53 protein-coding genes (2 of these 53 running past the window's edge) are annotated in these 56013 nt (G+C 64.6%); 29 read left to right on the forward strand and 24 right to left on the reverse strand.

Annotated elements, in window-relative coordinates:
• The 10 genes from mraY to lpxC form a co-directional block, all read left to right on the forward strand.
• A protein-coding gene (gene mraY / locus ACSMEV_RS07925; protein WP_296264632.1) for a phospho-N-acetylmuramoyl-pentapeptide-transferase crosses the window boundary here: on the forward strand, positions 1-355 show its final stretch. The gene continues 728 nt to the left of window position 1, outside the view; 355 of the gene's 1083 nt are visible here — the last part of the coding sequence; its start codon lies beyond the left edge, outside the window; it ends in the stop codon at positions 353-355.
• A 6-nt stretch (positions 356-361) separates the two neighbouring features.
• Positions 362-1708 carry a UDP-N-acetylmuramoyl-L-alanine--D-glutamate ligase gene (gene murD, locus ACSMEV_RS07930; protein WP_459207927.1) on the forward strand — a complete coding sequence of 449 codons (1347 nt, stop codon included), beginning with the start codon at positions 362-364 and terminating at the stop codon, positions 1706-1708.
• Positions 1705-2919 (forward strand): putative lipid II flippase FtsW, encoded by a 1215-nt coding sequence (ftsW, locus tag ACSMEV_RS07935; RefSeq protein WP_459207928.1) that lies wholly within the window; start codon positions 1705-1707, stop codon positions 2917-2919. The genes murD and ftsW overlap by 4 nt, the downstream gene beginning before the upstream one ends.
• Positions 2909-3988, forward strand: a complete 1080-nt coding sequence (murG, locus tag ACSMEV_RS07940) for an undecaprenyldiphospho-muramoylpentapeptide beta-N-acetylglucosaminyltransferase (RefSeq protein ID WP_459207929.1) — start codon at positions 2909-2911, stop codon at positions 3986-3988. The genes ftsW and murG overlap by 11 nt, the downstream gene beginning before the upstream one ends.
• A complete protein-coding gene (gene murC / locus ACSMEV_RS07945; protein ID WP_459207930.1) occupies positions 3981-5435 on the forward strand; it encodes a UDP-N-acetylmuramate--L-alanine ligase in 1455 nt (484 codons plus the stop codon). The genes murG and murC overlap by 8 nt, the downstream gene beginning before the upstream one ends.
• Positions 5432-6388 (forward strand): D-alanine--D-alanine ligase, encoded by a 957-nt coding sequence (locus ACSMEV_RS07950; protein WP_459207931.1) that lies wholly within the window; start codon positions 5432-5434, stop codon positions 6386-6388. The genes murC and ACSMEV_RS07950 overlap by 4 nt, the downstream gene beginning before the upstream one ends.
• A gap of 6 nt (positions 6389-6394) precedes the next feature.
• Entirely contained in the window at positions 6395-7264 is an 870-nt protein-coding gene (locus ACSMEV_RS07955; protein WP_296264642.1) for a cell division protein FtsQ/DivIB, read from the forward strand.
• A gap of 14 nt (positions 7265-7278) precedes the next feature.
• On the forward strand, positions 7279-8535 hold the full coding sequence (gene ftsA, locus ACSMEV_RS07960; RefSeq protein WP_296264644.1) for a cell division protein FtsA: 1257 nt from the start codon (positions 7279-7281) through the stop codon (positions 8533-8535).
• A 55-nt stretch (positions 8536-8590) separates the two neighbouring features.
• Positions 8591-9793: a cell division protein FtsZ gene (gene ftsZ / locus ACSMEV_RS07965; protein ID WP_296264646.1), complete on the forward strand. Its 1203-nt coding sequence runs from the start codon at positions 8591-8593 to the stop codon at positions 9791-9793.
• Positions 9794-9905: 112 nt separating this feature from the next.
• Positions 9906-10817: a UDP-3-O-acyl-N-acetylglucosamine deacetylase gene (gene lpxC / locus ACSMEV_RS07970; protein ID WP_296264647.1), complete on the forward strand. Its 912-nt coding sequence runs from the start codon at positions 9906-9908 to the stop codon at positions 10815-10817.
• An 89-nt stretch (positions 10818-10906) separates the two neighbouring features.
• On the opposite strand, the gene ACSMEV_RS07975 is transcribed toward lpxC, so the two are convergent.
• A complete protein-coding gene (locus ACSMEV_RS07975; protein WP_459207932.1) occupies positions 10907-11362 on the reverse strand; it encodes a DUF721 domain-containing protein in 456 nt (151 codons plus the stop codon).
• 337 nt (positions 11363-11699) lie between these two features.
• Between ACSMEV_RS07975 and secA the strand changes: the two genes are divergently transcribed.
• The 4 genes from secA (at position 11700) to ACSMEV_RS07995 (ending at position 17491) form a co-directional block, all read left to right on the forward strand.
• A complete protein-coding gene (gene secA, locus ACSMEV_RS07980) occupies positions 11700-14438 on the forward strand; it encodes a preprotein translocase subunit SecA (RefSeq protein ID WP_459207933.1) in 2739 nt (912 codons plus the stop codon).
• A gap of 150 nt (positions 14439-14588) precedes the next feature.
• The gene (argJ, locus tag ACSMEV_RS07985) at positions 14589-15806 is read left to right on the forward strand and encodes a bifunctional glutamate N-acetyltransferase/amino-acid acetyltransferase ArgJ (protein WP_459207934.1); all 1218 of its coding nucleotides are present in this window, start codon (positions 14589-14591) and stop codon (positions 15804-15806) included.
• Between the two features lie 108 nt (positions 15807-15914).
• Positions 15915-16547: a glutathione S-transferase family protein gene (locus tag ACSMEV_RS07990; RefSeq protein ID WP_459207935.1), complete on the forward strand. Its 633-nt coding sequence runs from the start codon at positions 15915-15917 to the stop codon at positions 16545-16547.
• Positions 16544-17491 (forward strand): Nudix family hydrolase, encoded by a 948-nt coding sequence (locus tag ACSMEV_RS07995; RefSeq protein WP_459207936.1) that lies wholly within the window; start codon positions 16544-16546, stop codon positions 17489-17491. Before ACSMEV_RS07990 ends, ACSMEV_RS07995 begins: the two co-directional genes overlap by 4 nt.
• A 47-nt stretch (positions 17492-17538) precedes the next feature.
• Here ACSMEV_RS07995 and ACSMEV_RS08000 read toward each other — a convergent pair whose 3' ends face one another.
• The 3 genes from ACSMEV_RS08000 to ACSMEV_RS08010 are packed head-to-tail and all read right to left on the reverse strand — an operon-like array spanning position 17539 to position 21086.
• Positions 17539-18102 carry a cob(I)yrinic acid a,c-diamide adenosyltransferase gene (locus ACSMEV_RS08000; RefSeq protein WP_459207937.1) on the reverse strand — a complete coding sequence of 188 codons (564 nt, stop codon included), beginning with the start codon at positions 18100-18102 and terminating at the stop codon, positions 17539-17541.
• 2 nt (positions 18103-18104) lie between these two features.
• Positions 18105-20132, reverse strand: a complete 2028-nt coding sequence (locus ACSMEV_RS08005) for an ATP-binding protein (protein WP_459207938.1) — start codon at positions 20130-20132, stop codon at positions 18105-18107.
• A gap of 36 nt (positions 20133-20168) precedes the next feature.
• Entirely contained in the window at positions 20169-21086 is a 918-nt protein-coding gene (locus ACSMEV_RS08010) for a putative 2-dehydropantoate 2-reductase (RefSeq protein WP_459207939.1), read from the reverse strand.
• 121 nt (positions 21087-21207) lie between these two features.
• On the opposite strand from ACSMEV_RS08010, the gene ACSMEV_RS08015 reads away from it, so the two are divergent.
• The 3 genes from ACSMEV_RS08015 (at position 21208) to ACSMEV_RS08025 (ending at position 24033) form a co-directional block, all read left to right on the forward strand.
• A complete protein-coding gene (locus ACSMEV_RS08015) occupies positions 21208-21693 on the forward strand; it encodes a YajQ family cyclic di-GMP-binding protein (protein ID WP_459207940.1) in 486 nt (161 codons plus the stop codon).
• Between the two features lie 113 nt (positions 21694-21806).
• Positions 21807-22649, forward strand: a complete 843-nt coding sequence (locus tag ACSMEV_RS08020) for a mechanosensitive ion channel family protein (protein ID WP_296264666.1) — start codon at positions 21807-21809, stop codon at positions 22647-22649.
• Between the two features lie 139 nt (positions 22650-22788).
• Entirely contained in the window at positions 22789-24033 is a 1245-nt protein-coding gene (locus ACSMEV_RS08025) for an MFS transporter (RefSeq protein ID WP_459207941.1), read from the forward strand.
• A gap of 28 nt (positions 24034-24061) precedes the next feature.
• On the opposite strand, the gene ACSMEV_RS08030 is transcribed toward ACSMEV_RS08025, so the two are convergent.
• Positions 24062-25609, reverse strand: coding sequence for an AmpG family muropeptide MFS transporter (locus ACSMEV_RS08030; protein WP_459207942.1), 1548 nt, complete (start codon positions 25607-25609; stop codon positions 24062-24064).
• A 43-nt stretch (positions 25610-25652) separates the two neighbouring features.
• Positions 25653-26006: an MGMT family protein gene (locus ACSMEV_RS08035; RefSeq protein ID WP_459207943.1), complete on the reverse strand. Its 354-nt coding sequence runs from the start codon at positions 26004-26006 to the stop codon at positions 25653-25655.
• Between the two features lie 151 nt (positions 26007-26157).
• Between ACSMEV_RS08035 and ACSMEV_RS08040 the strand changes: the two genes are divergently transcribed.
• The 7 genes from ACSMEV_RS08040 (at position 26158) to ACSMEV_RS08070 (ending at position 32937) form a co-directional block, all read left to right on the forward strand.
• Positions 26158-27165 (forward strand): DUF481 domain-containing protein, encoded by a 1008-nt coding sequence (locus ACSMEV_RS08040; protein ID WP_459207944.1) that lies wholly within the window; start codon positions 26158-26160, stop codon positions 27163-27165.
• Between the two features lie 87 nt (positions 27166-27252).
• Positions 27253-27984, forward strand: a complete 732-nt coding sequence (locus ACSMEV_RS08045; protein ID WP_459207945.1) for a HugZ family pyridoxamine 5'-phosphate oxidase — start codon at positions 27253-27255, stop codon at positions 27982-27984.
• 66 nt (positions 27985-28050) lie between these two features.
• A complete protein-coding gene (locus ACSMEV_RS08050; protein WP_296264676.1) occupies positions 28051-28512 on the forward strand; it encodes an FxsA family protein in 462 nt (153 codons plus the stop codon).
• Between the two features lie 256 nt (positions 28513-28768).
• Entirely contained in the window at positions 28769-29062 is a 294-nt protein-coding gene (locus tag ACSMEV_RS08055) for a co-chaperone GroES (RefSeq protein WP_028696642.1), read from the forward strand.
• A 48-nt stretch (positions 29063-29110) separates the two neighbouring features.
• Positions 29111-30751 (forward strand): chaperonin GroEL, encoded by a 1641-nt coding sequence (gene groL, locus ACSMEV_RS08060; protein WP_313739190.1) that lies wholly within the window; start codon positions 29111-29113, stop codon positions 30749-30751.
• Between the two features lie 178 nt (positions 30752-30929).
• Positions 30930-31613, forward strand: coding sequence for a two-component system response regulator ColR (gene colR / locus ACSMEV_RS08065; RefSeq protein ID WP_296265328.1), 684 nt, complete (start codon positions 30930-30932; stop codon positions 31611-31613).
• The gene (locus ACSMEV_RS08070) at positions 31603-32937 is read left to right on the forward strand and encodes a sensor histidine kinase (protein ID WP_459207946.1); all 1335 of its coding nucleotides are present in this window, start codon (positions 31603-31605) and stop codon (positions 32935-32937) included. Before colR ends, ACSMEV_RS08070 begins: the two co-directional genes overlap by 11 nt.
• An 88-nt stretch (positions 32938-33025) precedes the next feature.
• On the opposite strand, the gene ACSMEV_RS08075 is transcribed toward ACSMEV_RS08070, so the two are convergent.
• Positions 33026-33850, reverse strand: a complete 825-nt coding sequence (locus tag ACSMEV_RS08075; protein ID WP_459207947.1) for a beta-carotene 15,15'-dioxygenase, Brp/Blh family — start codon at positions 33848-33850, stop codon at positions 33026-33028.
• 2 nt (positions 33851-33852) lie between these two features.
• On the reverse strand, positions 33853-34545 hold the full coding sequence (locus tag ACSMEV_RS08080; protein ID WP_459207948.1) for a bacteriorhodopsin: 693 nt from the start codon (positions 34543-34545) through the stop codon (positions 33853-33855).
• A gap of 549 nt (positions 34546-35094) precedes the next feature.
• On the opposite strand from ACSMEV_RS08080, the gene ACSMEV_RS08085 reads away from it, so the two are divergent.
• Complete coding sequence (locus ACSMEV_RS08085) at positions 35095-35796, forward strand: lipopolysaccharide kinase InaA family protein (protein WP_459207949.1); 702 nt, start codon at positions 35095-35097, stop codon at positions 35794-35796.
• A complete protein-coding gene (locus ACSMEV_RS08090; protein WP_459207950.1) occupies positions 35793-36026 on the forward strand; it encodes a hypothetical protein in 234 nt (77 codons plus the stop codon). The genes ACSMEV_RS08085 and ACSMEV_RS08090 overlap by 4 nt, the downstream gene beginning before the upstream one ends.
• A 60-nt stretch (positions 36027-36086) precedes the next feature.
• Here ACSMEV_RS08090 and ACSMEV_RS08095 read toward each other — a convergent pair whose 3' ends face one another.
• From ACSMEV_RS08095 to ACSMEV_RS08105, 3 genes are read right to left on the reverse strand one after another with little or no spacing between them, the layout of a single operon-like run.
• A complete protein-coding gene (locus ACSMEV_RS08095) occupies positions 36087-36455 on the reverse strand; it encodes a DNA polymerase III subunit chi (protein WP_459207951.1) in 369 nt (122 codons plus the stop codon).
• A gap of 5 nt (positions 36456-36460) precedes the next feature.
• The gene (locus ACSMEV_RS08100; protein WP_459207952.1) at positions 36461-36889 is read right to left on the reverse strand and encodes a DNA polymerase III subunit chi; all 429 of its coding nucleotides are present in this window, start codon (positions 36887-36889) and stop codon (positions 36461-36463) included.
• Between the two features lie 48 nt (positions 36890-36937).
• Complete coding sequence (locus tag ACSMEV_RS08105) at positions 36938-38431, reverse strand: leucyl aminopeptidase (protein WP_459207953.1); 1494 nt, start codon at positions 38429-38431, stop codon at positions 36938-36940.
• A 285-nt stretch (positions 38432-38716) separates the two neighbouring features.
• Here ACSMEV_RS08105 and lptF point away from each other — a divergent pair, with 285 nt between their 5' ends.
• Entirely contained in the window at positions 38717-39832 is a 1116-nt protein-coding gene (lptF, locus tag ACSMEV_RS08110; RefSeq protein ID WP_459207954.1) for an LPS export ABC transporter permease LptF, read from the forward strand.
• Positions 39825-40886, forward strand: coding sequence for an LPS export ABC transporter permease LptG (lptG, locus tag ACSMEV_RS08115; protein ID WP_296264695.1), 1062 nt, complete (start codon positions 39825-39827; stop codon positions 40884-40886). Before lptF ends, lptG begins: the two co-directional genes overlap by 8 nt.
• A 54-nt stretch (positions 40887-40940) precedes the next feature.
• On the opposite strand, the gene ACSMEV_RS08120 is transcribed toward lptG, so the two are convergent.
• The 13 genes from ACSMEV_RS08120 to gap form a co-directional block, all read right to left on the reverse strand.
• The gene (locus tag ACSMEV_RS08120) at positions 40941-41429 is read right to left on the reverse strand and encodes an RDD family protein (RefSeq protein ID WP_459207955.1); all 489 of its coding nucleotides are present in this window, start codon (positions 41427-41429) and stop codon (positions 40941-40943) included.
• Positions 41430-41514: 85 nt separating this feature from the next.
• Positions 41515-41727: a cold-shock protein gene (locus ACSMEV_RS08125; protein WP_186556447.1), complete on the reverse strand. Its 213-nt coding sequence runs from the start codon at positions 41725-41727 to the stop codon at positions 41515-41517.
• A gap of 333 nt (positions 41728-42060) precedes the next feature.
• Positions 42061-43182, reverse strand: a complete 1122-nt coding sequence (gene gcvT, locus ACSMEV_RS08130) for a glycine cleavage system aminomethyltransferase GcvT (protein ID WP_459207956.1) — start codon at positions 43180-43182, stop codon at positions 42061-42063.
• A 102-nt stretch (positions 43183-43284) separates the two neighbouring features.
• Positions 43285-46140 carry an aminomethyl-transferring glycine dehydrogenase gene (gene gcvP / locus ACSMEV_RS08135; RefSeq protein WP_459207957.1) on the reverse strand — a complete coding sequence of 952 codons (2856 nt, stop codon included), beginning with the start codon at positions 46138-46140 and terminating at the stop codon, positions 43285-43287.
• A gap of 10 nt (positions 46141-46150) precedes the next feature.
• Complete coding sequence (gcvH, locus tag ACSMEV_RS08140) at positions 46151-46534, reverse strand: glycine cleavage system protein GcvH (protein WP_459207958.1); 384 nt, start codon at positions 46532-46534, stop codon at positions 46151-46153.
• A 334-nt stretch (positions 46535-46868) separates the two neighbouring features.
• Positions 46869-48377, reverse strand: coding sequence for a sigma-54-dependent transcriptional regulator (locus tag ACSMEV_RS08145; RefSeq protein WP_296264705.1), 1509 nt, complete (start codon positions 48375-48377; stop codon positions 46869-46871).
• Between the two features lie 65 nt (positions 48378-48442).
• Complete coding sequence (locus ACSMEV_RS08150) at positions 48443-48805, reverse strand: DUF5064 family protein (RefSeq protein WP_459207959.1); 363 nt, start codon at positions 48803-48805, stop codon at positions 48443-48445.
• A 230-nt stretch (positions 48806-49035) separates the two neighbouring features.
• Positions 49036-49485, reverse strand: coding sequence for a YbaN family protein (locus tag ACSMEV_RS08155; protein WP_459207960.1), 450 nt, complete (start codon positions 49483-49485; stop codon positions 49036-49038).
• Between the two features lie 51 nt (positions 49486-49536).
• The gene (locus ACSMEV_RS08160) at positions 49537-50145 is read right to left on the reverse strand and encodes a biliverdin-producing heme oxygenase (protein WP_459207961.1); all 609 of its coding nucleotides are present in this window, start codon (positions 50143-50145) and stop codon (positions 49537-49539) included.
• 106 nt (positions 50146-50251) lie between these two features.
• Entirely contained in the window at positions 50252-52846 is a 2595-nt protein-coding gene (locus ACSMEV_RS08165) for a TonB-dependent receptor (RefSeq protein ID WP_459207962.1), read from the reverse strand.
• A 132-nt stretch (positions 52847-52978) separates the two neighbouring features.
• Positions 52979-53935, reverse strand: coding sequence for a FecR family protein (locus ACSMEV_RS08170; RefSeq protein WP_459207963.1), 957 nt, complete (start codon positions 53933-53935; stop codon positions 52979-52981).
• Positions 53936-54029: 94 nt separating this feature from the next.
• A complete protein-coding gene (locus ACSMEV_RS08175; RefSeq protein WP_459207964.1) occupies positions 54030-54542 on the reverse strand; it encodes an RNA polymerase sigma factor in 513 nt (170 codons plus the stop codon).
• Between the two features lie 142 nt (positions 54543-54684).
• A complete protein-coding gene (gene gap, locus ACSMEV_RS08180) occupies positions 54685-55686 on the reverse strand; it encodes a type I glyceraldehyde-3-phosphate dehydrogenase (RefSeq protein WP_459207965.1) in 1002 nt (333 codons plus the stop codon).
• Between the two features lie 266 nt (positions 55687-55952).
• On the opposite strand from gap, the gene edd reads away from it, so the two are divergent.
• Positions 55953-56013 carry the start of a phosphogluconate dehydratase gene (gene edd, locus ACSMEV_RS08185; protein ID WP_459207966.1) on the forward strand. The gene runs 1766 nt beyond the window's last position, so 61 of the gene's 1827 nt are visible here — the first part of the coding sequence; its start codon is at positions 55953-55955; the stop codon falls past the right edge of the window.

Below are 56013 nucleotides of genomic sequence, written 5' to 3' on the forward strand. Positions count from 1 at the left end.
CGGCGCGCTGATCGGCGCGGGCCTGGGCTTCCTCTGGTTCAACACCTATCCGGCACAGGTGTTCATGGGTGACGTCGGCGCGCTGGCGCTGGGTGCAGCCCTGGGCACCATCGCGGTGATCGTGCGCCAGGAAATCGTGCTGTTCATCATGGGCGGGGTGTTCGTCATGGAAACCCTGTCGGTGGTCATCCAGGTCGCCAGTTTCAAGCTGACCGGCAAGCGCGTGTTCCGCATGGCGCCGATCCACCACCATTTCGAACTCAAAGGCTGGCCCGAGCCCCGGGTGATCGTGCGCTTCTGGATCATCACCGTGATCCTGGTGCTGATCGGCCTCGCCACCCTGAAGTTGAGGTAGACGCGCGTGTCATTGATCGCTTCCGACCATTTCCGCATCGTTGTCGGCCTCGGCAAGAGCGGCATGTCCCTGGTTCGCTTCCTGGCGAGCCGGGGCATCGCCTTTGCGGTGGCCGACACCCGCGCGCAGCCTCCGGAGCTTGAAACGCTACGCCGCGACTACCCGCAGGTAGAAGTGCGCTGTGGCGAGCTTGACGTCGATTTCCTCTGCCGCGCCGACGAGCTCTACGTGAGCCCGGGCCTGGCCTTGGCCACGCCGGCGTTGCAACAGGCCGCTGCCCGTGGCGTACGCCTGTCGGGCGACATCGAATTGTTCACCCGACATGCCAAGGCACCGATGGTGGCCATCACCGGTTCCAACGCCAAGAGCACGGTCACGACCCTGGTCGGCGAAATGGCGAGCAAGGCGGGCAAACGCGTGGCGGTGGGCGGCAACCTCGGCACCCCGGCACTCGACCTGCTGGACGATGCCGTTGAGCTGTACGTGCTGGAGCTGTCGAGCTTCCAGTTGGAAACCGTCGACCCGCTCAATGCGCAGGTGGCCACGGTGCTCAACATCAGCGAAGACCACATGGACCGCTACAGCGGCCTGCCGGCTTATCACCTGGCCAAGCACCGCATTTTCCGTGGCGCCGAGCAGGTGGTGGTCAACCGCAACGACCCGTTGAGCCGGCCGCTGCCGGTGGAAGGGCGTCCATCGTTCAGCTTCGGCCTCAACGTGCCCGACTTCAAAAGCTTCGGCCTGCGCGAACGCGATGGCGAAAAATACCTGGCCTACGAGTTCGAATGCCTGATGCCGGTGTGCGAGCTGAAAGTGCGCGGCGCACATAACCAGAGCAACGCCCTCGCGGCTCTCGCCCTAGGCCATGCTGCCGGCCTGCCGTTCGCACCGATGCTCGATGCGCTGCGCACGTTCACCGGCCTGGCGCACCGCTGCCAGTGGGTGCGCGAACGCAACGGCGTGCAGTGGTACGACGATTCCAAAGCGACCAATGTAGGCGCAGCCCTGGCCGCCATCGAAGGCCTGGGCGCCGACATCGACGGCAAGCTGGTGCTGATCGCCGGCGGCGACGGCAAAGGCGCCGACTTTTCCGCCCTACGTACTCCGGTCGCACGCCACTGCCGCGCCGTAGTGCTGCTGGGCCGCGACGCCGAGCGCCTGGCGCAGGCATTGGGCGACCACGTGCCGTTGATCCGGGTGAGCAGCCTCGACGAAGCGGTCGAGCAGTGCGCCAAGCAGGCCGAGCCGGGCGACGCTGTGCTGCTGTCGCCAGCTTGCGCAAGCCTCGACATGTTCAAGAATTTCGAAGAGCGGGGGCGTCTGTTCGCCCAGGCCGCAGAGAGGCTGGCATGATCTTTCGCGTCATCAAGCCATATCCGTCGCCGCTGATCAGCGGCCGTGGCATCGATCTGGATTTCGCTTTCCTCGCCGGTTGCCTGGCGCTGCTTGGCCTGGGCCTGGTGATGATCACCTCGGCCTCTTCGGAAGTGGCCGCCTTGCAGTCGGGCAACCCGCTGTACCACATGTTCCGCCACCTGGTTTACGTGGCCCTGGGCCTGGTCGCCTGTGGCGTGACCATGCTGGTGCCGATTTCCACCTGGCAGCGCATGGGCTTCATGATGCTGGTCGGTGCCTTCGCCTTGCTGGTGCTGGTGCTGGTGCCGGGTATCGGCCGTGAAGTGAACGGTTCGATGCGCTGGATCGGCTTCAGCTTCTTCAACGTGCAGCCTTCGGAAATCGCCAAGGTCTTCGTGGTGATCTACCTCGCCGGTTACCTGGTGCGTCGGCAGCAGGAAGTGCGCGAGAGCTGGATGGGCTTCTTCAAGCCCTTCATCGTGCTGCTGCCGATGGCCGGCCTGCTGCTGATGGAGCCGGACTTCGGCGCCACCGTGGTGATGATGGGCGCGGCGGCCGCCATGCTGTTCCTCGGCGGGGTGGGGCTGTTCCGCTTCAGCCTGATGGTGGTGCTGGCGGTGGTCGCGGTGTTCGTGCTGGTGCAGGCGCAGCCGTACCGGATGGCGCGCCTGATCACCTTTACCGACCCCTGGTCGGACCAGTTCGGTTCCGGCTACCAGCTGACCCAGGCGCTGATCGCCTTCGGCCGTGGCGAATGGTTGGGCGTGGGCCTGGGCAACAGCGTACAGAAGCAGTTCTACCTGCCCGAAGCGCACACCGACTTCGTGTTCTCGGTACTGGCCGAAGAGCTGGGCGTGGTCGGTACCCTGTGCACGGTGGCGCTGTTCGTGTTCGTGACGGTGCGTGCGTTGTACATCGGTTTGTGGGCGGAAAAGGCCAAACAGTACTTCGCTGCCTACATGGCCTTCGGCCTGGCGTTCCTGTGGATCGGCCAGTTCCTGATCAACATCGGCGTGAACGTCGGCCTGCTGCCGACCAAGGGCCTGACCTTGCCGTTCCTCAGCTACGGGGGCAGTTCGCTGGTGATCTGCTGCGCCTGCGTGGGGCTGTTGCTGCGCATCGAATGGGAAAGTCGAACCCATTTGGGCAGCGAAGAGCACGAATTCAGCGAGAAGGATTTTGCCGAGGAGCCTGCCCATGGCCGTTGACGGCAAGAACGTATTGATCATGGCCGGCGGCACTGGCGGCCATGTGTTCCCGGCCCTGGCCTGCGCACGCGAGTTCCAGGCCCGTGGCTATACCGTGCACTGGCTCGGCACGCCTCGTGGCATCGAGAACGAGTTGGTGCCGCAGGCCGGCATTACCCTGCACCTGATTCAAGTCAGCGGGCTGCGCGGCAAGGGCAAACTGTCGCTGCTCAAGGCGCCGTTGACGCTGGTCAAGGCCGTGCTGCAAGCCCGGCGCATCATGCGCGAACTGCGGCCGGTGTGCGTACTGGGCTTTGGCGGCTATGTCACCGGCCCTGGCGGCGTGGCCGCCAAATGGTGCGCAGTGCCCTTGATCATCCATGAACAGAACGCCCGGGCCGGTACCGCCAATCGCTTGCTGGTGCCCATGGCGGCGCGGGTCTGCGAGGCTTTCCCCGATACCTTCCCGGCCAGCGACAAACGTCGCACCACCGGTAACCCGGTGCGTCCCGAGCTGTTCCTGCAAGCACCACGCGAACCACTGGGCGAGCGTCGCGCGCGCCTGCTGGTGCTCGGCGGTAGTCTGGGCGCGGAACCATTGAACAAATTGCTGCCTAAGGCCCTGTCCGAAGTCGCTGCGAGCGTGCGCCCGGAAGTTTTCCACCAGGCCGGCAGGCATCACGCCGAGATCACCGACCAGCGCTACCGCGAGGTCGAGGTGCAGGCGCACGTCGAACCCTTCATCAAGGACATGGCCCATGCCTATGGCTGGGCCGACCTGGTGGTCTGCCGCGCAGGTGCGCTGACCGTCAGCGAGCTGGCTGCCGCCGGCTTGCCGGCGTTGTTGGTGCCTTTGCCCCACGCGATCGACGACCACCAGACCCACAACGCCCATTACCTGGCGCAGGACGGCGCGGCCTTCCTGATGCCACAAGCGACCACTGGCGCAGCCCAGCTCGCTGAACGCCTGAACGAGGTGCTGATGCAACCCGAGAAACTCCACACCATGGCCGGCACCGCGCGCCGGCTGGCCAAGCCTGCGGCAACCAGCACCGTAGTCGATATCTGCCTGGAGGTGGCCCATGGTTGAACACCAGAAAGCCATGCCCCACCCGAAAATGGGCCGCATCCGGCGCATCCACTTCGTCGGCATCGGCGGCGTGGGCATGTGCGGGATCGCCGAGGTACTGCTCAACCTGGGCTACCAGGTCTCCGGCTCCGACCTCAAGACCTCGCCGGTGACCGAGCGCTTGCAGTCGTTCGGTGCCGAAATCTTCGTTGGCCACCGCGCCGAGAACGCCGCCAGCGCCGATGTGCTGGTGGTATCGAGCGCGATCAACCCGGCCAACCCGGAAGTGGCGACCGCACTGGAGCGGCGCATTCCCGTGGTGCCGCGTGCCGAAATGCTCGCCGAGCTGATGCGCTACCGCCATGGCATCGCCGTGGCTGGCACCCATGGCAAGACCACCACCACCAGCCTGCTGGCCTCGGTGTTCGCCGCAGGCGGCCTGGACCCGACATTCGTCATCGGCGGTCGCCTGACCGCCGCCGGCACCAATGCCCAGCTCGGCACCAGCCGCTACCTCATCGCCGAAGCCGACGAGAGCGACGCCAGCTTCCTGCACCTGCAACCGATGGTCGCCGTGGTCACCAACATCGACGCCGACCACATGGCGACTTACGAAGGCGACTTCAACAAGCTGAAGAAGACCTTCGTCGAATTCCTGCACAACCTGCCGTTCTACGGCTTGGCGGTGATGTGCCTGGACGACCCTGTCGTGCGCGAAATCCTGCCCCAGGTCAAGCGCCCGACGGTCACCTACGGCTTCAGCGAAGAGGCCGACATCCGCGCCATCAACGTGCGCCAGCAGGGCATGCAGACCCACTTCACCGTGCTGCGCCGCGACCTCGCCCCGCTGGACGTCTCGGTCAACATGCCGGGCAACCACAACGTACTCAACGCCCTGGCCACCATCGCCATCGCCACCGACGAGGGCATCAGCGACGATGCCATCGTGCAGGGGCTGTCGGGCTTCCAGGGCGTTGGGCGACGCTTCCAGGTATACGGCGAGCTGCCGGTCGAAGGCGGCAGCGTGATGCTGGTCGACGACTACGGCCACCACCCCACCGAAGTCGCTGCGGTGATCAAGGCCGTGCGCGGCGGCTGGCCTAGCCGTCGTTTGGTGATCGTCTACCAGCCGCACCGCTACAGCCGTACCCGCGACCTGTACGACGATTTCGTGCAGGTGTTGGGCGATGCCAACGTGCTGCTGCTGATGGAAGTCTATCCGGCGGGCGAAGAGCCCATCCCCGGTGCCGACAGCCGCCAGCTGTGCCACAGCATCCGCCAGCGCGGCAAGCTCGACCCCATCTACATCGAACGCGGCGCCGAGCTCGCGCCCCTGGTCAAGCCGCTGCTGCGCGCCGATGACATTCTGATCTGCCAAGGCGCCGGCGATGTTGGCGGCCTGGCGCCACAACTGATGAAAAGCCCGCTGTTCGCGGGCGCCAAGACTGCCCAGGAGACATCGAAATGAGCAGCGCCTACGACCGACTGCACGCCACCCTCGACGTCAAGGCCTATGGCCGCGTCGCGGTGCTGTACGGCGGCAAGAGTGCCGAGCGCGAAGTGTCGCTCAAGTCGGGCAACGCCGTGCTCGGCGCTTTGCGTGACGCCGGCGTCGACGTGGTCGGCATCGATGTCGGCGACGACCTGCTGCAACGCCTGCTGGCCGAGAAGATCGACCGCGCCTTCATCATCCTGCACGGCCGTGGCGGTGAAGATGGCAGCATGCAGGGCTTGCTCGAATGCCTGGGCATTCCCTACACCGGCAGCGGCATCCTGGCCTCGGCCCTGGCGATGGACAAGCTGCGCACCAAGCAGGTGTGGCAGAGTCTGGGCATTCCGACGCCGCGCCACTCGGTGTTGGCCAGCGAAAACGACTGTATTCGCGCCGCCACGGAACTGGGCTTCCCGCTTATCGTCAAACCCGCCCATGAAGGTTCAAGTATCGGCATGGCCAAGGTGAACAGCGCGCAAGAGCTGGTCGCCGCTTGGCAGGATGCCGCCCACTACGATTCCCAGGTCCTTGTCGAACAATGGATTCATGGTCCCGAGTTCACTGTCGCGGTATTGCGCGGCCAGGTGCTGCCGCCGATCGCCCTCGGCACGCCTCATGTGTTCTACGACTACGACGCCAAATACGTCGCCAATGACACCCAATACCGCATTCCCTGCGGGCTCGATGCCGCGCGGGAACAAGAACTGATCGAACTGACCGCGCGCGCCTGCGATGCCATCGGCATCGAAGGCTGGGGGCGGCTGGACGTGATGCAGGACGAGCAGGGCCGCTTCTGGCTGCTCGAAGTCAACACCGCACCAGGCATGACCGATCATAGCCTGGTACCCATGGCGGCCCGCGCGGCCGGTCTGGACTTCCAGCAGTTGGTGCTGGCGATCCTGGCCGCCAGCGTCGAGACGCGAGGTTAACGATCCATGCAAGGCGCGATGGTACGTCATCAGCAACCCGCCCCCGGCCGCAGCAAGCCGGTGCCGCGTGGTGCCAGCCGACTGGAGGCCACCGAGCCGATGTCGGCGCGCCTGCCCAAAGCCAATTTCTCGGTGCTCAAGCGTCTGCTATGGCCCGTGTTGTTGGTGGCGGCCGGGTTCGGTGCGTACGAAGGGGCGATTCGCCTCATGCCCTATGCCGATCGCCCGATCAGCAAGATCGCCGTGCAGGGCGACCTCAGCTACATCAGCCAGCAGGCGGTGCAGCAACGGATCGCACCCTTCGTGGCGGCCAGCTTCTTCAGCGTCGATCTGGCAGCGATGCGCAGCGAGCTAGAAACCATGCCGTGGATCGCCCACGCCGAAGTACGTCGGGTCTGGCCCGACGAGGTGGTGGTGCGCCTGGAAGAGCAACTGCCGGTGGCCCGCTGGGGCGACGCGGCGCTGCTCAACAACCAGGGCCAGGCCTTCACGCCGCGCGAGCTGTCCAATTACAACCACTTGCCGCAGCTTGCCGGGCCGCAACGCGCCCAGCAGCAAGTGATGCAGCAGTACCAGGTCTTGAGCCAGATGCTGCGCCCCCTCGGCTTCTCCATTGCGCGTTTGGAATTGCGCGAGCGGGGCAGCTGGTTCCTGACCACCGGCGGCGGCAGTTCGGGCGCCGGTATCGAACTGCTGCTGGGGCGCGACCATCTGCTCGAGAAGATGCGCCGTTTCATTGCCATATACGACAAGACGCTTAAAGAGCAGATCAACAATATCGCCCGCATTGATCTGCGTTACGCCAACGGCCTGGCCGTGGGCTGGCGGGAACCGATTGCACCGACGACGGCCGACCCCGCCGTCGCGAAGAATTAGAGAGAGGCAGGACCATGGCAAACGCGCATAGCGGCAAAATGATCGTCGGGCTGGACATCGGCACGTCCAAGGTGGTGGCGCTGGTGGGTGAAGTCGCCGCCGACGGCACCCTGGAAATCGTGGGCATCGGCACCCATCCGTCACGCGGCTTGAAAAAAGGCGTGGTGGTCAACATCGAGTCGACGGTGCAGTCGATCCAGCGCGCTGTGGAAGAAGCGCAGCTGATGGCCGGCTGCCGCATCCACTCGGCCTTCGTCGGGGTGGCCGGCAATCACATCCGCAGCCTCAACTCCCACGGCATCGTCGCCATTCGCGACCGCGAGGTCAGCACCGCCGACCTGGAACGCGTGCTGGACGCGGCCCAGGCCGTCGCCATCCCGGCCGACCAGCGCGTGCTGCACACGCTGCCCCAGGACTACGTGATCGACAACCAGGAGGGCGTGCGCGAGCCCTTGGGCATGTCGGGCGTGCGCCTGGAAGCCAAGGTTCACGTAGTGACCTGCGCCGTGAACGCGGCGCAGAACATCGAGAAGTGCGTACGCCGCTGCGGCCTGGAAATCGACGACATCATCCTCGAGCAACTGGCCTCGGCCTACGCCGTGCTGACCGATGACGAGAAAGAGCTGGGCGTGTGCATCGTCGACATCGGCGGCGGCACCACTGACATCGCCATCTTCACCGAAGGCGCCATTCGTCATACCGCAGTGATTCCGATCGCTGGCGACCAGGTCACCAACGACATCGCCATGGCGCTGCGCACGCCGACCCAGTACGCCGAAGAAATCAAGATCCGTTACGCCTGTGCCTTGGCCAAGCTGGCCGGCGCCGGTGAAACCATCAAGGTGCCGAGCGTAGGCGACCGTCCGCCGCGCGAGCTGTCGCGCCAGGCGTTGGCCGAAGTGGTGGAGCCGCGTTACGACGAGCTGTTCACCTTGATCCAGGCGGAACTGCGCCGCAGTGGCTACGAAGACCTCATTCCTGCCGGCATCGTCCTCACCGGCGGCACCGCGAAGATGGAAGGCGCCGTGGAACTGGCCGAAGAAATCTTCCACATGCCGGTACGTCTGGGCGTACCGCACAGCGTGCGGGGTCTGAGCGACGTCGTGCGCAACCCAATCTATTCCACCGGCGTAGGCTTACTCAGCTACGGTTTGCATAAGCAGACCGACGAGCTGCCGTTGTCCGGTAACAGCAACAACAACAGCTATGGCGATGAACCTAAGGCTCCAGTGCTCGAACGCTTCAAGCGCTGGGTGCAGGGCAATTTCTAAGTTTCAAAGCAGTAGTGGTAGGCGCAACAACTAGAGAACTGTAAGGAGAGGGAAAATGTTCGAGCTCGTAGACAACGTCCCGCAAAGTCCGGTCATCAAGGTGATCGGCGTCGGTGGCGGCGGTGGCAACGCCGTCAACCACATGGTCAAAAGCAGCATCGAAGGCGTCGAATTCATCTGCGCCAACACCGATGCCCAGGCGCTCAAGAGCATTGGTGCGCGTACCATCCTGCAACTGGGTACCGGGGTCACCAAGGGCCTGGGCGCAGGTGCTAACCCGGAAGTCGGCCGTCAGGCCGCACTGGAGGACCGCGAGCGCATCGCCGAGGTGCTGCAGGGTACCAACATGGTCTTCATCACCACCGGCATGGGTGGCGGTACCGGTACCGGCGCGGCGCCGATCATCGCCGAAGTGGCCAAGGAAATGGGCATCCTCACCGTTGCGGTGGTGACCCGTCCGTTCCCCTTCGAGGGCCGCAAGCGCATGCAGATCGCCGACGAAGGCATCCGCATGCTGGCTGAAAGCGTCGACTCGCTGATCACCATTCCCAACGAAAAACTCCTGACCATCCTGGGCAAGGACGCCAGCCTGCTGTCCGCCTTCGCCAAGGCCGACGACGTATTGGCCGGTGCCGTTCGCGGTATCTCCGACATCATCAAGCGTCCGGGCATGATCAACGTCGACTTCGCCGACGTGCGCACCGTGATGGGCGAGATGGGCATGGCGATGATGGGTACTGGCTGCGCCAGCGGCCCGAACCGTGCTCGCGAAGCCACCGAGGCGGCCATCCGCAACCCGCTGCTCGAAGACGTCAACCTGCAGGGCGCCCGCGGCATCCTGGTCAACATCACCGCCGGTCCCGACCTGTCCTTGGGCGAGTACTCCGACGTGGGTAGCATCATCGAGGCCTTCGCTTCCGATCACGCCATGGTCAAAGTCGGCACCGTGATCGACCCGGACATGCGCGACGAGCTGCACGTCACCGTCGTGGCCACCGGCCTCGGTGCGCGCATCGAGAAACCGGTCAAGGTGGTTGACAACACCCTGCAAACCGCCCAGGCGGTGTATGAGTCGTCCAATCCGGCCGCCGCCAGCCGTCCGACCGAGAAAGCGGAAGTCAACTATCGCGATCTGGAGCGTCCGACCGTCATGCGCAACCAGGCGCACGCCGGCACGTCCGCTGCAGCCAAGCTGAACCCTCAGGACGATCTGGATTACCTGGACATTCCAGCCTTCCTGCGTCGTCAGGCCGATTGATGGAATTTATCAGGACTATAGGGGTGATTGGTATTCATCAAAGGTTGGCTCTGGTATTATTTCCAGCCTTTGTTGATACCTGTTCGCAATTAGCGATGAAGCGGCCAATGCCATGATTAGACAACGCACCCTGAAGAACACCATTCGCGCTACCGGCATCGGCCTGCACTCCGGTGAGAAGGTCTACCTGACCCTCAAGCCGGCGCCCGTCGATACCGGCATCGTCTTCCGCCGTGCTGATCTCGACCCGGTGGTCGAAATCGCCGCACGTGCGGCCAACGTCGGTGAGACCACCATGTCCACCACGCTGGTCAACGGTGACGTCAAAGTCGACACGGTCGAGCACTTGCTGTCCGCCATGGCGGGTCTGGGCATCGATAACGCCTACGTCGAGCTCTCCGCCTCGGAAGTGCCGATCATGGACGGCAGCGCCGGTCCGTTCGTATTCCTGATTCAATCCGCCGGTCTCGAAGAACAGGACGCACCCAAGAAGTTCATCCGCATCCTGCGTGAGGTCACCGTGGAAGAGGGCGACAAGCGCGCCACCTTCCTGCCTTTCGAAGGGTTCAAGGTGAGCTTCGAGATTGATTTCGATCACCCGGTTCTACGTAACCGCACGCAGAGCGCCAGCGTCGATTTCTCGAGCACTTCGTTCGTGAAGGAAGTCAGCCGCGCACGTACTTTCGGTTTCATGCGTGACATCGAGTACCTGCGCAAGCACAACCTCGCCCTCGGCGGCAGCGTCGACAACGCCATCGTGGTGGATGAGGAAGGCGTGCTCAACGAAGACGGTCTTCGTTACGAAGACGAATTCGTCAAGCACAAGATCCTCGATGCCATTGGCGATCTCTACCTGCTGGGCAACAGCCTGATCGGCGAATTCAAGGGCTACAAGTCCGGCCATTCGCTGAACAACCAGTTGTTACGCAAACTGATCGCCGAAACGGATGCTTGGGAAGTGGTCGTTTTCGAAGACGCCAGTACGGCGCCTATCTCGTACATGCGCCCTGTTGCAGCGGTGTAAGTTCGAACACTCTCTAGTCGTTCTTGAGGCCACCTTCGGGTGGCCTTTTTATTGAGCTCAAATAAGCCAACGACACGCAATTGAGTCGATCAACCCTTGCGCGGCCCATGCGCGGCCAAACGCTCTAACGCTGCCCGTAGTTTGGGGTCGGTGATGCCTTCGGCCGAACCGCGAATGCTGTCGGCCGCATCGCTGGACAGCTCCGGCCCCTGGCCCTGGCGTCTGGCCGGCACCAGCGGCGGCTGCACCTTGAACAGTATCCGGTTCAGGTTCGCGAACGCTTCCAGCGCCTGCAACTGGCGCTGCAAGCGCTTCTGCTGATAGCGCAGGCGGGTCGCCCAATGGCCGTCGGTGACGATCAGCAACAGCACACCGTCGCGCCACGAGGCGATGTGGCAGTGGGCCCGCGCGGCCGGCTGCAGTTGGCTTTCCAGCAGGCGCTGCAAATGCGCGATGCGTTCGGCCTGGCCGAGCAGGCGGCGCAACGGACGAGCCTGGCGCAACAGCACGGCTGGGGGAAGGGCGGGGGAGGGCTTGTAGGCCATGGGCGCATGCCAAAGCTGAAGAAGGCGGCAGTCTAGCAGAGGTACGCGCAAGTGCTGGGGCGACCTACTTTTGCGTGGATCAAATGAATGTGTCCGGGGTATGCAGAAACATGGCCCTCTTCAGTGTCCATAGCTTTCATGATTCGTTGCCTTGAACTTGGCAATAATGACCTTATGTTACAAACGCCCCTGCCAAAGCGCTGTGCCAGCATCGTGGACATCGACCACTTTCCTCACCATCGTTTCCGGGTAGAATGCTCGTTCGCATGCGGCCCTCGGCTGCACGGGCGACTCATGGGGCCGCCCTCCATCCCCACGTGTGGAAGATCCTGCCTATATGTTTGCGCCTTTGTTAAAGAAACTTTTTGGAAGCAAGAACGAGCGTGAAGTCAAACGCATGCTCAAGACGGTCAACACCGTCAATGCCTTCGAAGAGAAAATGGTCGCCCTCTCCGACGAGCAGCTGCGCGCCAAGACCGCAGAGTTCAAAGAGCGCCTGGCCAAAGGCGAGACGCTTGATCAACTGCTGCCCGAAGCCTTTGCCGTAGCCCGTGAAGCCGGCAAGCGGGTCATGGGCATGCGCCACTTCGACGTCCAGCTGATCGGCGGCATGACCTTGCACGAAGGCATGATCGCGGAAATGCGCACCGGCGAAGGCAAGACCCTGGTCGGCACCCTGGCCGTGTACCTCAATGCCCTGTCGGGCAAAGGCGTGCACGTGGTCACGGTCAACGACTACCTGGCTACCCGGGACGCCAACTGGATGCGTCCGCTGTACGAATTCCTTGGTCTGTCCGTGGGTATCGTTTCGGCGTTCCAGCCACCCGAGATGAAGCGCGCTGCCTATGCCGCCGACATCACCTACGGCACCAACAACGAATTCGGTTTCGATTACCTGCGCGACAACATGGCGTTCAGCCAGGACGAGAAATTCCAGCGCGAACTCAACTTCGCCGTGATCGACGAAGTCGACTCGATCCTCATCGACGAAGCGCGTACTCCGCTGATCATCTCCGGCCAGGCCGAAGACAGCTCCAAGCTGTACATCGAGATCAACCGCCTGATCCCGACCCTGACCCAGCACATCGAAGAAGTCGAAGGCCAGGTCACCCAGGAGGGCCACTACAGCATCGACGAGAAGACCCGCCAGGTCGAACTCAACGAAGCCGGCCACCAGTTCATCGAAGAGATGCTCACCCAGGCAGGCCTGCTGGCCGAAGGCGAGAGCCTCTACTCGGCGCACAATCTGGGCCTGCTGACCCACGTCTACGCCGGCCTGCGCGCGCACAAGCTGTTCCACCGCAACGTGGAATACATCGTGCAAGACGGCCAGGTGCTGCTGATCGACGAGCACACCGGCCGCACCATGCCGGGCCGTCGCCTTTCCGAGGGCCTGCACCAGGCCATCGAGGCCAAGGAAAACCTGAACATCCAGGCCGAAAGTCAGACCCTGGCCTCGACCACCTTCCAGAACTACTTCCGTCTCTACAACAAGCTGTCCGGCATGACCGGTACCGCTGACACCGAAGCGTTCGAGTTCGCCCAGATCTATTCGCTCAACGTGATGGTGATCCCGCCGAACAAGCCGCTGGCGCGCAAGGACTTCAACGACCTGGTCTACCTGACCTCCGAAGAGAAGTACCAGGCGATCATCGCCGACATCCGCGAGAGCATGGCTCAGGGCCGTCCGGTGCTGGTCGGTACCGCCACCATCGAAACCTCCGAGCACATGTCGCGCCTGCTCACCCAGGAAGGCATCGAGCACAAGGTGCTCAACGCCAAGTACCACGAGAAGGAAGCCGAGATCATCGCCCAGGCCGGTCGCCCGGGCGCGCTGACCATCGCCACCAACATGGCCGGTCGCGGTACCGACATCTTGCTGGGCGGCAACTGGGAAGCCGAAGTGGCGGCCCTGGAAGACCCGTCCGCCGAGCAGATCGCGCAGATCAAGGCCGATTGGCAGAAGCGCCACCAGCAGGTCATCGAAACCGGCGGCCTGCACGTCATCGCTTCCGAGCGCCATGAATCGCGCCGTATCGACAACCAGTTGCGTGGCCGTTCCGGCCGTCAGGGCGATCCGGGTTCGAGCCGCTTCTACCTGTCGCTCGAAGACAGCCTGATGCGCATCTTCGCCTCCGACCGCGTGAAGAACTTCATGAAGGCGCTGGGCATGCAATCCGGCGAGGCCATCGAGCACCGCATGGTCACCAACGCCATCGAGAAAGCCCAGCGCAAGGTCGAAGGCCGCAACTTCGACATCCGCAAGCAGTTGCTCGAATACGACGACGTGGCCAACGAGCAGCGCAAGGTGATCTACCACATGCGCAACAGCCTGCTGGCGGCCGAGAACATCGGCGAGACCATCGTCGCCTTCCGCCAGGAAGTGCTCGACACCACCATCAGCCAGCACATTCCGCCGCAATCGCTGCCCGAGCAGTGGGATGTGGCCGGTCTGGAAGCCGCGCTGTCCAGCGACTTCGGCATGAAACTGCCGATCCAGCAGTGGCTCGACGAAGACGACCACCTCTATGAAGAGACCCTGCGCGAGCGACTGCTCAACGAGATCACCACCGCCTACACCGAGAAGGAAGACCAGGCGGGCGAAGAGGCCCTGCGCAGCTTCGAGAAGCAGATCCTGCTGCGCGTGCTGGACGACCTGTGGAAAGACCACCTGTCGACCATGGACCACCTGCGCCACGGTATCCACCTGCGCGGCTATGCGCAGAAGAACCCCAAGCAGGAGTACAAGCGCGAGTCGTTCACGCTGTTCCAGGAACTGCTGGAGTCGATCAAACGCGACGCCATCCGCGTGCTGTCCCATGTCCAGGTACGCCGCGAAGATCCGGAAGAGGAAGAGGCGCGTCTGCGTCGCGACGCCGAAGAACTGGCCAGCCGCATGCAGTTCGAGCATGCGCCGGCGCCAGGTCTGGACGTCGACCCTGAAGCGGTGGAAGAGCCGGTTGCTGCGGTCGTAGCCGCAGAGCCTGTGCGCAACGACCAGAAGCTGGGCCGCAACGAGCTGTGCTGGTGTGGTTCGGGCAAGAAGTTCAAGCATTGCCACGGCCAGATCGAGTGACACGGGCCACACGGCCCATCCAGGCCAGGTGACACACCTGGCCTGACGATCGCAACACCCGGGGCCGCTCAGCGGCCCTGGTCATTTTTCAAGCGGCTGCGCCAGTGACGGCGTGCCGATACCCCCACTGTTTTGTCTAGGAGCGCTTACATGGCTGTCGGTCTTGGTCCTCTGCCCACCTTGCACCCGGTTCCGGGTTTCGAACTCGGCATCGCCTCGGCGGGCATCAAGCGTCCCGGACGCAAGGATGTGGTGGTGATGCGCTGCGCCGAAGGCTCCAGCGTGGCGGGCGTGTTCACCCTCAATGCGTTCTGCGCGGCGCCGGTGATCCTCTGCCGCCAGCGCGTGCAAGGCCCGGTCCGCTACCTGCTGACCAACACCGGCAACGCCAACGCCGGCACTGGCGCACCGGGTCTTGCGGCGGCCGAGCGCACCTGCGCCAAGCTTGCCGAACTGACCGGCGTCGAGGCCAGCGCCGTGCTGCCATTCTCCACCGGGGTGATCGGCGAGCCGCTGCCCGTGGAGAAGATCGAAGGCGCCCTGCAAGCGGCCCTCGACGACCTGCGCGAAGACAATTGGGCCACCGCCGCGACCGGCATCATGACCACCGACACCCTGCCCAAGGGTGCCAGCCGGCAGTTCCAGTTCGGCGGCCAGACCGTCACCGTCACCGGCATCAGCAAAGGCGCGGGCATGATCCGTCCGAACATGGCGACCATGCTCGGCTACATCGCCACCGACGCCAAGGTCGCCCCGGCGGTGCTCAAGGACCTGATCCTCGACGGCGCCAACAAGTCGTTCAACCGTATCACCATCGACGGTGATACCTCGACCAACGACTGCTGCATGCTGATCGCCACCGGCAAGGCCGACGTGCCGGAAATCACCCAGGCCTCGGGCGAGCTGTTCGAAGCGCTCAAGGCGGCGGTGTTCGAGGTGTGCATGGAAGTGGCCCAGGCCATCGTGCGTGACGGGGAAGGCGCCACCAAGTTCGTCACCGTGCAGGTCAACGGCGGCGGCAACCCGCAGGAGTGCCTGGACGTCGGTTACGCTGTGGCGCATTCGCCGCTGATCAAGACCGCGCTGTTCGCCTCCGACCCCAACTGGGGGCGTATCCTCGCCGCCGTGGGCCGGGCCGGTGTGCCGGATCTGGACGTCAGCCTGATCGACGTCTACCTGGGCGACGTGTGCATCGCCAGCCAGGGCGGGCGCAGCGCCAGCTACACCGAAGAGCAGGGTTCGGCGGTGATGGCCCAGGCCGAAATCACCATCCGCATCGAGTTGGGCCGTGGCGCGTGCAGCGAGACCATCTGGACCACCGACCTGTCCCACGAATACGTCAAGATCAACGCCGAATACCGCACCTGATCCGCCTCTGCCGGGCGCCGGCCTAGCCCCGGCGGCCGCGGCCCCCTTGCGCCGTCGACGGCGCGTCAGTGCCCGTCGATGGCGACTTCGTACCGCCTGGAGTCCACCATGAGCTATCACCTGATCATCGGCGACAAGCGCTACTCCTCCTGGTCGCTGCGCGCCGCCTTGGCGCTGGACCTGACCGGGGCCCCCTACCAACAGACCTTGGTCAAGCTCAAGCAGCCCGACACCCGTGCGCACCTGCTTGAGCACTCGACCACTGGCAAAGTGCCGGTGCTCAAGAGCGAGCATGGCACCATCGCCGACTCCCTGGCCATCGCCGAGTACCTCGCCGAAAGGCATCCTTCCGCGCAGCTGTGGCCGCAGGACATCGCCGCGCGCGCCAAGGCCCGTGCCGCCTGCGCCGAGATGCACAGCGGCTTCGCCGAGCTGCGCACCGCCATGCCCTTCGATGTCACGCGCGACCAGGCGCTGGAGCCGATGCCTGCGCAGGTACGGGCCGACATTGACCGCATCGTTGCCCTCTGGGCCGAATGCCGGGCGGCCAGCACCACGCCAGGCCCGTTCCTGTTCGGCGCGCCGGGTATCGTCGATGCCTTCTTCGCACCGGTCGCCGTGCGCCTGCGCACCTACCGCGTCGAGGTGCCGGCGCAGGCGGCGGCCTACATCGAAGCCATCTACGCCTGGCCCGCGTTCCGAACCTGGCGGCAGGCCGGCTTGGCCGAGGCACAGGCATGAGCCGGGTGCATGTGGTGACTGCCGTGATCCGGCGCGCCGATGGTCAGGTGCTGTTGGCCCAACGCAGCGCCAGCCAGCATCAGGGCGGACTGTGGGAGTTTCCCGGCGGCAAGGTCGAAACCGGGGAGGGAGTCGAGGCGGCGCTGGCGCGCGAGCTGCGCGAGGAACTGGGCATCGAGGTCAGCGCCTCACGGCCCTTGATCACCGTCAGCCACGACTACCCCGACAAGCAGGTGCTGCTGGAAGTGCGCGAAGTCAGCGCGTTCACCGGCGAACCCCACGGCGCCGAAGGTCAGCCACTGGCCTGGGTCGCCCCGCGGGATCTGCCCGGCTACGAGTTTCCCCAGGCCAACCGGCCGATCGTGGCGGCGGCGCGCTTGCCCGATCAGTACCTGATCACCCCGGACGACCAGGACCCTGGCCAGTTGCTACGCGGCATCCGCCAGGCCGTCGCCAATGGTATCGGCCTGATCCAGCTGCGCGCGCCCGACGGCTACGACCCCAAGTACCGCGACATCGCCGTGGATGCCGTGGGCTTGTGCGCCGGCAAGGCACAACTGATGCTCAAAGGGCCGCTGGAGTGGTTGGGCGACTTCCCGGCAGCGGGCTGGCACCTGACCGCCGCGCAGTTGCGCAAATACGCGGCCAAGGGCCGGCCGTTTCCGACGTCACGTTGGCTGGCAGCCTCCTGCCACGATGCCGAAGAGTTGGCGTTGGCCGAACAGATGGGCGTGGATTTCGTCACCTTGTCGCCGGTGCAGGCCACCCAGACCCATCCCGAGGCGACGCCCTTGGGTTGGGAGCAGGTACAGGGGTTGATCGCCGGGTTCAACCAGCCGGTGTTCGTGTTGGGCGGGGTCGGGCCGCAGCAGCGTGAACAGGCATGGCAGGCGGGCGCGCAAGGTGTGGCGGGAATTCGGGCGTTCTGGCCGAACGTCGAGTGATGGGCCGGTGAAAGGACGGCCGGCGCCAAAGCGCCGGCCTGCCGTGCTCACACTGGCCGCTTGGCCGCCTCCCAGAGCACTTCGGCCACTCCCTGGCGGCGGCCGATGATGCGCGAGGCGACGAACAGCAGGTCCGACAGGCGGTTCAGGTAGGCCAGGCCTACGGCGCCCAGTGGCTCCACCGCGTTCAACTGCTGGCAGCGGCGTTCGGCCGTACGCGCTTGGCTGCGACACACGTGGGCCTGGGCGATCAACGCCGAACCGCTGGGCAGAATGAAGTTCTCCAGCGGTCCCAATTCTTCGTTCCACACATCGATGGCCGCTTCCAGGCGCTCCACCTCGTGGAGAGTGAGCGCCTGGTAGCTGGGCATCGCCAGCTCGCCGCCCAAGTCGAACAGCCGATGCTGACACGGGGCCAGCACGTCGCTCACCTCCGTCAACCCTTGCTCGGCTAGCCCCGCCAACAACAGCCCCAGGTGGCTGTTGAGCGTATCCACTTCGCCGATGGCCTCGACCCGCGGATGGTCCTTGGCGACCCGGCGCCCGTCGCCCAAGCCGGTTTCGCCTCGGTCACCGGTGCGTGTGTAGATCTTCGAAAGGCGATAGCCCATGGTCATGGCTCCATAGCGGTGGACGGGCTGGCCGTCGGGGTCAAGGGCAGGCGCAAGGTGAAGCAGGTGCCGTGGCCGGGGCTCGACTGCACCTCCATCTGGCCCTTGTGGTTGTTGGTGATGATGAAGTACGAGACAGACAGGCCAAGGCCGGTGCCCTGGCCGATGTCCTTGGTGGTGAAGAAGGGCTCGAAGATGCGCTTGCGCACGTTGTCGCTCATGCCCATGCCGTTGTCCTCAACCTGGATTTCCGCCCAGGGCGAGCTCATCCGCGTGCGGATGCTGATGCGTCCCGGCTCGCTCGGTTGGGGACGCTGGTGGATCGATTGCGCCGCGTTCTTCAGCAGGTTCAGCACGACCTGTTCCAGTTCGTTGGCAATGACCGGCACCGGCCCCAACGCGGGGTCGAATTCGCGCAGGATGGCCTGGCCCTTGAAGTCGAAGCCCACGCTCAGATCGAAGTCGTTGCCAGCGATGTCCACCGCTTGGTCGATCAATGCCGGCAGGTCGCACGGCACCAGCTGGCGGTTGCTCAAGCGGCTGAAGCTGAGCATGTGGGTGACGATCTTCGCCGCCCGGGTACCGGCCTGCTGGATGCCGTCGAGCAAGTGCGGCACTTGGCGCTCGTGTAGGTAGCGGTCGACCGCGGCCAGATCGACAGCCAACGCCTGAGCGGTCTCCTGGTTGCGCGGCAGGTCCGCTGACAGGCGTCTGCGCAGGTTCTGCACGTTATGCAGGATGGCGCCCAGGGGGTTGTTGATTTCGTGGGCCATGCCGGCGGCCAGGCCGCCCACCGAGAGCATCTTCTCGGACTGCACCATCATTTCTTCCAGCGACAGGCGCTGGGTGATGTCGTCGATGCGGATCACCACACCGCGGCCGCCCCCGCCGGTCAGCGGGTAGAAGGTCAGGGCATAGTGCCGGAGGCTGTCGCCGTGGTGCCAGGTGACCCGCTCCACCTCGGCGACACGGTGGTGCTCGACGCTGTCCTTGAGCTGCGGCAGGAACGGCTTGAGCGGTTCGAACGCGAGGAAGATCGGCTGGTTCAGCGCCTCGCTCAAGGGCGTGCCGGAGAGCGCGGTGGCGGCCTGGTTCCACTGCGTGACGTACAGTTCCTCGTCCAGGGCGATCAGCGCCGAGGGCATGGAGTCGATGATGCTGTTGAGGTAGTTCTGGAAGCCCGTGAGCTTTTTCTCGATCTTGCCGCGCACCTGGACTTCCAGCTCCAGCTTGCGGTTGGTGTGGCGGGTTTCCTCGGCCAGGCCCTGGGCCTGATCGAAAGCCGACTGGAACTCGTCGCGCGCGCGCTTGAGCTGCTGCTCACGCGCTTCGATGCGCGACAGCATGGTGTTGAAGGCATCGGCCAGGCTGCCGATTTCGTCGTCGTTGCCGCGTTGCGCGCGCAGCGCGTAGCTTTCCTCGCGGGTCACCTGGCGGCTGAGTTCTTCGAGCTGGTTGATCGGCCGCGTGATCAGTCGCTTGATCTGCCGCGCCACCACCAACCACAACAGGCAACCCAGCACCAGAATCGCCAGACTGGCGGTAAGAGTGCCGGTGTAGAAAGCGCTGGGCAATTCGCTGCTGGCCACCAGCAGCAAATGCGCGGGCGGGCTGCCGGGGCGCGGCAGGGTGATCACCTGGGTGCTGCGAAACTCGCGCAGGCGCCAAGCGTCGATGTTGCGAAAGCGGTGGGGCAGGGCCAGCGGCTCGTCGCGCTGCAACTGCGCCAGTTGCCGACCGTCGCTGCCGTACACGGCGGCCGCGTGCAGCGGTGAGTAGCTCTCCAGGGCGTTGAGCAGTTGCTCGGCCTGCTCGCTGGAATCGCCGGCGCGGGCCGCCAGCGCCGGATTGTTCGCCAGCCGGCCGATGGTCTGCAGGGCCTGGGGCGCCATGCTTTCCTGGGTGATCCAGTAGGCGGCGCTGATGAAGGTGAGGTTGGCGACCACCAGGATGGTGACCAGCAGCACCAGCAGGGCGGCGAAGAGTTTCTGCCCGACCGGCAGGTTGTCCAGGCGATGGCGCAGGTTCATGGGCGCACGTGTTCCCTGTCGGTTGGAGGAGCGCAGTCAGACGCTGGGCAGACCGCGCGCTTGCAGGCTATCGACCAGGCGCTGGCGCAGGTGTTCAAGGCGCGGCACGGGCAACTGGTGGCGCGCCGCGCAGCGGCAGGCATGGCCCAGCAGGTAGTGGATCTCGGTACGGCGCCCGGCGCGCACGTCCTGGTGCATCGAAGAGTAGTTGGCGGCGGTGGCGAGGATGACCCGCTGCACGTCCTCGGCCAGGTCTTGCGCGGCGTCGGACTGGCCGCACCGTTGCAGCAGCAGTGACAGCTCGGCGCACAGGCCTTCGACTTCGTCGAGGTGGCCCAGCAGGCCGCCGTTGCGGCAGCCGTGCAGTACGGTCAATGGGTTGATCGCGCAATTGAGCGCCAGCTTGCGCCACAGGCGGGTAAGGATGTCGACGGTCCATTGCGCGGGAATGCCGGCATCGTGTAGGTCGTCCAGCCAGACCGGTGGCGTGGCCTGCAGCGGATCGCCCAGCCAGGTGAAGCCCTGGCCGGCGAAGCGCACCGCGAACGGCGCTTCGAGAAAAGCGCCTTCGGTGCTGGAGGCGCAGATGCAGCGTGCGTGGGGCGCCTGCTCGGCGACCTCGTCCTGGCTGCCCAGGCCGTTCTGCAACAGGATCAGCTCAGCACCAGGCGCCAGTCTGGGCAGCAGGCCGGCGATGGCCGGCGCGGCATCGTAGGCCTTGCAGGCCAGCAACAAGCGGTGGATCGGCGTCTCCGCGCTGGCCGTCTGCGCAGGAACGGCGTAGTGGCTGCGGTGTTCCTGCTCGTGCAACGTCAGGCCGCCGGCGGTCTGGTAGGCGTCCAGCGCACGCTGGTCGCGCAGGATCAACCGCACCGCCTTGCCTGCCCGCGCCAGGCGGCAGGCCCACAGGCTGCCGAGGCTACCGGCGCCGAGAATATGCCAGCTGCTGCTCATCTGCGTTTCGCAACCCGTTATAATGGGCCCGCATTTTAACCCTCAAAACATCCGCGCTCCATCGCCTGGGCCGTTGGCCGAAGGCGTGTCGAGCGCGCCGTTCATTTATGGAGAGTAACCCATGCCTTCGTTCGACGTGGTATCGGAACTGGACAAGCACGAAGTGCAGAACGCTGTCGAAAACGCCATCAAGGAACTCGACCGCCGCTATGACCTCAAGGGCAAGGGCAGCTTCGAGTTCAAGGACAAGGAAAAGACCGTCGCCCTCACTGCCGAGGCCGAGTTCCAGCTCGAGGCGATGATCGAGATCCTGCGTCTGGCCTTGGTCAAGCGCAAGCTCGACGTCAAGTGCCTGGAAGTCAAAGACGCCTACGCCTCGGGTAAGGAAATGAAACAGGAAGCGGTGTTCCGTGAGGGCATCGACAAGGACCTGGCCAAGAAGATCGTCGCCGAGATCAAGGACGCCAAGCTCAAGGTGCAGGCCGCCATCCAAGGTGAGCAGGTGCGCGTCACCGGCAAGAAGCGCGACGACTTGCAGGAAGCCATCGCTCTGCTGCGCACCAAGGAATTCGACATGCCCTTGCAGTTCAACAACTTCCGCGACTGATTCGAGCGCGCCAGGAACCTCCCTGGCGCCGGCAGGGTCCACCCCTCCCGTGCCCGCTGCCAGCTGGCGGCCGGTTTCAACGTGTACATGCCGCTCGGCATCAGGAGATAAACATGGATTTGAACGCTGAAGTCGATCAGCTGGTTCACCAAACGCAAACCTGGATTCCCTTGATCCTGCAGTACGGCAGCCGCCTGCTGCTGGCGCTGCTGACCCTGGCCATCGGCTGGTGGGTCATCAACCGCCTCAGCGCGCGGCTGGGCAAATTGGTAGGGCTGCGCCACTCCGACGCCGCCTTGCAGGGCTTCATCGCCACGCTGGCCAACATCGTGCTGAAGATCCTGCTGATGGTCAGCGTGGCCTCGATGATCGGCATCGAAACCACCTCCTTCGTCGCCGCCATCGGTGCTGCCGGTCTGGCCATCGGCCTGGCATTGCAGGGCAGCCTGGCCAACTTCGCCGGCGGGGTGCTGATCCTGCTGTTCCGTCCGTTCCGCATCGGCGACTGGATCGAGGCACAAGGCGTCAGCGGTACGGTCGACAGCATCCAGATCTTCCACACCGTGCTGCGCACCGGCGACAACAAGACGGTGATCGTGCCCAACGGCAGTCTGTCCAACGGCATCATCACCAACTACAACCGCCAGCCGACCCGCCAGGTGGTGTTCAACGTCGGTGTGGACTACGACGCCGACTTGCAGAAGGCCCGTGAGGTGCTGCTGGACCTCGCCAAGGACCCCCGCGTGCTGCCCGATCCCGCCCCCGCGGCGGTGGTGTCGGAATTGGGCGACAGCTCGATCACCGTGTCGCTGCGCGTCTGGGTGAAGACACCGGACTACTGGAGCCTGATGTTCATGCTCAACGAGCAGACCCGCGACCGCTTGCGCGCCGAAGGCATCGACATCCCGTTCCCGCAGCGGGTGATCCGCGTGGTGCAGGAAGCGCCCGCACAGTAGACCCTGCTGGGTCGTACAACCTGTGGGAGCATCGCGAGATGCTCCCACAGGCGTTTCTGCCCTTACACTTGTTCACAGCGCCGCCCCTGGCGTTGTGGCATACAGCCTGCCACTCATCCCTTCCTGCCGATTCCGACCCATGAAACCATTGCTGCACATCACCCCGGCCCGCGCGCTGCTGTTCGGGCTCACCCTGGCCTTGTTCGAGCTGCTGACCTACCTTGCCAGCGATGCGGTCATGCCGGCCATGCCCAATGTGGTCGCCGACCTCGACGCCAGCCCCGAGTACATTCCCCACGCGCTTAACCTGTACCTGCTGGGCGGGGTGCTGTTGCAGTGGCTGATCGGCCCGCTGGCCGACCGCTATGGCCGGCGTCCTTTGCTGCTGACCGGTTGCCTGCTGTTCGGCGCGGCGTGCCTGGGCACCTATTGGGCACACGACATCACCCTGTTCAACCTGCTGCGCCTGTTGCAGGGGGTGGGTCTGGGTTTCGTGGTCACGGTCAGCTACCCGGCGTTGAACGAGGCCTTCAGCGAGGCTGACGCCGTGCGCATGATGGCGCTGCTGGCCAACATCGCCTTGCTCTCACCGCTGCTCGGACCTCTGGTCGGTACGCTGATGCTGCAATGGCTCGACTGGCGCTGGCTGTTCGTGGCCTTCGCGGTGGGGGCGGTGATGACCTGGGCGTTGCTGTACCGGCTGATGCCGGAAACCCTGGGTGTCGAGCGGCGCGACGGCTCGCGTCTGCCGTTCACGCCGATCGAGCTGCTGCCGCTGTTGCGCGGCTACGGACAATTGCTCGGCAACCGCCGCTTCGTCGCCGGCAGTGCGGCGCTGGGGCTGGTGGGCCTGCCGCTGATCGCCTGGATCGGCCTGTCTCCGGTGCTCCTGATCCACGACGAAGGCTTGAGCGCGATGGCCTACGCGCTATGGCAACTGCCGGTGTTCGCCGGGCTGATCCTGGGCAACCTGATCATCAACCACATCGCCGACCGCTATCCACTGGCGACCCTGCTACGCGGTGCGCTGCTGCCTTATCTGGCCGGTTTGGTCGTACTGGTGCTGGCTACCTGGTCATGGCCTTCGGTGCCGAGCGTGGTGCTGGGTCTGTCGTTGTACGCGGCGGGCTTGGGAATCGCCAACGCGGTGCTGTACCGCCTGACGCTGTTTTCCAGCCTGCAGAGCAAAGGCCTGGTGTCGGCCATGCTGGGCATGATCACCATCGCCTTGTTGGGCTTGGGTGGCGCGCTGCTGGCGGTGCTTGGCGCCGGCGCCAGCCTGTTGAGCTTCGCCGTGGCGGCCAGCGCGGCAGGGGCGTTGGCGCTGTGGCCGCTGTGGTCGATCGTCGGCGCACGTGCGGGGCAGCGAGTACCCGCAGCCTAGGGCAGGGGGGTGATCGCGCGCCGCGTTGTCAGGATTTTTCCGAAGGCGGCTCGGCCGTTGCGCCCAAGGCGCCCGGTCGCGATTGCTGACGCCATTGCAGGGCGATCAGGATCAAGGTTGGCACGCCCAGCAACGCCGTGATCATGAAGAAGTTGTGGTAGCCGAGCTTCTCCACCATGACGCCGGAATAACCGCCGATCAGGCGCGGCAACAGCAGCATGATCGAGCTGAGCAGCGCGTACTGGGTGGCGGAGAACTTGAGGTTGGTCAGGCTCGACAGGTAGGCGACGAAGGCCGAGGTGGCCAGGCCTGAACTCAGGTTGTCCAGGGAGATGGTGAGGATCAGCATCTGCAGGTTCGGGCCCATGTCGGCGAGCATGACGAACAGGACGTTGGTCGCCGCCGAGCTGACCCCGCCGATGAACAGGATCGGCAGAATGCCGAAGCGCACGATCAGCAACCCACCCACGCCTGCGCCGACCAGGGTCATGATCAGGCCGAAGATCTTGCTGACGCTGGCGATCTGGTCCTTGGTGAAGCCCTGGTCGATGTAGAAGACGTTGGCCATCACACCCATCACCGTGTCGGACATGCGATAGGTGGCGATCAGCCCGAGCAGCAGCAACGCTTGCCAGCGGTAGCGCTGGATGAAGTCGTTGACCGGTGTGAGCACTGGTGCCAGACCGCGGCGACCCATGGACGACAGGCATGCCCAGGTCAGCAGCACATAGAGGACCAGACGCATGAAGGCGCGGTCGTCACGCGCCAGGTCGAGCATGGTGGCATTGCCGAACACCACGCTGGCCCAGTCGGTGTTGAACATCTGGGTGAAGCTTGCCGGCACCGACACCAGCAGGATGATCAGCACGAACACCGAAGCCAACTGATGGCCCAGGCCATAACGCGCGGCCGACAGCTGGGTGCGCAGCGGCACCGGAGGCTCGCGCATGATGAGCGTGGTGAACACCGCTGGCAGCATGATCACGCCGAACAGCACGTAGGTCCCGGTCCAGGCCTTGTGCAGGTAGCTGAAGCCGGTCGAGCCGAACCACTCGGCGAAGAACAGCGCGCCGGCGGTCGCCAGCAGGGCTGCGATCCGGTAGCCGGCCATGTAGCTGGCGGCCAGGGCAGCCTGGCGCTGGTCGTCGGCGATTTCCAGGCGGTAGGCGTCGACGGCGATGTCTTGCGTGGCCGAGGCGAAGGCGACCAGCACCGCCAGCGCGATCAGCCAGGACAGATGCTGTTGCGGATCGCACAGGCCCATGCCGATCAGCCCCAACACGACCAGGGTCTGCGACAGCAGCAGCCACGAGCGACGCCGGCCCATGCCGCCGAGCAGCGGCAGGCGCCATTGGTCGAGCAGGGGCGACCAGACCCATTTGAAGGCATAAGCCAAGCCGATCAGGCTGGCGTAGCCGATGGTCTCGCGAGCGACCCCGGCTTCCCGCAGCCACACCGACAGGGTCGAGAACACCAGCATGTAAGGCAAACCGGCGGCGAAGCCGAGCAGCAGAAGCACCAAGGTCGAGGGACTGGCGTAGGCAGCGAGCGCAGCGCGCCAGGTTTTACGGGACATCGGCCACTATCTGCCTCAAGGTTGCATGAACAAAACGCGCACTCTACCCGCTGTGCTCTACTGGACGCCAGCCGTGTCGGGCCATATCCACACGATCGGCGCTGATTCGCACGCCCTCGGCGCGCAGCCTGGCCCGTTGCTCGTCCCCGGACGGCGTGCCGCTGGCCAGGCTCAAGTGGCCGTTGGCGGCCACTACACGGTGCCAAGGCAGGCGACTGCCTGCGGGCAGCTGGCTCAAGGTCCTGCCGACCCAGCGTGCCGCACGGCCCAGCCCGGCCAGTTCGGCCAGTTGCCCGTAGCTCACCACCTTGCCTGTCGGCACGCTGCCCAGAACGCTATATAGCGCCGTTCGTCGGGCTTGGGCGATCATGGCCTCGGGCAGTGCCGAATCGTTCATGGGTGCAGCCTCCCAAGTTTGGAAACGCTTCAAGCGAATAGATTTAAATGAGAATTGAACTCAACTCCAGAGCGGGTGTCTGTGCTTGCTCTGACCGCGGCGATCTGGATAATGCCCGGGTTTTCCACCTTCCGAGCCTTTCGATCCGCTTATGTTCTCTCGAGCTTTGCTGTCTATCGTCGTCGTTTCCCTGTCCGCTCCAGTATTGGCCGACACCGTCTGGATGAAGAACGGTGACCGCCTGACCGGCACCATCAAGGTCTTCGACGGCGGCAAGTTGCTGCTCGACACCAAGTACGGCGGCGCCATCGCGCTGGACTGGAAGCAGGTCAAGACCCTCGAAAGCGACCAGCAGTTGCTGGTCAAGCAAGGCGCCTATGAGGGCGAGCACGCCAAGTCGCTGCAACCGGCCGAGGAGGGCAAGGTCATCCTGGCCAATGGTGAAGCGCCCAAGACCGTCGAGCTGGCCAGCATCGAGCAGATCCTCAAGCCCAAGCCCGTGGTCGAAGACCTGGTCTGGAAAGGTCGGATCGACGCCGCACTGGACTACAAACGCGCGGAAAAAGACACCGACAACTACGACATCGGCTTCAAGACCAGCGCGCGCCATGGCCGCTGGCGGCATACCGCCGACGGCGAGTACAACCGCGACACCCAGAACGACGTCACCACCAACGACAACTGGAACGTCGAATACTCGCTCGACCGCTTCCTGACCGACCAGTGGTTCTGGCAAGGGCGTATCGACTACACCCGCGACCATATCGAAGACCTCGAACGCCAGCGTACCGTCGGTACCGGCCCCGGCTACCAGTTCTGGGACGACGAACTGGGCGCCTTCTCGCTCGGCAGCCTGCTCAACCGTACCGACTATGCCTACCGCGACGGCGGCAAGGACAGCTTCTATTCGGTGGCGATGAAGTGGGACTACAACCGCTACCTGATCGGCAAGCGCTTCGAGTTCTTCACCAACGGCGAAGTAGGCCGGCCGCTGGGCTCGGTCGCCGACTACTCGCTCGATGCCGAGCTGGGCGTGCGTTACAAAGTGACGGAGTGGGCGTCGCTCAACCTCAAGGCCGAGCGGAACGTGATCAGCGGCACCGAGGACAGCGACCTGGAGAAGACCCGTTACACCGCAGGCTTCGGCGTCAACTGGTAAGCCGCTGGCAGTGCCCCGGCGGCTGGCACCTGACGGCGTAAATGACTATCGTGTGCCCGGTCATTTCTTCGTCAGGAGCCGCCCTACGTGAGTACCCCCGCCCATCGCCCCGCCCGGGAGCTGTTGCTCAAGGAATACCGGGGCGTGCTGTCGACCCACTCCAAGTCCATGCCCGGTTACCCCTTCGGTTCGGTGGTGCCTTATTGCCTGGACGCGCAGGGCTGGCCACTGCTGTTGATCAGCCGCATCGCGCAACACACCCACAACCTCAAGCAGGACGCCAAGTGTTCGCTGCTGGTAGGCGAGCGTGACGCCGAAGACGTGCAGGCCGTGGGCCGTCTGACGCTGCTGGCGCAGGCGCGCAAGCTCGACGAAGCCAGCGCCATCGCCGCCGCTGCCGAGCGTTACTACCGTTATTTCCCGGAAGCGGCCGGCTACCACCAGGCCCACGATTTCGATTTCTGGGTGCTGGAACCGGTACGCCATCGCTACATCGGCGGCTTCGGCGCCATCCACTGGCTCGACGACGTCACCCTGGCCAACCCTTTCGCCGGTAGCGTCGAGGCCAGGATGATCGAGCACATGAACAGCGACCACGCCTCGGCCATCGCCCATTACGTCGCCCTCAACCAGCTGCCAGTCACGCCGCCTGCCGCACTGGTGGGCATCGACAGCGAAGGCATGCACCTGCGTATCGGCCAGGCGCTTCATTGGTTGTCCTTCGGACAGACCTGCAATAACCCGACACAAGTTCGCGAAGCCCTGGTTTTACTGGCCCGCACCGAGCAATGGCCCACCTGCGAAACGCCTGCGGGTTGAAATGCAGAGTCGTCGCAACCATCTAGAGGTCTCACAGCAAGACTGTCTTGCGCGAGGATTCCTGTAATGCGTGTTTTTCTCCTGCTTCTATTGATCTTCCCGGTGCTTGAGTTGTTCGTCTTCGTCAAGGTCGCCGGGGCCATCGGATTTCTGCCGGCGTTGCTGCTGATCATCGCCGGCTCCGCCCTGGGCCTGCTGGTGATGCGCGTGGCCGGCTTGGCCACGGCGCTGCGTGCCCGTGAAAGCCTGCAGCGCGGCGAACTGCCCGCCGAGCAGATGTTCCAGGGCTTGATGCTGGCCGTCGGTGGCGGCCTGCTGCTGATCCCGGGCTTCGTCAGCGACGTACTGGGCCTGGTCTGTCTGTTGCCGTTCACCCGCCATTTCGTCGCGCGCAAGCTGCGCGCCCGTGTCGAGGCGCAAGCCGCCCGCCAGCGGGCGTTCCGCGACGAGCCCTTTGCCGCCCAGCCGCGCGAGGGCCTGCAACGGCCCAACGTCATCGAAGGCGAGTACGAGCGCCGCGACCAATAATCCCGCCCTCTTTGCAACGGCCTCATGACGGGGCCGTTCGCATTTACGTTCCCCGCGTCTGAAAAAATATTTTTCTACGGCCTTGTAATCGACGTTGCCGACCTCATGTATGGGACACCGCAAGGTTTCTGGCGCACATCGTCAGACATGACAGCGATGGCTCGCCCACGGCGGGCCATCTCCGGCGACGCCGGAACGCATTAACCGCCGGTGTCGACACCGGCCGATGAAAACCACAATTTGGGAGAGATCGACAATGAAGCTTCGTCCTCTGCATGACCGCGTAGTCATCCGTCGCAGCGAAGAAGAATCGAAAACCGCTGGCGGTATCGTCCTGCCGGGCAGCGCGGCTGAGAAGCCAAACCGCGGCGAAATTGTTGCCGTCGGTACCGGTCGAGTTCTGGACAGCGGCGAAGTCCGCGCCCTGGCCGTCAAAGTGGGTGACAAAGTCGTGTTCGGTCCGTACTCGGGCAGCAACACCGTGAAAGTCGACGGCGAAGACCTGCTGGTGATGAGCGAGAACGAAATTCTCGCTGTCGTCGAAGGCTGATTTCCCCCGATTTCCGTGACCCCACAGAATTTCAAGGATTAAACGATCATGGCTGCTAAAGACGTAAAATTCGGCGATTCCGCCCGTAAGAAAATGCTCGTTGGTGTCAACGTTCTGGCTGACGCCGTCAAAGCCACCCTCGGCCCGAAAGGCCGTAACGTAGTCCTGGCCAAGAGCTTCGGCGCGCCGACCATCACCAAGGACGGCGTTTCCGTCGCCAAGGAAATCGAACTCAAGTGCGCGTTCGAGAACATGGGCGCGCAGCTGGTCAAGGAAGTCGCTTCCAAGGCCAACGACGCAGCCGGTGACGGCACCACCACCGCCACCGTCCTGGCACAAGCCATCGTCAACGAAGGCCTGAAAGCCGTCGCTGCCGGCATGAACCCGATGGACCTCAAGCGCGGCATCGACAAGGCCACCACCGCCGTCGTCGCCGAGCTGAAGAACCTGTCCAAGCCGTGCTCCGATTCCAAAGCCATCGCCCAGGTCGGCACCATCTCCGCCAACTCCGACGAGTCCATCGGCCAGATCATCGCTGAAGCGATGGAAAAGGTCGGTAAAGAAGGCGTCATCACCGTCGAAGAAGGTTCGGGCCTGGACAACGAACTGTCGGTCGTCGAAGGCATGCAGTTCGACCGCGGCTACCTGTCGCCGTACTTCGTCAACAAGCCAGACACCATGGTCGCCGAACTGGAAGGCCCGCTGCTGCTGCTGGTCGACAAGAAGATCTCCAACATCCGCGAGCTGCTGCCGGTGCTGGAAGCCGTCGCCAAGGCCGGCCGTCCGCTGCTGATCGTGGCCGAAGACGTCGAAGGCGAAGCGCTGGCGACCCTGGTCGTCAACAACATGCGCGGCATCGTCAAGGTCGCTGCGGTCAAGGCACCAGGCTTCGGCGACCGCCGCAAAGCCATGCTGCAGGACATCGCCGTCCTGACCGGCGGTACCGTGATCTCCGAAGAAATCGGTCTGTCCCTGGAAACCGCTACCCTGGAGCACCTGGGCAACGCCAAGCGCGTCGTTCTGTCCAAGGAAAACACCACCATCATCGACGGTGCTGGCGTTGAAGGCGACATCCAGGCGCGCGTCACCCAGATCCGTGCCCAGATCGGCGACACGTCGTCCGACTACGACCGTGAGAAGCTGCAAGAGCGTCTGGCCAAGCTGGCCGGCGGTGTTGCCCTGATCAAGGTCGGTGCCGGCACCGAAGTCGAAATGAAAGAGAAGAAAGCCCGCGTCGAAGACGCCCTGCACGCTACCCGTGCAGCCGTCGAAGAAGGCGTGGTGCCTGGCGGTGGTGTTGCCCTGGTGCGCGCCCTGGCCGCACTGGTCGACCTCAAAGGCGACAACGAAGACCAGAACGTCGGTATCGCACTGCTGCGCCGCGCCGTCGAAGCGCCGCTGCGTCAGATCACTGCCAACGCCGGCGACGAGCCAAGCGTCGTGGCCGACAAGGTCAAGCAGGGTTCGGGCAACTACGGCTACAACGCTGCAACCGGCGAATACGGCGACATGATCGAGATGGGTATCCTGGACCCAGCCAAGGTCACCCGTTCCGCGCTGCAAGCAGCCGCTTCGATCGGTGGTCTGATGATCACCACCGAAGCCATGGTCGCCGAGCTGCCGGAAGAGAAAGCCGCAGGCGGCATGCCTGACATGGGCGGCATGGGTGGTATGGGCGGCATGATGTAATCCAGCCTCACCCTGTTGTAGGAAAAGCCCCGCCTCGTGCGGGGCTTTTTCGTTATGGCGCATGAGCCGTTTCGTTGGCAGGTCCGGGTAAATGCCCCGCAACGCTGGCGCGGTCACGGCCGAAAGCCTTAAGCTGCGCCAGCCGCGCAGCACCCCCAGCACTGCACAGGAGATCCCGATGCGCATTCTTTTGGTGGAAGACAACCGCGACATTCTGGCCAACCTCGCCGACTATCTCGGCATGAAAGGCTATACCGTCGATTGCGCCCAGGATGGGTTGTCCGGGTTGCACTTGGCGGCGACCGAACATTACGACCTCATCGTGCTCGACATCATGTTGCCTGGCATCGATGGCTACACCCTGTGCAAACGTCTGCGCGAAGACGCCCGCCGCGACACGCCGGTCATCATGCTCACCGCCCGCGACCAGCTCGACGATCGCCTGCAGGGCTTCCGCTCCGGCGCCGACGACTACCTGCTCAAGCCTTTCGCGCTGTCGGAACTGTCGGCACGCATCGAAGCGATTCTGCGCCGTGCCCAGGGCGGCGGGCGGCGCACGCTGCAGGTGGCCGACCTCAGCTATGACCTCGACACCCTGGAGGTCACCCGCGAGGGCCGGCTGCTCAAGCTCAACCCGGTCGGCCTCAAGCTGCTCGCCGTGCTGATGCAGAAAAGCCCGCATGTGCTGCGCCGCGAAGTGCTCGAAGAGGCGCTGTGGGGCGACGACTGCCCCGACAGCGACAGCCTGCGCAGCCATGTCCACCAACTGCGCCAAGTGATCGACAAGCCGTTCGACAAGCCGTTGCTGCACACCGTGCATGGTGTCGGCTATCGCCTGGCCGAGGGTCGTGATGGAGTTTAAGCAGAGCCTCGCGCAGCGCATCATCATCGCCTTCGCGGTGATGAGTGCCCTGGTGGCCGGCGCTTTCGGTATCGGCATCGTGTCCACCGTGCACCTGGTGGAGGAGCGTCTGATCTCCTCGGTGCTCGGCGGCGACCTGCAGCGTCTGCTGCGCATGGACAGCGTCAGCGACTGGAGCCACCGGCCGCGTCCCGATCAGCTGTTCTACTTCGACGGTGGGCGCGACGACTTCGAGCTACCCAGAGACTTGCGCCACCTGGATACCGGCTTCCACGAGGTGTTCCGCGACCAGCTGTCGTACCACGCGATGGTCGAGGTGGTCGACGGCCGGCACTATGTGCTGCTGCAGGACCAAAGTGACTTCGAAGAGCGCGAGCGACTGTTGTTCGCTGTGGTGCTGGTGGGCTTCGTGCTCAGCCTGGTGCTGGCCACCGTGCTGGGCTGGCTGCTGGCAAGGCGGGTGATGGCGCCGGTGATCCGCCTGGCGCGCCAGGTGCGGCACCGCGATCAGTTGCTGGGCCTGGCACCGCCCCTGGCGCCGGACTACGCCGCCGACGAAGTGGGGCAGCTGGCGGTGGCCTTCGACGACACACTGGGCCGGCTGCGCGATGCCCTGACCCGCGAACGGCTGTTCACCAGCGACGTCAGCCACGAACTGCGCACGCCATTGATGGTGCTGGCGACCTCCTGTGAACTGCTGATGGTCAACCCCAACCTCGACAGCCGTTCGCGCAGCCAGGTCGAGCGTATCGCCCGTGCCACCGAAGAGATGCGCGAGCTGGTCAAGACATTCCTGATGCTGGCCCGTGCCCAGCATGACGAGAACGCCATCGCCTCGCGCGCCACCGTGCGCGAGGTGGCCGACGACCTGATCGGTGTGTGGCGCGACACCGTGGAGCAGAAGGGCCTCACCCTCTACTACGACGGCCGGGTCAGCGCCGGCCCGCAGCAATACAACGCCACCTTCCTGCAATCGGTCATGGGCAATTTGTTGCGCAATGCCGCGCACTACACCGACAGCGGCTACATCCGTCTGAGCCTCAACCCCGATGGCTTCAGCGTGGAAGACAGCGGCGTCGGCATCCCGGAAGAGCAGCGCGAAGCGATGTTCAAACCCTTCGTGCGTGGCGCCGAGCGGCGTGGCGAGGGCCTGGGTCTGGGGTTGTCGCTGGTGCAGCGGATATGCGACGACCAGGGCTGGCAGGTCAAGCTCAGTGCCACCTTGCCACACGGTTGTCGCTTCCAGGTGGATCTGTGCGGTGCGAAAGAGGTGCCTGATCTGCAGGGCGAGGCCCATGACGCCCTTTCGAACGAGCAGACTTAGCGGCGAGTATCGATGGCCCGCTTGCCGAGGTCCGTCGCCCGGGCTTTCAGGCGTTCGCAAGGCGGCGGTCGAAGGCGTGGTCCTTCGCTCACTGGGCTGGCAATGGCTGTGCGACTACGAACCGTGGCAACACCAGCATGTGCGGCAGGGCGAACGCGGCCAGTACGGCAAATAGCGAGCGGGTGCCCGTGTGCTCTTGCCGGATGAAAACGGCAGCGACGATCAGGGCGAACAAGGCGGCTGCCGCCAGCACCGGGCGCGTCAGTCGCAGGTAGGCGCCCAGTTTGCGAGTGCCTAGCAGGCGCTGCCGTACGCAGGTCTGTGGTGCGGCATGCAGCACAAAGAAACCCAGCGCGAACCCTACCAGAGGTGGCAGGCACAGAGTCGCGACGAGCGTCGCTGCCAAGCGCACATCGCCTTTGCGCCAGGCAGCTCCTAGCAGCACCGCACTGGCCAGGATGCCTGTGACGGCCAGGGTATTCGCCAATCCGATACCCAACGTGCTGGGCGCGTGGGTGCCTGAGGCCAGATCGAGCAAATACCCCACCGTTTGCCTGTGCAACACGGCAGGGGCGCCGACGATGAAGGCGCCCAAGGCCAGACGCTCGCTTGGGCGTTCGAACAATTCGTCTTCGTGGCTGAAATGCCAAGCGGACAGCAGCAGAAAGGTCACGAGGGCAACAGCACTGGCGATCTGCCAAAGCGCCAAGTAGGCGAGGGCGGCGGCGAGGTAACAGGCGATGAAGGGCAGTCGCCGCGATGCACTGACCATGTGCAAGTCGCTGGCTCCATGCAACAGGCCCAGGCCTAGCCCGACGGCCACCGCAAATGCCAGCGGCAGGCCGCCGCCGATCAGGCTGACGGCCACCGCGCACAGCACCAGCGCCAGCCAACCCTGGCCTGCGGCGCGCACGTTCAAGCGCCTCGGTTTACCAGCGCGTTACGCAGGTTGCCCTCGCTGGTGAAGGCGTAGACCACCTTGGCCAGGACATCGAGCACCAGGAACACCCAGACGGTCAGGGCATCGCTCACCAGGCCCAGGCCTTCCGGACCGACGGCGAATACGACGGGGTAGATCAGCCACAGCACGCTCAGAAAACCGATGTTGCGACGGTAGGCGCTGCCGATCGGGGCATGCTGTGCGGCCAGCGCCGCCAGAGGCTTCCACATCAGATACAGCACGCCGGCGAAGGCGGCGCAGGACCAGGCGAAGAACACCCATTTCACCGTGCCATAAGGTGCCAACGAGGCGACCAGGCCGGTGACGATCATCACCACGTCCAGGGTCACGATCGAAGCGATGAAGCCTGCTTGGCCGTCTCGTTCGCGCGCGCCGAGAAAGGCCGAGCTGACCACGCCCGCCAGCAGCAAGGGTGTGGTGAACGTCCAGTCCAGGTAGCGCGCGACATAGGTCACCGTGCCGTCTGGCTTGATGAGGTTGCCCAGGCCCAGGTACATGGCCAGGTAGGCGGTGGCAGCGATGAACGGCACAGCGGCGTGAAGCAGCGTGTGGCCCCGTAGAGGCCCGTGATGAGCCCCCTTGGCATAGATGGCCAGGGATGCGAGCGACATGACGATGAAACCGACCAGCAGGGGCGTTTGAACCATGGCGAACTCCAGGAGCGACAGAAAAAGGCAGCGGTCGAGCAGGGTCGTGGTAGGACTGCGACGCACTGCCTGATAGAAAATGGAGGAAGTGCCCGAATATTTGGTTCAAAATGTTTCGGCGAGGAAGAAATTCTAGGACCTTGTAAGTCATTGCCCGATTGCATGTGGGATTATTCGGCAATCGCGCCACTGACGACGGTACGTCCCTTGCACATTCTGACGGCGTATACGACGTGCCTCGGTCGTAAAGCGCGCCACGAAGGTTTGCGCACCCATTCGATGAATCGCGCAAAAATAAAATAATTCAAGGAGTTACTGGCACGGATCGTCGCTCGTGCTGTCAGCTATCGGCCACTTTCGCAGGCCTATGACCTGTCAAGGAGGCTGCTATGGCAAGGGCTCATGACGCCATGCCAAGAAACATCGTGTTACCTATGGCTACATTCGTGACACGCCTTTTCTCGATCGGCTTTGCATTCAACCGCGTATGACGGTGCTGCCAGGCTATGCCGTATGGCTAATCAATCTATTACGCAAGAGACAGTGACCATGGCAAGTGCCCATACCCCAGCCTCGCAGTTCGATTTCTACTGGCAGCAAAAAGGAGAGTGGGTCGAAGAGCCCAACCAGCGCCGGGGAGGCGAAAGCGGTGTGCAGCGCCTGGACGATGGCCAAGGTCACTGTCTATACGCCAAGCGCCAGACGGGCCACCTGTACCGTAGCTGGCTGCATCCGTTCGGGCGTCCGACCGTGCTGCGCGAGCAGGATGCCTTGAGCAATTGCACGCGCCTGGGCGTACGCGTGCCCCGCATCGTGTTCTGCCAAGCGCGCCGCGACGCTGACCATCAATGGCAGGCGCTGCTGGTGAGCGAGGCGCTGGAAGGGTTCGTCGACCTGGAGAGCTGGTACGCTGCCGGTGCTTTGACGCGTTACCCCGAAGCCGTGCACCAGCGCATGCTCAAGGACCTGGCACACAACATGGCGCGCATGCACCGCGGGCACTGGCAGCACAGCTGCCTGTACGGCAAGCATGTGTTCGTCAAGGTCGTTGGGGAGGGCGAGGATGCACACGTCGAAACGGCGCTGCTGGATCTGGAAAAAGCGCGGCGGCGCTTCAGGTGCCAAAGCGCGGCCGCGAAGGATCTAGGACAATTGCAGCGCCATTCGTCCATTTCGGCCGCACATTTCCGTTCCTTGCTCTACTTTTACGAGACAGCGTTTGGCAGCGCAGTCAAAGGGTTAGGGCAATGAAACTAGAAATAGCACGAGCTTTGTTCTTCATCGCCGCGTTGGCCGTCACCACGGCGGCGGCAGCGGCTTGGGAACAACCGCGGCCATTGGTGTTCAGCAAAGCCGAATTGGCAGGGCAGTGCGCCTTGCCGCGAGGTCCCAAAGCGCAGGCACAGGACCAGGCCAGGCCCGATCATGACCTGCTGTTGTTCCTGTTCGGCATGCGCCAGGGCCTCAAGCCTTTCGGCTGAGGCCGTATCCCCTAGGCTCGATGTCTGCGTCCAGGATGCAGGCATCGGGCCATCGCCCCATCACTCCTGCGCGTTGAGCAAACGCTCCATGCGCACCGCCAGGCGACGTTTGATCTCGGTCTCGATGTGCGGCGTGAAGTCGTTGATCACGTCCTGCATGATCGACTGGGCCGCTGCGCGCAGTTCGCTGTCCAGGTGCAGCAGGGTGTCTTGACGACGGGCCTGCGCGTCATGGCGGTCGCCAGTACTCGTAGGCGCGTTGAGGGACGGCGCAGCGCCGCCCTGTGCTGCGCTTGCCGTCGGTACTGGTTCCACCGTTTCGGTGAGCAGCGGTGGCTGCAGATTGGCATCGCCCAGCAGTTCACGGATCGACTCCAGGTCGTCGAGCAGGTGGGCGGAGTGGTTGGGGGAAGTCATCGGCTTGTCCATGGTCGTCAAAGTCGCTGTAGGCGGTGATCGGTAAGAGCGTAGCCCCGTTCTCGATAGAAACGGAATCGCTCGCGTGCGGCCTGGCGGACAGCGGGCGCTTCCACCACGATTTCGGCTACCCGCTGGAACTGACCGACGAAAGCGGGTACGTCATCGCCCAGATTGATCAGCAGGTCGGCATGTCCATGGGCCGAAGCACCGATGCCCAACACCACCCGGCCGGCAGGGTCCAGCTCTGCCGAGTCGTGAGGCACGAACGCCTCGCCCTTGAATTGCCACAGGCGTTGGTCGAGTTCGCCGCGCTGGGCCTCGTCCTGGCAGTGCAGATAGACCTGGTGGCCGAGGCGCCAGGCTTTCTCACAGAGCTTGCAGGCGAAATCCAGACGCGCCGTGAGCGAGTCGGTAGGCAGGATGTAGAAATCGACTTTAGCCATGATCGGCGTGCCGGCCAACGGCGCATGGGCACCGCTGGCAATGCGGCATCAGGCTCCTGCGCGGTCGAGCAGGTATTGGGTCAGCAGGGGAACCGGGCGCCCGGTGGCGCCCTTTTCCTTGCCGCCGCTGATCCAGGCGGTCCCAGCGATGTCCATGTGCGCCCACTGGTACTGCTTGGCGAAGCGTGAGAGGAAGCACGCCGCGGTGATGGTCCCGGCCTTCGGCCCGCCGATGTTGGCGATGTCGGCGAATGGACTGTCGAGCTGCTCCTGGTACTCCTCGAACAACGGCAACTGCCAGGCACGGTCGTCGGCACGCTTGCCGGCATCGAGCAGCTGGTTGAGCAGGCCATCGTCGTTGCCCAGCAAGCCGGTGGTGTGGCTGCCCAGGGCGACGATGCAGGCGCCGGTGAGGGTGGCGATGTCGATCACCGCCTGTGGCTTGAAGCGCTCGGCGTAGGTGAGGGTATCGCACAGCACCAGACGGCCTTCGGCGTCGGTGTTGAGGATCTCCACGGTTTGCCCGCTCATGGTGGTGACGATGTCGCCAGGGCGGGTGGCGCCGCCGCTCGGCATGTTCTCGGCGCAAGCCAGCAGGCACACCAGGTTGATCGGCAGTTGCAGCTCCAATACCGCCTGCAGGGTGCCGAACACGCTGGCCGCGCCGCACATGTCGTACTTCATTTCGTCCATGCCGGCGCCAGGCTTGAGGCTGATGCCACCGGTGTCGAAGGTGATGCCCTTACCTACTAGAACGTAGGGTTTTTCGCTTTTCTTCGCGCCTTGGTAGTTGAGCACGATCAACCGCGGCGGTTGCTCGCTGCCTTGGCCGACGGCGTAGAAGGCGCCCATCCCCAAGTCTTTGATCTTCTTCTCGTCGAGCACTTCGACTTTGAGGTTCTTGTGCGCCTTGCCCATGTCCTTGGCCTGCTCGGCGAGGAAGCTCGGGTGGCACAGGTTCGGCGGCAGGTTGCCCAGGTCGCGGGTCAGGGCCATGCCGGCGCTGATCGCACGGGCATGCTTGAGGCCACGCTCGACCTCGGCCAGGCCCGCTTCGCTGGTGAGCAGGGTGATTTTCTTCAGCGCCCGTGGTTCGGCCTTCTGGCTCTTGAAGCGGTCGAACACGTACGTGCCGGCCAGCAAGGTTTCGGCCAGCAGCCGGTATTTGCCGTAATGGCCTTCGCGGCCCTCGACGACCACGTCATCGAGCACCAGGGTGGCGTCGTTGCCGCCCAGGCCTTTGAGCACGCCGGCAACGGCGTTGACCACCTTGCGCCAGTTGCGGTCGTTCAGGGCCTGTTCCTTGCCGATGCCGACCAGCAGGACGCGTTCGGCTTTAAGGCCGGGCAGGGCCTGCAGCAGCAGGGTCTGGCCGACCTTGCCGGTCAGGTCGCCACGCTTGAGTACCGCGCCGATGGCACCGTTGCTCGCCTGGTCGATGTGCTGGGCCAGTGCGCCCAAGAGGCGACCTTCGCCGACGCAGAGCACCAGCGTGGCGGTTTTGACGGATACAGCAGCGACGCTTTTTACAACCAGTTCCATGTCAGGTCCCCAGATGGTCGTTGGTGTGGCGCTGTCGGGCGCAGGCGCCGTAATGCGCGGGCCGCCTGCTCGCATGCCAGTGGAAAAGCCGCCAGTGTGACCTTCCGCCGACCCTACTGACAACCCCAGGCCATGGCAGGGCACCACACCAAGTGACAGAGGCCGTCAATCCCAGGATAATGCGCGCACTTTTGCAGTCGGTGGGCTTCGGCGAACCGGCTATGATCCTGATTGTCCGATTTCCTTGTCCGGCACTTCGCCCCTGACAACCCAGGAGTTTCTGGTTTGATCGTCTTCCGTTATCTGTCTCGCGAGGTCCTGGTGACCTTGAGCGCCGTCAGCGCCGTGCTGCTGGTGATCATCATGAGCGGGCGCTTCATCAAGTACCTGGCCCAGGCCGCGCAGGGCATCCTCGACCCGAGCGTGCTGTTCCTGATCATGGGTTTCCGCCTGCCCGGGTTCCTGCAACTGATCCTGCCGCTGGGGCTGTTCCTCGGCATCCTGCTGGCCTACGGTCGTCTGTACCTGGAAAGCGAGATGACCGTGCTGTCGGCCACCGGCATGAGCCAGCAGCGTCTGCTCGCCGTCACCTTGGCGCCGGCGGCCCTGGTGGCGCTGCTGGTCGCCTGGCTGAGCCTGAGCCTGGCGCCCCAGGGCGTTGCGCAGGTGCAGCGGATCATCAACCAGCAGGATGCCCTGACCGAATTCGACACCCTGGTCCCCGGCCGTTTCCAGACCCTGCGCGACGGCACCCGGGTGACCTACACCGAGCAGCTCTCCGACGATCGCGTCAAGCTCGACGGTGTGTTCATCTCCGAGAAGCGCTTCAACCAGGACAAGACCAAGGACCGTGCGCCGACGGTACTGGTGGCCGAGCGTGGCCATCAGGAAGTGCGCGGCGACGGCAACCGCTATCTGGTGCTGGAAAACGGCTATCGCTATGACGGCAACCCAGGCGAGGCCAGTTATCGTGCGATCAAGTACGACACCTATGGCGTGCTGTTGCCCAAGCCCGAAGTCAGTCAGGAAGTCACCGACCGCGAGGCCATCCCGACGCAGCAATTGTTCGGTGAGCAAGGCCTGCGCGAACGGGCCGAACTGCAATGGCGTCTGTCGCTGCCGATCCTGGTGTTCATCGTGACCTTGATGGCGGTGCCGCTGTCGCGCGTCAACCCACGCCAGGGCCGCTTCCTCAAGCTGCTGCCGGCCATTCTTCTCTACATGGCGTACCTGACCATGCTGATTTCCGTACGTGGCGCCCTGGAGAAGGGCAAGCTGCCGATCGCCCTGGGCATGTGGTGGGTGCACGCGCTGTTCCTGGCCATCGGCCTCGGGCTGATGTACTGGGAGCCGTTGCGTCTCAAACGCGCGGCCCGTCGTGCGGAGGTGGCCCGTGGGTAAGCTGGATCGTTACATCGGCAGCAGCGTGTTGCTGGCCATCCTGGCCGTACTGGGCATCATCCTGGGTCTGGCCTCGCTGTTCGCCTTCATCGACGAAATGGGCGACCTGAGCGACACCTACAGCCTGCTCGACGCTGGCATGTATGTGCTGTTGACCGCGCCCCGCCGGCTCTACGACATGCTGCCCATGGCCGCGCTGATCGGCTGCCTGATCGGCCTGGGCAGCCTGGCCAGCAGCAGCGAGCTGACCATCATGCGTGCGGCCGGGGTGTCCATCGGGCGCATCGTCTGGGCCGTGATGAAGCCCATGCTGGTGCTGATGCTGGCTGGCCTGCTGATCGGCGAATACGTGGCACCGGCCACCGAGAGCAAGGCCCAGGCCGATCGTTCGCTGGCCCAGGGTGGCGGCGAGGCGCTGAGTTCCAAGCGCGGCATGTGGCATCGCCAGGGCAACGAGTTCGTGCACATCAACTCGGTACAGCCCAACGGCCTGCTGATCGGCGTCACCCGTTACCAGTTCAACGAGCAGCGCCAAGTGATGACCTCGAGCTTCGCGCGGCGCGCCACCTACGCCAACGACCAGTGGACGCTGAACGACGTCAGCACCACCTTCTTCCGCGGCGACCACACCGAAGTGGTCAAGGCCGAGCAGGAGCGCTGGGACGTTTCGGTGACGCCCGAGCTGCTCAACACGGTGGTGCTGCCAGCCGAATCGCTGTCGATCAGTGGCCTGTGGAGTTACATTCATTACCTGGCCGACCAAGGTCTGAACAACTCTGCCTACTGGCTGGCGTTCTGGACCAAAGTGCTGCAGCCGCTGGTGACCGCTGCGCTGGTGGTCATGGCGATTTCCTTCATCTTCGGCCCGTTGCGTTCGGTGACCCTGGGTCAGCGCGTGTTCACAGGTGTGCTGGTGGGCTTCGTGTTCCGCATCGCCGGGGAACTGCTGGGCCCGTCCAGTCAGGTATTCGGCTTCCCGCCGCTGCTGGCAGTGGTATTGCCTGCGGCGATCTGCATGGTGGCCGGGGTCTGGCTGTTGCGCCGAGCCGGTTGATGCCGTGATGCCAGGGGTGCCGATCCCGGTCCCCCTGGCTCGATCTACACACCTCTACTTTCTCGCTTTCGGCACCCGGACCAATTGGGTGTTGGAGTAGAGGTCGTGCCAGGTGCGCCGATGCTTGTCGAACAGCGCCCAGAAGAACCCCAGCCCCAGGCATAGCCACGAAGCGATGGCCACCATGAAGCGCAGCAAGGCCTGCCACAGGCTGATCGCGCTGCCGTCGGCGTTCTGCACCCTGACTCCCCATGCCTGCATGCCCAACGTCTGCCCGCCATGGGTCCAGAACTTGGCGAAAAAGCCGAACAAAGCGAATAGCAGCAGAGTGGACAGCAGCGGGTCGCCGTCCAGCGCGCCGGCTTCGGTCAACTGGCGCATGCGTGCCTCACCGATGAACGCCATCTGGATCAGCTTGTAGACCCCAGCGGTAACGATCAGCAGGGCCGTGCACAGCAGTGCGTCGTAGAACACGGCGGCCAGGCGTCGGGCGAAGCCGACAGGCGGGAAGTCACCCTGAGGTTGCAGCGTGGACGTTGGCATGCGTAGCGGCTCCGGTAAGCGAAGCGCGCATTCTACGGACAAAAAAAAGCCCCTGCACTTGGCAGGGGCTTTTGCGAAGCTTCGATCAGCCTTCGGCTTGAACTTCGTCAGCCTGCATGCCTTTCTGGCCTTGAACGGCAACGAAGGTGACCTTCTGGCCTTCCTTCAGGGATTTGAAGCCGTTGCCCTGGATGGCACGGAAGTGGACGAAGAGGTCAGCACCGGATTCTGGGGTGATGAAACCGTAACCTTTCTCGTCATTGAACCACTTGACGGTACCGTTCTGACGCTCTGCCATGATCTTGCTTCCTATGGAACTTGGGTTGTGATGACAGTGGTTCACTTGAGGTGTGAAGTGAACGCCACTGGGCTGGTTGCAGGAAGTCTGGCGTCGAACGGGTGGTAGCGGTTTTGGCTACTGGCCCGGGTCACGATTCCACTTTGGCGACCCATGCAAACACAGTGGAAACGACTCTACGCCAACTCTCTCGGATAAAACAAGCCCCGTCTGAAGGGCCTTTTGGACGGCATGCGCAGGTGCGACATTTCTGTCGGAAACGGCATGCCGTCTGGTCTGCAGGCTTTTCGCAAAGCGACAGCAAAGGTTCGAAAACGAACAGCGGCCCAGCCTTCAACCGCGGTGATAACGCGGCGTGACGAAAGGCATTTTGCTCACGCGCACGGGCACCGGCTTGCCGCGCACCAGCGCGAACACTGCGCTGTCCGGCGCTGCATGTTCGTTATCGACATAGCCCATCGCCACTGGTGCGTCGAGGGTAGGCCCGAAGCCGCCGCTGGTGACCTTGCCTACCACCCGACCGGCGGTATCGACGATCTCCGCGCCTTCTCGCACCGGTGTCCTGGCCTGTGCCAGCAGACCGACCCGCCTGCGCGCCACGCCTTCGCCTTGCTGCGCGAAAATCACCTGCGCACCTGGGAAACCACCGGCACGCACACCGTTCTCACGGCGTGCCTTGGAAACGGCCCATAGCAGGCTGGCCTGCACTGGGGTGGTGGCGCTGTCCATATCATGGCCGTACAGACAGAGGCCCGCTTCCAGGCGCAACGAATCGCGCGCTCCCAGGCCGATGGCCTGCACCTGCGGTGCGTCCAGCAGACGACGGGCCAGCGCCTCGGCGCTAGGGGCGGGCACGGAAATCTCGTAGCCATCCTCGCCGGTGTAGCCTGAGCGGCTGACCACGCAAGACACGCCCAGCAGATCCACCGTGCGCACCTGCATGAAGGTCATGTTCGCCACCTCGGGCGCCAGGCCGGCCAGTACTTCGGCAGCGGCAGGACCTTGCAGAGCCAGCAGGGCGCGTTCTTCGAACAGTGGCAACACATCGCACAGGCCGTCCAGCGTCTGTCGCAGGTAGGCGAGGTCTTGCGTCTTGCAGGCGGCGTTGACCACCAGCAGCAGTTCGTCGCTGGCCAGGCGCGCGACCATCAGGTCGTCGAGGATGCCGCCCTGCTCGTTGGTGAACAATGCATAGCGTTGCAGGCCCACCGGCAGATCGAGGATGTCCACCGGCACCAGGCGCTCCAGCGCCGCCGCGGCGCCTGGGCCGCGCAAGAGGATCTGGCCCATGTGCGAAACGTCGAACAATCCAGCGTGCGCACGGGTGTGCAGGTGCTCCTTGAGCACGCCCAAAGGGTATTGCACAGGCATGGCGTAACCGGCGAAGGGCACCATGCGCGCGCCCAGCTCCAGGTGCAGGGCATGTAGCGGTGTGTGTTGCAGTGTGTCGGACATCGAACGCTCCTGAAAATCTCGTCTAGGTCGGCCCAGCGGCACGACGATGGACCGGCCGGCGCTGTGGCGCCCGACCGGACCCTGCGCGGACGGCAATGGCCGTCAGCCTTCCTGATACAGCTCGATCGGCGGGCAGGCGCACACCAGATTGCGGTCGCCGTAGACGTTGTCGACACGGCCCACTGGCGGCCAGTACTTGCCCTGCACCAGGCTTGGCAGGGGGTAGACGGCCTGTTCGCGGCTATAGGCGTGGGGCCACTCGCCGACCAGTTCGGCAGCGGTGTGCGGCGCGTTCTTCAACGGGTTGTCGTCCGCATCCAGGCGGCCTTCCTGCACGGCGCGGATTTCCTCGCGGATCTTGAGCATGGCATCGCAGAAGCGGTCCAGCTCCTGTTTGGATTCGCTTTCGGTCGGCTCGATCATCAACGTGCCCGCCACCGGGAACGACATGGTCGGCGCATGGAAGCCAAAGTCGATCAGGCGCTTGGCTACGTCGTCGACGCTGATGCCGCTACTGTCCTTGAGCGGGCGCAGGTCGAGGATGCACTCGTGCGCCACCAGGCCCTGGTTACCGGTGTACAGCACCGGGTAATGGCCGTGCAGGCGGCGGGCGATGTAGTTGGCATTGAGGATGGCCATCTGCGAGGCGCGCTTGAGGCCAGCGCCGCCCATCATGCGGATGTACATCCAGGTGATCGGCAGAATGCTGGCGCTGCCGAAGGGCGCCGCGCACACCGCGCCTTCGTGGCGCAGCAACGCCGCATGGCCCGGCAGGAACGGCGCCAGGTGCGCCTTGACGCCGATCGGGCCGACGCCTGGGCCGCCACCGCCGTGGGGGATGCAGAAGGTCTTGTGCAGGTTCAGGTGCGAAACGTCGCCGCCGAACTTGCCCGGTGCGCACAGTCCGACCATGGCGTTCATGTTGGCACCGTCGATGTACACCTGGCCGCCGTGTTCATGGACGATATCGCAGATCTCACCGATGGCCTCCTCGAACACGCCGTGGGTGGACGGGTAGGTGATCATCAGCGCGGCCAGTTGCTCGCGGTGCTGCTCGGCTTTGGCGCGCAAGTCGTCGACATCGACGTTGCCACGGGCATCGCAGGCCGTGACCACCACGCGCATGCCGGCCATGTGCGCGGTGGCCGGGTTGGTGCCGTGGGCCGAGGCTGGAATCAGGCAGACGTTGCGCTGCTGGTCGCCGCGGCTGCGGTGATAGGCACGAATCGCCAGCAGGCCTGCGTATTCGCCCTGCGAGCCGGCGTTGGGCTGCAGCGACACGGCGTCGTAACCGGTGGCCGCGCAGAGCATGGCTTCCAGCTCTTCGGTCATCTGCGCGTAACCCTGGCTCTGTTCGGCCGGGGCGAAGGGGTGCAGGTTGCCGAACTCGGCCCAGGTCACCGGGATCATTTCGCTGGCCGCATTGAGCTTCATGGTGCACGAGCCCAGCGGGATCATGCTGCGGTCCAGCGCCAAGTCCTGGTCGGCCAGGCGGCGCAGGTAGCGCATCAGCTCGGTTTCGCTGTGATAGCGGTTGAACACCGGGTGTTCGAGGAAGGCCGACTGGCGGCGCAGCGCGGCGGGCAGGCGTGGCTCGGCGGTGGCGGCCAGGGCGGCGAAGTCGGGCGCCGCCTTGTTGTCGGCAAACAGCGCCCACAGTGCCTCGACGTCGGCCTGAGTGGTGGTTTCGTCCAGCGACAGGCCCAGCTGGCTGGCGCCGACCACGCGCAGGTTGATGCCCTGCGCACGAGCTTTGTCGTGCCACTGCGCGGTGGCGCTGCCGGTGTCCAGGGTCAGGGTGTCGAAAGCGCTCTTGCCGAGCACTTTCAAGCCCAGCTCGCCCAGGCCTTGAGCGAGGATCGAGGTCAAACCGCTGACTCGCTCGGCGATGCGTGTCAAGCCTGCCGGGCCGTGGTAAACCGCGTACATGCTGGCCATGTTGGCCAGCAATACTTGCGCGGTACAGATGTTCGACGTCGCCTTCTCGCGGCGGATGTGCTGCTCGCGGGTCTGCATGGCCAGGCGCAACGCCGTGTTGCCGAAGCGGTCGATGGACACGCCGACCAAGCGCCCCGGCATATCGCGTTTGAACGCATCGCGGGTGGCGAAGTAGGCCGCGTGGGGGCCGCCGAAGCCCAGCGGTACGCCGAAGCGTTGCGCCGTGCCGATGGCGACGTCGGCCTCGAATTCGCCGGGTGGGGTGAGCAGGGTCAAGGCCAGCAGGTCGGCGGCCACTGCCACCAGGGCATTGGCGGCGTGCAGGCGCTGCACCAGTTCGCGGTAGTCGAAGATTTCGCCGTGGCTGGCCGGGTATTGCAACAAGGCGCCGAAGAAGCGCGATACATCCTCGAGCTCACGCTCATCGCCCACCACCACCTCGATGCCCAGAGGTTCGGCACGAGTGCGCAGCACATCGAGGGTTTGCGGGTGGCAATGCACAGAGGCGAAAAAGGCTTGGCCGGTCTTGTTCTTCGACAGGCGCTTGCAGAAGGTCATGGCCTCGGCCGCAGCGGTGGCTTCGTCGAGCAGGGACGCATTGCTGATCGGCAGGCCCGTGAGGTCGCAGATGAGGGTCTGGAAGTTCAGCAGCGCTTCCAGGCGGCCTTGGGAAATTTCCGGTTGGTAGGGCGTATAGGCGGTGTACCAGGCGGGATTTTCCAGCAGGTTGCGCAGGATCGGTGCCGGGGTGTGGCAGTTGTAGTAGCCCTGGCCGATGTAGGTCTTGAACAGCTGGTTGCGGCCGGCGATGGCCTTGAGCGCGGCCAGGGCGTCGGTTTCGCTCTGGCCGGGGGCGTCGCCCAGCACGCTGGTGCCCTGGATGCTGGCAGGGACGACAGCTTGGCTCATGGCGTCGAGCGAGTCGAAGCCGAGGGTGGCGAGCATGGCCTGCTCATCGGTGGCGCGCGGGCCGATGTGGCGGGCGACGAATTCGTTGGCGGTGCTGAGGTTCAGGGGCATGGCGGGTTCCTCAGGCGTCGGCGCTGGCGTTGAGCAGGCGGTCGTAGGCGTCCTGGTCGAGCAGGGCGGCGACGGCGTCCGGTTGGTCGGGCACGAAGCGGAAGAACCAACCGGCGCCGAGCGGTTGTTCGTTGACCAGCTCCGGTTGCTCGGCCAGTTGCTCGTTGACGGCGACGATCTCGCCAGCCAGCGGCATGTACACGCCACTGGCCGCTTTCACCGACTCCACGGTCGAAGCCTCGCTGGCTTTGTCGTAATGCTGGAGCTCGGGCAATTGCACGTAGACCACATCGCCCAGTGCCTGCTGGGCGTAGGCGGTGATTCCCACCGTGACGCTGCCGTCGGTTTCAACGCGCAGCCATTCGTGATCCTCGGTAAAACGCAACTCGCTCATGAAAAGTCCTCGGGATGCAGGAGGTCAGGCGCGGTGTGGCCCCACGCTCTGGGTCAAGGTTTTCCTAGCAAGAAGGCGGCCAGCAAGGTACAAGCCCGGTGAATCAAGGGTTCGCCGGGGATCGGCGCACGCAAGCTGGAAGTCTTTTGTAATGAATTCGATACAGCCTGGCGCGGTATGAAATGGAAGCCCAATCAAACGCTTGCCAAACGGGCTGCCGGAGGGTTCGTATCTAATTCGTTACACTGGAAGGGAATCGATACGCGCTCGACCTATACGCAGCGATGGCGACGGGGCGGCTTTTACCACTGCGCACGGCTGGCGACATCGCTTCTCAAGCGTCCTTGCGAATTCCGTACTTGCGCAGACGTTGGGCGATGGCGGTATGCGAGGTCTGCAAGCGTGCGGCCAGCAAACGGGTCGACGGATAGCTGGCATACAGGCGCTGCAGCAGCTCGCGCTCGAAGTCGCCGACCGCCCGCTCCAGGCTGGCGACTCCGCCCAGTTGGCCACTGGCGACCGAGGTGCCGGCGATGTCCAGGTCGTCGATTTCCACCCACTGGCGCTCGCAGATGGCCGCCGCGCGGAAGATCACGTTGTGCAACTGACGCACGTTGCCCGGCCATGGGTTGGCCAGCAGCGCCGCATGGGTGGCGCTGCTCAGGCGGCAGGGCGGGCGCTGGATCTGCGTGCAGGCCTGGGCCATGAAAGCGTGTGCCAGCATGAGGATGTCTTCGCCGCGCTCGCGCAGGGGCGGCACTTGCAGGTTGAGCACGTTGAGGCGGTAGAACAGATCTTCGCGGAAGGTGCCTTCGCCGACCATGCGTTGCAGGTCGCGGTGGGTGGCGCTGATGATGCGCACATCGACCTTCACTTCCCGATCGCCACCGACCCGGCGGAAGCTGCCATCGCTGAGAAAGCGCAGCAGTTTGGCTTGGAGATAGGGCGACATCTCGCCGATTTCGTCGAGAAACACCGTGCCCTGGTTGGCCAGCTCCATCAACCCTGGCTTGCCGCCACGCTGGGCGCCGGTGAACGCGCCGGGGGCATAGCCGAACAGCTCGCTCTCGGCCAGGCTCTCCGGCAGTGCGGCGCAATTGAGCGCCAGGAACGGCGCAGCCTGTCGGCTGCTCAGGGCATGGCAGCCGCGGGCCACCAGCTCCTTGCCGGTGCCGGTTTCGCCGTGTACCAGCAAGGGCGCATCGAGCACCGCCACGCGCAGGGCGCGTGCCTTGAGGGTGCGAATCGCCGGCGAATCGCCGAGCAACGCCTCCAGGCCTTCGGCGTGGTCATGGCGCAGCGCCGAGAGCCGCTCGCCCATGCGCGTGGGTGGATACAGGGTGAGCAGGCCGCCAGCGTGGGTGATGGGGCTGGCGTCGAGCAGCAGGCTCTGGCCGTTGAGCTGCATTTCGCGCATCGGCAGGTGGAAGTTGTTGTCCAGCAACGCTTGCAGCAGGCCCGGATCACCGAACAGCTCGCCTACCGAGCGCCCCGCCGACTCACGCCCGCACAGGGCGATCAGCGCCGGGTTGGCCAGCAGCACCTTGCCGGCGCTGTCGACCGCCAACACCGGGTCGCTCATGGCCGCCAGCAGGGCGTCGAGTTGCAGGTGACGGCGCTGGCCAGGGAGGATGTCCACCACCTCCACCGACTGCACGCCGTGCACGTCGAGCAGCGCGTCGTGCAGTTCTTCGAGTACGGCAGGGCTCAAGGTCGGGGCGTCGATGTAGACGTTCGGCGGGACCATCTCCACCGCGTCCAGGTTGAGGTGGCGGGCACCCAGCAAGGCGAGTACTTCCTGGGTGATGCCAACGCGGTCGATGAAGCTGACGTGGATACGCATGGGGGCTGGAGCCATGGCCGGTGGGGCGAACAGTATGCCCCGGCCGGGCCATCAACCCCAACGGGTCAGGTGAGGTGCTCGGGCTTGACCGGGTCGCCGGACTTCACGTCGAGCTGAGCGCGTACGTCTTCGAACATCAAGTCATAGAACCTGTGTGAGGCCGCAATGCTGGATGCGCTCTTGGGCAAGCCGTGCTTTTCCGCCAGGCGGGTGACGTAGCGGGCAAAGTCGAAGGCCTGATCTTTGGGCAGGAAGAAGGTTTCATCGACCGCTTTGTCGTCGATGCTGCCATGCAAGCGGAAATTCATGCCGGCGCCCTCCTTGGAGTCTTGGAACAGGCCGTAATCGACGCTCAGGTTATAGCTGTGGTCGGCCTGGTTCAGCGCGTGGCGCTCGATGTGCAAGTGGCCGGGGGTGAAGGTGGCCATGGGCGGTCCTCCTGATAATGGATGGGCTTTGCGCGCATTGGGTGGTGTCAACGGTAGCTGATAAGCAGCGGGGCGTGCCCAGCGGTTGCGCTGTTGTGGCGCGAGGAGGGTGTGGCGATGCCGCCGCTCGATGATGAGTCACGCACTGCGCGCAGTGACCGGGATGTGCTGTCCATGGCGACCGGAAGTTCCAGCCTAAGGGCGGGCAGCCTGCCGACTCCTGATCTGCATCAGTCAATGGACGCATGTGAGGGCGGGGCCTGTGTCAAGGAGGGGCGCAGAGGATGGGATGGGACTATGGCCCGTTCGGGACGCGACCAGATCCACATGTTCCCCAAGGCCATGCCGCCGATGGCCAGGAACACCGGCCAACGATGCTCCAGCACCAGCAGCATCAGACCTGCGCACAGCAGCATGCTGACCGTGGCACTGACTTTGGCGCGGCGCTGGATCACCTTACCGTTGCGCCAGTTGTAGAGGATCGGGCCGAACAACCGGTGCCGCTCCAGCCAGGCGCTAAGCCGCGGCGAGCTGCGGGTCGCGGCCCAGGCGGCGAGCAGGATGAACTCGGTGGTCGGCAGCCCCGGTATGACGATGGCGACCAGCCCGATGCCCAAGCTGGTATAGGCCAGGAGTGCGTACAGCAGGCGGGTGACGCGGGAGCGGGCAAGTTGGGTCATGGTCTCACTGTGGTGGCTCCGGCCCCTGTTCGCAGGGGCCGGACGGGCGTATCAAGCCAGTGCGGAGTCGGTCGCATAGGCGTGCTTGAGCAACTCGGTAAAGCGTTCGAACGCAGCCACGGCTGCGCGTTCGGCGGTAGCGTCTTCTTCCGCCGAAAGGGGGAGGCCGTCGAGGGTCCGGATGAAGCTTTTCCAGCCCTCGGCGCGGCCGCCGGCAGGCTCGCCCAGGTGACGCGCGCCGAACGTGTCGGACAGTTGCAGCGCGGCGGCGCGCTTGATCAGAAATGCAGCGCCGAGTTTGGAGCCTTCGGAGACGAAGAGCCAGCCCAAGGCCTGGGCCACGCTCGGGTCGCGCAATGCACCCGGCAGGGGGGCTGGCACTTCGCAGCCGAGGTCGGCCAAGTCCAGCCGGGCCTGCTCGGCGCGGCAGCGTTCGGCGAGGTCCGGGAAGAGTGCGATCAATGCCGGGTCGCGGTACAGCGGTTGCAGTTCGGCCTGGAACAGGTACTGGGCGACGACGAAGCGGGCGAAGCGCTCGCGGCTGTCGAACGGGGCGTGGGCCTTGACCAGGGCGTCCAGTTCGCTGTGCGGGGCGTGGGTGACCTGGTTCAGGCGTTGCGAGCGCAAGCTGGCGCGCTCGTGGGCGGTGGCAGTGGCCATGGAGGTTCCTCGAAGAAAAGGCGTCTGTGTATGAAGACGAAACAGACGGGGGAAAGCGGTAAAAAAAGGTCGCCGGGCGCGCCTCGTAGCCGCGCGCCCGGGCCCGTCAGATGTCCCACACCAGATTGATCGCCACGTTGCGCCCCGGCAGGGTCAGGCGGTCGAGGTTCGCCGGTTGCGTCACCCCGGCTTCGCCCAGGCCGTCGTAGCCGCGCACCGAATCCCACTGCCAGTATTTCTTGTCGGTGAGGTTGTAGAGCCCGGCGTTGAGGGTCAGGTCGTCGGTGAGCTTGTAGAACCCGGTGAGGTCTACCACGCCGTAACCCGGTGTGCGGAACTGGCTGCTGGTGCCGTCGGGGGCGAAGAAGGTGGTGTCGTCGACGCGGTCCTTGCGCTTGACCAGCGTCCAGCTCAACAGGCCGCCATAGCTTGGCTGCTCGTAGCCCAGGCCCCATACCGTGGTCAGCGGGTTGATGCTGTTCAGCGGCTGGCCGTTGTCGTCGTTGCGCCCGTGCAGATAGGTGACCGCGCCTTGTGCGTACAACCCGGGTGCGGCGCCGAAGTGGTCGAGGTTCAGACGGCCTTTGAGCTCGGTGCCCTTGATGGTCGCGCGGCGAATGTTGTTGGCCTTGAACGTGTTGCCCAGCGAAGACGACTGGATGGCGTCTTCGTTGATGAAGTCGCGATATTTGTTATAGAACACCGCCACGTCAAAATTGCCTGCCTCGAACTGGCCGCGCAGGCCGGTTTCCAGGCTTTTGCTCTTTTCCGGTTCGAGATCGGGGTTGCCCTCGACGCGGTAGCCTTCGACCTGGTTGTCGAAGCGGCCGTACATCGACTTGGCGGTAGGGGTACGGAAGCCTTCGGCGTACTGGCCATAGCCGGTGTAATGCTCGTCGAAGGCGTAGGTGACGCCGAGCTTGGGCGAAACCCGGTGCCAGTGCTTGCTGGAGGTGTCGATGGACGTGGGCGCCGTGCTGCCGCTGCCCTGCAGGCCGAGCAGGAACTCGTCGGTGGCCTTGGGTTTCATGCGCGTGTAGTCGTAGCGCGCGCCGGGCAGGAAGGTCCAGGCACCCCAGCGGATTTCGTCTTGGGCGAACAGGCTGTAGGTGTCGATGGTCGGGTCGGGGAAGTCGCTGACCCGCACTTGGCCGTCGGCCGGACGATCCGCACCCACGGCTGGGCAGCCTGCGCCCACCGTCAGGCAGGTGCCGGTGCCGCTGCGCGAACCGGTGACCTTGTCGTGCTTGAAGGTGGTGCCGTAGGTCAGCAGGTGCTGCGTGTCCCCGAGGTCGAAGGCCTTGTCGAACTGTGCGTCGAGCACCCACTGGCGATCCTTGTACGTGGTGTCACGGGTGCGCAGCACGGTGCGGCTGAAGGGGAAGTACACTTCCTCGGTGTGTTGGTCGGTCTTGGCGATCTGGTAGTTGAGGCTCCATTTCGCGTGGTCGGCCAGGGCGCTGTCCAAGCGCAGGTCGTGCTCGATGCCGAAGCGCTCGCGGGTCACGGTGTCTTCGGCCTGGCGGCTGCGGTACATCCCTAAGCCCGCACCATTGGCGAACGGCCCCCCGACCGCGCTGCGCACGTTCTGCTCGCGGTCGTTCTTGAACCGCTCGTACACCAGCGCCAGGCGATCCTCTTCGGCATAGTTCCAGCCCAGCTTGGCCAGCACGTTCGTCGTACGGGCATCCTCGGGGTTGGCCGAGGTGCGCGCCAGGCCATCGCCGCCCTGGCGACCATAGGACTCGGTCTCGTGGCCATCGCGCCGGCTCAGGTGCAGCAGGCCGTCGACGTCGCCGCTGCGCCCGGCCACGGTGGCCGACTTCAGCCAACTGTCGTCGGCCGAGCTGTAGCCGGTCTTCAGCCGGGCGCCGACATCCTTGCCGGGCTTGATGATGTCTTCGGGGTCGAGGGTGAAATAGCTGACCGCGCCGCCGATGGCGTTGCTGCCGTAGAGCACCGAGGCCGGGCCGCGGAGGATTTCCACGCGCTTGACGATTTCCGGGTCGACGTAGTTGCGTTGAGTCTGGGCGTAGGGGCCGAAGAAGAAGCTGTCAGGGATCGCCACGCCGTCGACCTGAGTGAGGATACGCTCGCCGTCGATGCCGCGTATGTTGTAGCCGTTCAGGCCGCTGCGCTGGCCGATGCCGCTGACCGACACGCCCGGCTCGTAGCGCGCCAGGTCGGCGATGCTGTTGACGTTCTGCCGGTCGAGCTGCTCGCGGGTCTGCACGCTGACGGTACTGGGCACCTGGTTGACGTCCTGGGCGCTGCGGGTGGCGCTGACGGTGAGTTGTTGCAAGGCGATGGCGTTGCGCTGGCCGAGGGCCTGGCGCTCGATCACCACGTTGCCGTGGCCGAGGGTACGGTAGGTCAGCCCGGTACCTTGCAGCAGGCGCTCGAGCGCGGCCTGGGCCGGCAGCGAACCGCGTACCCCGGGGGAGACCACGCCCTGGGCGAGCTCTGCGGAAAAACCGACCTGCCAGCCAGTGACTGCGGTGAAGGCATTGAGGGCCGAGACCAGCGGTTGCTGTTCGATGGCGAAGCGGTAGCCGCCTGCGTGCTGGCTGCTCGCCTGGGCGATGTCGGCGGCCAGCGCCGGCAGGCTGGTCAGCCCTCCGGCGAGCATGGCCAGGGTCAGCAACGACAGCTGACCGACCCGGCGGGAAGGAGGGGACGGGCATTTGAAACCTGTGGACATCGAAAGCGCTCCCTGTGCGCGAACGTTATGAGTGACTGACTCCATATGAACAAGAATCAGTCGCATTGGCTATAACGAGACGGAACAGGGTAGGCGGGTGCGTAAAAATAATTTCGATGAGCGCCGCAAGCGCTAGTTGAGGATGACCAGCGCAGGGTATTCGTGCAACTGCGCCGAAGTGATCTGCGCCAGCGCACGCAAGGTTTCCAAGGGCCGATCGAGGCGGTAGTTGCCGGTGACCGTCAACTGCTCCAGGCGTGGATTGCGATTGACGATCCAACCTGGATAGTAGCGCCGCACCTCGGCCAGCACCTGGCTCACCGGGCAGTTCTCGAACACCAGACGGCCCTCGACCCAGGCCAGCGCCTTGGCCATGTCGGGCCGTTGCGGTGCGCTGAAACCGGTAGGGCCGAGGCTGATGCTGTCGCCCGCACGCAAGCGCACGCGCTGGTCGTCCGGCGATTGCAAATCGACGTCCCCACGCTGCACGCGCACCTGCGCCTGACCGTCGAGGTAGCGCACGGCGAAGTCGGTGTCGTCGGCGCGCGCGCGCAGCGGCCCGGCTTGCACTTCAAACGCGGGGCGGGCGCCGGCGGGCACCTGGAAATAGGCTTCGCCTTGCAACAGACGGGCGATGCGCCGGCCGTCGTGTCGTTCGCTGGCCAGGGCGCTGTCGGTGTTGAGCAGTACACGGGCACCGTCGTCCAGTTGCAGGTGCTGGCGCTCGCCGACGGCAGTCAAGTGGTCGGCCTGAAGGCGCACCGGCAGATTGCCGAAGGTGAACAGGCCGACCAGCAGCAACGCGGCAGTGGCCAGCGGCGCGCGGTAGCGGCGCAGACGCGCGGGCCAGGCGCGGCGCCTGCGTCGGTACAAGTCGTCGGCCGCCTGTTGCAGCGCAGCACCGTGCCATACCGCCTCGGCCTGCAAGTAGGCTTCGGCGTTTTCCTCGGCCTGGGCCAGCCAGGCGGCGAAGTCGCGTTCGTCCTGCGCGTCGGCGCAGTGCAGGCGCACCAGCCAGTCCAAGGCCTGCTCGCGGGCGCGCGCTTGGGCCTGGGTAACGCTGGAGGAGGCGGCTGGGCGGTCGGTCACGCAAAGTCCTTGCACGGCTCGAAGGGCCACAGATGATCGGGGCTGGCGGGCCTGCTGGCAAGCCGTGCGCTTGCTGGACGATGCCGTCGGTCGTTCAGTTCAGACGCTCGGCGATGCCCATGCACAGCGCCATGATCAATTTGAGTTCCTTCTGCACGGTACTGGCCGACACCTTGAGTTGCTGGGCGATTTCCAGGTAACTGGCACCCTGCACGCGGCTGAGCACGAAGATCCGTTGCTGACGCTCGGTCAGTTGGCCCAATTGGCTGCTCAGGTGCCTGAGCATCTGCTCGGCATGGGCGGCGTCTTCGCTGCTGGTCAGCGGCGCGGCGACGTTGTGCAGCACCTGCTCGGGGACGTCGTCGACCAGGGTGCGCGCTTGAGCACGGCGTGCGCGCAGGTGGTCGAGCGCCAGGTTGCGTGCGGTCTGGAACACGAAAGGTTCCAGGTGCGTGACCGGCCGTTCGGCCAGGGCGCGGGTAACCCGCAGGTAGGTTTCCTGCAGCAGGTCTTCAGCGGTGCTGGGGTTGCCGACCATGCGCTGCAAGGTGCGCAGCAGGGGAAGGCGCTGCCGGACGAACAGCGCATTGAACCGGGACTGACTCACGAGGAAACCTGACCAAGGGGAGGTTATTGATAATGCGTATCATCTTCCCTTGGGGTCAAGCTGGAAAACACTTCCAAACGTTAGGCTGCTGTCCGGTGTCTGCCGAAGCCGCGAAGCGGCTTCGGTCAAGTGCAGGAATCTTTCAACGCGCGTCGAACAGCGCGCGGCAGGTGTCGAGCATACGGTTGGAGAAGCCCCATTCGTTGTCGTACCAGGCCAGCACCTTGAGCATGCGCCCGTTGCTGCGGGTATGGTTGGCGTCGAAGATCGACGACAGCGGGTTGTGGTTGAAGTCGCACGACACCAGAGGCAGGGCGTTGTAACCGAGCACCGGCGATTGGCGGCTGGCCTCGGCGAAGGCCTGGTTGACCTCGTCGCGGCTGACCTCGCGTTGCAGGTTGACGGTCAGGTCGACCAGCGACACGTTGATCACCGGCACCCGGACGGCCATGCCGGTCAGCTTGCCGGCTAGCTCCGGCAACACCAGCCCGACCGCTTCGGCGGCGCCGGTCTTGCTCGGAATCATCGACTGGGTGGCCGAGCGTGCCCGGTATGGGTCGCTGTGGTACATGTCGGTCAGCACCTGGTCGTTGGTGTAGGCGTGGATGGTGGTCATCAGGCCCTGTTCGATGCCGAACTCGCGATGCAGCACCTGGGCGATCGGCGCCAGGCAGTTGGTGGTGCACGAAGCGTTGGAGATGACCTGGTGCGAGGCGCGCAGCACGTCGTGGTTGACGCCGTACACCACGGTGGCGTCGGCGCCTTTGGCCGGTGCCGAGATGATCACCTTGCCGGCGCCGGCGCTCAGGTGCGCGGCGGCCTTTTCGCGATCGGTGAACAGACCGGTGCATTCGAACACCACATCTACCGCTTCGGCCTTCCACGGCAGCTCCGCCGGGTTGCGGATGGCGCTGACGGCGATACGGTCGCCATTGACCGTCAGGCTCTGCTGGTCGGCTTCGACCTGGGCATCGAAGGGGCCGTGTACGCTGTCGTACTTGAGCAGGTGGGCGTTCATGGCGCTGTCGCCCAGGTCGTTGATGGCGACGACCTGCAGGTGCTCTCGATAGCCTTGGGTATAGAGTGCGCGAAGCACGTTGCGGCCGATGCGGCCGAAGCCATTGATGGCGATGCGGATGGTCATGGCGATACCTCTGGCAGTGGGGCGAAGCCTGTGGCACAAAGGCAGGCGTCGCTGAAACGGTTTTGTTGTTGGAATTACAAGATTATTCCCTTGCTGATAGAAAACAACCCTTTTTGGTGTCAGTATTTGTTTAGAACATACAACGAGTGGTCGGGTTCAACCCAATGTCGCTGCCGGCGGGGCTTTCAACTGAGCCTAGGCCGCAACCGTCGCAAGGTGAAGCAACCCGTCAAGACCGCCCTTACCGCGAGCCTGGAGTCCTGTACATGCACCCGCGCATCCTTGAGGTCACCCAGCGGCTGATCGAACGCAGCCGTGCCACCCGTG

The sequence above is a fragment of the Pseudomonas sp. MLB6B genome (assembly GCF_054508135.1).

What these genes read in the sequence shown, in the direction of transcription:
- gcvT (WP_459207956.1), bottom strand. Translation starts at nt 43,182, where the DNA reads ATGTCCGACACACTGCAACACACACCGCTACATGCCCTGCACCTGGAG.
- gap (WP_459207965.1), bottom strand. Translation starts at nt 55,686, where the DNA reads ATGACCATCCGCATCGCCATCAATGGCTTCGGCCGCATCGGCCGCAAC.
- ACSMEV_RS08150 (WP_459207959.1), bottom strand. Translation starts at nt 48,805, where the DNA reads ATGGCCACCTTCACCCCCGGCCACTTGCACATCGAGCGCCACGCGCTG.
- ACSMEV_RS08085 (WP_459207949.1), top strand. Translation starts at nt 35,095, where the DNA reads ATGGCAAGTGCCCATACCCCAGCCTCGCAGTTCGATTTCTACTGGCAG.
- ACSMEV_RS07955 (WP_296264642.1), top strand. Translation starts at nt 6,395, where the DNA reads ATGCAAGGCGCGATGGTACGTCATCAGCAACCCGCCCCCGGCCGCAGC.
- gcvP (WP_459207957.1), bottom strand. Translation starts at nt 46,140, where the DNA reads ATGCCCCTGAACCTCAGCACCGCCAACGAATTCGTCGCCCGCCACATC.
- murG (WP_459207929.1), top strand. Translation starts at nt 2,909, where the DNA reads ATGGCCGTTGACGGCAAGAACGTATTGATCATGGCCGGCGGCACTGGC.
- ACSMEV_RS08035 (WP_459207943.1), bottom strand. Translation starts at nt 26,006, where the DNA reads ATGAACGATTCGGCACTGCCCGAGGCCATGATCGCCCAAGCCCGACGA.
- ACSMEV_RS08080 (WP_459207948.1), bottom strand. Translation starts at nt 34,545, where the DNA reads ATGGTTCAAACGCCCCTGCTGGTCGGTTTCATCGTCATGTCGCTCGCA.
- ACSMEV_RS08160 (WP_459207961.1), bottom strand. Translation starts at nt 50,145, where the DNA reads ATGGCCACTGCCACCGCCCACGAGCGCGCCAGCTTGCGCTCGCAACGC.
- ACSMEV_RS08030 (WP_459207942.1), bottom strand. Translation starts at nt 25,609, where the DNA reads ATGTCCCGTAAAACCTGGCGCGCTGCGCTCGCTGCCTACGCCAGTCCC.
- ACSMEV_RS08105 (WP_459207953.1), bottom strand. Translation starts at nt 38,431, where the DNA reads ATGGAACTGGTTGTAAAAAGCGTCGCTGCTGTATCCGTCAAAACCGCC.
- ACSMEV_RS08015 (WP_459207940.1), top strand. Translation starts at nt 21,208, where the DNA reads ATGCCTTCGTTCGACGTGGTATCGGAACTGGACAAGCACGAAGTGCAG.
- ACSMEV_RS08125 (WP_186556447.1), bottom strand. Translation starts at nt 41,727, where the DNA reads ATGGCAGAGCGTCAGAACGGTACCGTCAAGTGGTTCAATGACGAGAAA.
- argJ (WP_459207934.1), top strand. Translation starts at nt 14,589, where the DNA reads ATGGCTGTCGGTCTTGGTCCTCTGCCCACCTTGCACCCGGTTCCGGGT.
- ftsZ (WP_296264646.1), top strand. Translation starts at nt 8,591, where the DNA reads ATGTTCGAGCTCGTAGACAACGTCCCGCAAAGTCCGGTCATCAAGGTG.
- ACSMEV_RS08050 (WP_296264676.1), top strand. Translation starts at nt 28,051, where the DNA reads ATGCGTGTTTTTCTCCTGCTTCTATTGATCTTCCCGGTGCTTGAGTTG.
- ACSMEV_RS08155 (WP_459207960.1), bottom strand. Translation starts at nt 49,485, where the DNA reads ATGACCCAACTTGCCCGCTCCCGCGTCACCCGCCTGCTGTACGCACTC.
- ACSMEV_RS07975 (WP_459207932.1), bottom strand. Translation starts at nt 11,362, where the DNA reads ATGGCCTACAAGCCCTCCCCCGCCCTTCCCCCAGCCGTGCTGTTGCGC.
- ACSMEV_RS08000 (WP_459207937.1), bottom strand. Translation starts at nt 18,102, where the DNA reads ATGGGCTATCGCCTTTCGAAGATCTACACACGCACCGGTGACCGAGGC.
- ACSMEV_RS08005 (WP_459207938.1), bottom strand. Translation starts at nt 20,132, where the DNA reads ATGAACCTGCGCCATCGCCTGGACAACCTGCCGGTCGGGCAGAAACTC.
- ACSMEV_RS08025 (WP_459207941.1), top strand. Translation starts at nt 22,789, where the DNA reads ATGAAACCATTGCTGCACATCACCCCGGCCCGCGCGCTGCTGTTCGGG.
- ACSMEV_RS08055 (WP_028696642.1), top strand. Translation starts at nt 28,769, where the DNA reads ATGAAGCTTCGTCCTCTGCATGACCGCGTAGTCATCCGTCGCAGCGAA.
- ACSMEV_RS07995 (WP_459207936.1), top strand. Translation starts at nt 16,544, where the DNA reads ATGAGCCGGGTGCATGTGGTGACTGCCGTGATCCGGCGCGCCGATGGT.
- ACSMEV_RS08145 (WP_296264705.1), bottom strand. Translation starts at nt 48,377, where the DNA reads ATGCGTATCCACGTCAGCTTCATCGACCGCGTTGGCATCACCCAGGAA.
- secA (WP_459207933.1), top strand. Translation starts at nt 11,700, where the DNA reads ATGTTTGCGCCTTTGTTAAAGAAACTTTTTGGAAGCAAGAACGAGCGT.
- ACSMEV_RS07990 (WP_459207935.1), top strand. Translation starts at nt 15,915, where the DNA reads ATGAGCTATCACCTGATCATCGGCGACAAGCGCTACTCCTCCTGGTCG.
- ACSMEV_RS08095 (WP_459207951.1), bottom strand. Translation starts at nt 36,455, where the DNA reads ATGGACAAGCCGATGACTTCCCCCAACCACTCCGCCCACCTGCTCGAC.
- ACSMEV_RS08100 (WP_459207952.1), bottom strand. Translation starts at nt 36,889, where the DNA reads ATGGCTAAAGTCGATTTCTACATCCTGCCTACCGACTCGCTCACGGCG.
- colR (WP_296265328.1), top strand. Translation starts at nt 30,930, where the DNA reads ATGCGCATTCTTTTGGTGGAAGACAACCGCGACATTCTGGCCAACCTC.
- murC (WP_459207930.1), top strand. Translation starts at nt 3,981, where the DNA reads ATGGTTGAACACCAGAAAGCCATGCCCCACCCGAAAATGGGCCGCATC.
- ACSMEV_RS08120 (WP_459207955.1), bottom strand. Translation starts at nt 41,429, where the DNA reads ATGCCAACGTCCACGCTGCAACCTCAGGGTGACTTCCCGCCTGTCGGC.
- ACSMEV_RS08070 (WP_459207946.1), top strand. Translation starts at nt 31,603, where the DNA reads ATGGAGTTTAAGCAGAGCCTCGCGCAGCGCATCATCATCGCCTTCGCG.
- ACSMEV_RS07950 (WP_459207931.1), top strand. Translation starts at nt 5,432, where the DNA reads ATGAGCAGCGCCTACGACCGACTGCACGCCACCCTCGACGTCAAGGCC.
- ACSMEV_RS08010 (WP_459207939.1), bottom strand. Translation starts at nt 21,086, where the DNA reads ATGAGCAGCAGCTGGCATATTCTCGGCGCCGGTAGCCTCGGCAGCCTG.
- ftsA (WP_296264644.1), top strand. Translation starts at nt 7,279, where the DNA reads ATGGCAAACGCGCATAGCGGCAAAATGATCGTCGGGCTGGACATCGGC.
- lpxC (WP_296264647.1), top strand. Translation starts at nt 9,906, where the DNA reads ATGATTAGACAACGCACCCTGAAGAACACCATTCGCGCTACCGGCATC.
- ACSMEV_RS08020 (WP_296264666.1), top strand. Translation starts at nt 21,807, where the DNA reads ATGGATTTGAACGCTGAAGTCGATCAGCTGGTTCACCAAACGCAAACC.
- ACSMEV_RS08040 (WP_459207944.1), top strand. Translation starts at nt 26,158, where the DNA reads ATGTTCTCTCGAGCTTTGCTGTCTATCGTCGTCGTTTCCCTGTCCGCT.
- gcvH (WP_459207958.1), bottom strand. Translation starts at nt 46,534, where the DNA reads ATGAGCGAGTTGCGTTTTACCGAGGATCACGAATGGCTGCGCGTTGAA.
- ACSMEV_RS08090 (WP_459207950.1), top strand. Translation starts at nt 35,793, where the DNA reads ATGAAACTAGAAATAGCACGAGCTTTGTTCTTCATCGCCGCGTTGGCC.
- ftsW (WP_459207928.1), top strand. Translation starts at nt 1,705, where the DNA reads ATGATCTTTCGCGTCATCAAGCCATATCCGTCGCCGCTGATCAGCGGC.
- ACSMEV_RS08165 (WP_459207962.1), bottom strand. Translation starts at nt 52,846, where the DNA reads ATGTCCACAGGTTTCAAATGCCCGTCCCCTCCTTCCCGCCGGGTCGGT.
- groL (WP_313739190.1), top strand. Translation starts at nt 29,111, where the DNA reads ATGGCTGCTAAAGACGTAAAATTCGGCGATTCCGCCCGTAAGAAAATG.